Source organism: Bartonella sp. TT121SHDZB (assembly GCF_042193415.1).
Lineage (GTDB): Bacteria > Pseudomonadota > Alphaproteobacteria > Rhizobiales > Rhizobiaceae > Bartonella.
Genome location: NZ_JBHILR010000007.1, coordinates 45,746 through 103,416 on the forward strand (window position 1 = coordinate 45,746; position 57,671 = coordinate 103,416).

Here is a 57,671-nt window from a genome sequence, read left to right on the forward strand (position 1 = left end):
GCAACATTGTTTATAAGGATAATTCATTATTTTGTATGTTTAATGAGAATCCCGAATATCGTAAGATTCTCTCATTTCAAATCTTTTGATCAAAATCATTCCCTTGTACATAACAAGTGGGATGAACGTGAGGCGTGAAACTGTATAAGAAAGGACTAAAAATGTCTCTTATGAACCGTCTCTAGTTCCAAGGGCCTGCTGCACGCGCCCCCACGAGCTGGTAAAGTGTGTTATGGTGCGCTGGCTTGTGTTTTTATGGAGCGTAAAGATGGGGGACTCAATGGATTGACCATTATATCATTCATAATCCTATCATTCATAGGCGCCGTCGTGAAATAGGCTTGGGAGCATTAAGAAATGTTTCTTTAAAACAAGTCCGTGAGATTGCAACCCAATGGCGCTCTGTTTTTCGTAAAGGACGGAACCTTATTAAAGAACACGATAAACAAAAACCTGAGGTAATGCGCAGTCACTTTTCGCAAAAGCACTTATGGTGATAAGTGGGTGATCTTTAATGTTAAGGAAGAACCGTTTTTGGGGGGAGGAAAGAGCATTGGAAGCAAAATTAAAGAAAATTAAAGAGAGCGAAAAAAAATCTCTCAGAGAATGTCAAAAAGAGGTATTTTAAAAACCTTGATGCCATCCTAGGGATCTAAAAAAATCCTTTTCAAAAATATTTTGAATATTTTATTTAAAATTTTTAAAAAGCAGCGATTTGTGGTGTTGCGAGTCGGTTATGTCTATGCTAGAAACCAAGTGATTTTTGTTCTAGGTTTTAAGAAGAAGATTCTTAAAATTAGGAGTGTCTGTTTCATTTCATCTGATAACTATCAGAGAATCGCTCAAGGGAAAGAGGCGGTATTTCGTGTCGGGTTCATTTTCTCTCATACCGCTGCCGTTGGTAGATCAACGCTATGCGCAAGCGCTTTTTGATTGCGTTCAAGAAGCGGAAAACGTTGAAAAGGTTGAAAAGGCAGTGGAAAAATTTTTGCTTGTCTTGGAGCAAAATGAAGATTTAAAACGCTTTGTGCTCAGTCCATTCTTTTCAGTCAAAGAGCAAATGAAGGTGATGCAGTCTGTTTGTGAAAATATCAAATTTGCTGATAAAAACGCAGGACAGGTTATTGGTAATTTTTTACGCGTTGTCGCAGCAAACCGTAGGCTTAGTGCCGTATTTGGTATTTTACATGCTTTTCAGCGTTGTGTTGCACGCGCTCGTAGCCAAGTTACAGCACAAATTGTTTCTGCGCGCCCCTTAAGTTCTCAACAAAGACAAGAGTTGTGTGAGGCTTTGGAAGGTGTCATTGGAGGAAAAGTCTTGCTACATATCATTGTGGATCCAACAATTCTTGGTGGATTAATCATTCGTGTGGGGGCGTCTCAAATTGATACGTCTCTTCTAACAAAATTGTCTTCGCTTAAGCTTGCATTGAAAAAAGAGGTCAGCTGATGGATATTAGACCATCTGAAATTTCCAAAATTCTAAAAGAGCAAATCAAAAACTTTGACCAAAAGGCTGAGGTTTCAGAAATTGGTTGGGTTCTCTCTGTTGGGGATGGTATCGCCCGCGTTTATGGTTTGGATAATGTCCAAGCAGGGGAAATGGTTGCTTTTCCAAATGATGTGCGCGGTATGGCTCTCAATTTGGAAGTTGATAATGTTGGTGTGGTCATTTTTGGCTCAGATCGCGATATTCGTGAAGGGGATTGTGTAAAGCGATTGGGCGCTATTGTGGATGTTCCTGTGGGACCCGCTTTGCTGGGGCGCGTGGTTGATGCTTTGGGAAATCCTATCGATGGTAAGGGACCTATTAAGGCAACAGAGCGTCGTCGTGTTGATGTTAAGGCGCCTGGGATTATTCCACGTCAGTCTGTCCATGAACCAATGTCAACGGGATTAAAAGCAATTGATGCACTCATCCCCATTGGACGCGGACAGCGTGAATTGGTGATTGGTGATCGCCAGACAGGAAAAACAGCAATTTTGCTCGATACATTCTTAAACCAAAAACCTTTTCATGAAAAAGGGGCGGGACGAGAGCAAGACAAAGTTTATTGTATTTATGTGGCTATCGGTCAAAAACGTTCGACGGTGGCACAATTCGTTAAAGTTTTAGAAGAACGTGGCGCACTGGAATATTCTATTATCGTAGCGGCAACCGCTTCTGATCCAGCGCCATTGCAATTTATTGCGCCTCTTGCCGGATGTGCTATGGGTGAATATTTCCGTGATAATGGGCAACATGCTTTGATCGGTTATGATGACTTGTCAAAACAAGCGGTAGCTTATCGTCAAATGTCTCTTTTATTGCGTCGTCCGCCAGGTCGTGAGGCTTATCCGGGAGATGTTTTCTATCTTCATTCGCGTCTTTTAGAGCGGGCTGCGAAGTTGAATGCGGAAAATGGATCTGGGTCGTTGACAGCTTTGCCAGTTATTGAAACGCAAGCAAATGATGTTTCTGCCTATATTCCTACAAATGTGATTTCGATTACGGATGGGCAAATTTTTCTGGAAACTAATTTGTTTTATCAAGGAATTCGTCCTGCTGTAAATGTTGGTCTTTCTGTATCGCGTGTTGGTTCTGCTGCACAAATTAAAGCGATGAAGCAAGTTGCTGGCTCGATTAAGGGTGAATTGGCGCAATATCGTGAAATGGCAGCTTTTGCGCAGTTTGGTTCTGATTTGGATGCGTCAACCCAGCGTCTGTTGAATCGGGGTGCGCGCTTGACTGAGCTTTTAAAGCAACCGCAATTTTCTCCACTCAAAACAGAAGAACAGGTGGTGGTTATTTTCGCGGGTGTGAATGGCTATCTTGATTCTCTAGCGGTTTCTGATGTTGCGCGGTTTGAGCAGGGGCTTTTGGTGCTTTTGCGGAGTGATTATCAAGATCTCTTAAAGGCAATTGCTGAGCAAAAGCAGTTAACAGATGAGCTGAAAGATAAGTTGATGACGGTTCTTAACACTTATGCGAAAAATTTTTCATGATGAATTAATGGAATGCTTGAATGGCTTCACTAAAGGATCTTAGAGACCGTATCGCTTCGGTTAAAGCAACACAAAAGATCACCAAAGCTATGCAGATGGTTGCAGCAGCAAGGTTGCACCGTGCGCAAGAGGCGGCACAGTCTGCGCGTCCTTATGCGAATAGGATGGCTGATATTTTGACCAGTGTTGCTGCTGATGTCGATGGTGTTGATGCGCCTGCTCTTATGCGTGGTACGGGGCGAGATGATGTGCATCTCTTGGTGGTGTGTACTGCTGAGCGCGGTTTGTGTGGTGCTTTTAATGTGCAAATTGCCCGTCGCGCACGTGAACAAATTAAAGCACTATTGGCAGCCGGTAAAATAGTGAAAATTATTACCGTGGGCAAAAAAGGTGCGGATATTTTATCGCGTGATTACAAAGGTTTGATGATTGATCACATCGATTTGCATGCTGTAAAACGAATTGGTTTTGCAGAGGCAGTAATGATTAGTCAACGGGTTGTCGATTTATTCAATGAAGGCGCTTTCGATGTTTGTACGCTGTTTTATTCTGAATTTGTTTCCGTAATTAATCAGCGTCCTACAGCTTTTGGCTTGATTCCAATGATTGCTCCAAAAACAGTTGTTGAGGCAATAGATGTTGTGGAGCAAACTGATCAGAGCAAAGATTCACAATCAATTGTTTATGAGTATGAACCTGATGCTGCTTCTCTTTTAGAGGCGCTTGTGCCACGCAATCTTTCGGTGCAGATTTTTCGCGCTTTGTTGGAAAATGTTGCTGGTGAAATGGGCGCAAAGATGACAGCTATGGACAATGCATCGCGCAATGCAGGTGAAATGATTAATAAATTGACGGTGGCTTATAATCGTCAGCGTCAGGCACAGATTACGACAGAATTGATCGAAATTATTGCAGGCGCTGAAGCGCTTTAAATGGAAAAGGTAAGGATTGATGGTAAAAGCAGTAACCTCAAGCAAAGGAATAGAAAAAGGTGAAAAAAAGAAACCAGCTGCTCGTTCCAGCGTGAAAAAAGCCGCTTCGAGATCTCAAGCGGATGTAAAGAGTGCGTCTGCGCCTGCGCGTAGTGCCGCTAAAGATACACCTGTAAAAAAAGATATATCCGCAAAAAAAGAACAGCATGCAAAAGGCGCTGTTGGTGAGATCAAACAGGTTATTGGTGCTGTTGTTGATGTGCAATTTGAAGGCGCATTGCCAAATATTCTTAACGCTTTGGAAACAGAGAATTTAGGCAATCGCTTGGTTTTGGAAGTTGCGCAGCATTTGGGTGAAAATACTGTGCGTACGATTGCTATGGATACGACTGATGGTCTGATGCGGGGCCAAAAGGTTGTGGATACAGGCACACAAATTAGCGTTCCTGTAGGAGAAGCAACGTTGGGACGTATTATGAATGTGATTGGAGAGCCGGTCGATAATGTGGGACCAATCGCTTCAACCAAAACGCGTTCTATTCATCAAGAAGCGCCTGAATATGTTGAGCAATCGACTGTTTCGGAAATTCTCGTCACTGGTATTAAAGTCGTGGATTTGTTAGCTCCTTATTCTAAAGGGGGTAAAATTGGCTTGTTTGGTGGTGCTGGTGTTGGAAAAACCGTTCTCATTATGGAACTTATAAACAATATTGCAAAGGCACATGGTGGTTATTCTGTATTTGCTGGTGTGGGAGAACGTACGCGTGAAGGAAATGATCTTTATTATGAAATGATCGAAAGTCGCGTGAATGTGAATCCAAAAGAGAATAATGGTTCAACGGAAGGGTCAAAGTGTGCCCTTGTTTACGGGCAAATGAATGAACCACCAGGAGCGCGTGCGCGTGTGGCTCTTTCAGGATTGACAATTGCAGAAAGTTTCCGTGATGAAGGACAAGATGTTCTGTTCTTTGTGGATAATATTTTCCGTTTCACGCAAGCAGGAGCTGAGGTGTCTGCTCTTTTAGGGCGTATTCCTTCTGCTGTGGGCTATCAGCCAACTTTGGCAACAGATATGGGGGCTTTGCAAGAACGTATTACCAGTACAAAAACAGGCTCTATTACTTCCGTTCAGGCAATTTATGTTCCGGCAGATGATTTGACGGATCCGGCGCCGGCAACATCTTTTGCCCATTTGGATGCAACAACTGTTCTTTCGCGCTCTATTGCTGAAAAGGGAATTTATCCGGCGGTTGATCCGCTTGACTCTTTCTCACGTATGTTGGATCCATTGATTGTGGGGGAAGAGCATTATACGGTGGCTTGTCAAGTGCAAACCATTTTACAACGTTATAGAGCGCTTCAGGATATTATTGCTATTCTTGGAATGGATGAACTTTCTGAAGATGACAAATTGCTGGTGGGGCGGGCGCGTAAAATTGAACGTTTCCTTTCGCAGCCTTTCCATGTTGCGGAAGCCTTTACTGGTTCTCCTGGAAAACTCGTTCCTTTGGAAGAGACAATCAAAGGCTTTAAGGGGCTTTGTGCTGGCGATTATGATGATTTGCCAGAAGCTGCTTTTTATATGGTTGGTTCGATTGATGAAGCACTTGAAAAAGGAAAGCGTCTCATGGCAGAGGCTTCTTAGTAAGAAGCTTCTTATTCAAGAGAAAACTGTCATGGGTATTTTTCGTTAAAAAGGACGAGTCGTTGGAGAAAACGGAGAGTCCTGATATCGGGTATTGTGGAGACTTTTGTGGAAAACAATAGAGAAGAGCATTTTTTATTTGAGCTTGTATCGCCTGAAAAAATTGTGTTTTCAGAGCAGGTCGCGTCTGTTGTTCTTCCTTCAGCTTCAGGTTCTTTAACAGTTATGGCGCATCATGCGCCATTGGTGGCAAGTATTGTGTTGGGCAGTGTTCGTGTTCGCACCTCTTTGGGTGAGCAATTATTTGCTGTTTGCGGAGGTGTTGCAAATATTACCTTTTCAGGCTGCTCTTTATTGGTAGAGCACGTTGTGGCTGTAGAGCATCTTTCTTTTGATGTATTAGAACAGCAGATTTTGCAGCTTCAAGCGACGTTAGAGGGGGGAGCAAGTGATGAGGACAATCATAAAATAGAGGCTTTTTTCCAGCAGTTGTCAGCTGATGGTGCTGTGTTGATAGAGGCGTAGCAGAGTATACAGGAAAAAGTGACATGAGCCGAAAAAAGAGTGCGGTTATGTCTGCTAAAAGGGGTGGAAAACCTTTCCCTCATCCTGGTCGTGTTTTTGCTGGGCCTTTGCCAAAGTGCTTTGTTTATATTTTTGCTTCTCTTATTTTGCAATGGGCTTATGGTTTAGGGGCTAATATTGTTCAGTCTAACATTGTCCATCTTACGGGTGATTTTCATGCAACTTTGGCCGAGACAACGTGGTTGGTAGCCGCCTATATGGCACCAAATGTGAGTGTAGCGATTATGTTGATCAAAATCCGCTATCAATTTGGGTTGCGTGCTTTTGCTGAATTATCAATCCTTGGCTTCGTTTTGGTTTGCGTGTTGCAGCTCTTTGTTACGGATTTGCGTTCTGCGTTGATTATTCGCTTTTTTGCTGGGATTGCTGCCGCACCTTTGGCTTCGCTTGCGCTGCTTTATATGATGGAGGCTTTTGCTCCAGCAAAGAAGTTTACTGTTGGTCTTAGTTTGAATTATATGAATGCGGCTTTAGCGGCACCTTTATCACATTTGATTTCTCCTGATTTGCTGGAAAATGGTGGTTTTTCCAGTCTTTCCGCTTTGGAAATGGGGTTGGTTCTTATCAGCTTGGTTTGTATCTATACTTTGCCTCTAACGCCTGTTGTTCGCAGTAAGGTTATTCAAAAGTTAGATTGGATAAGCTATGGTTTGATTGCTTTTGGACTTGGATTAAATGCCGTGATTATGTCTGTTGGCATATTGTATTGGTGGTATGAAGCACCATGGATTGGTTGGGGGCTCGCACTTGCTATTTTCTCGTTGGCTATTGCTATTATTATTGAGCTTAATAGAGAAAAACCGTTGATTGATCTCCGTTGGATTTTCAGTAAAGAAATGGTCCAATCTGTTTTTATTTTATTAATTTTTCATGTTTTTTTATTGGAGAGGTCAAATTTACCCGTAGGTTTTTTTAATCTTTTTGGTTTGCTCAATCGTGAGATGGCACCCATGTATCTTGCGGTGGTATTGGGTATTCTGTTAGGGGGGGCTGTTTGTGTCTTTTTTTTAAGGGCAGGGCGTGAGGATTATTTTTATTTGTTATCTTTGGGTTGTTTAGCGTTGGGAGCTTATTTAGACAGTCATGTAAACCATTTAACGCGTCCGCAAGATATGATGTTGAGCCAAGGATTGGTGAGTTTTAGTTATGCACTTTTTTTGCCTCCTGCTCTTTTCAAAGGGTTTGTGATCGCTGGTGAGCGAGGGCCGCGTTACGTTTTAAGTTTTATTGCTGTTTTTTTGCTAACGCAGGTGACTGGGGGATTGATGGGGTCTGCTTTTTTTGGCAGCCTACAGCTTTATTTTGCCCATAAGAACTTTGAGTCCTTAACGCAAAATATTATTGTTACTGATCCGCTTATTTCTAGAGAGATGAGTACTTTATTTTCGCCTTCTTATGGTGTTTCTGTTCCCAATGGCTTGGGAAGTGAGCAGGGTGCTTCTATGTTGATAGAAAAATTTAAGTTAACAGCAAATATTTTTGCTTATGATGACGTTTTTAGGCTTTATTTTTATATTTCAATGGTTGTATTCGTTATTTTTCTTGTCGCAATGATTGTTAAATCATACTCTTTGCGTGCATCAGAAAAGTAGAGTAATGTCATAGAAAGAGGGGTGCAGAAAATGATAAAAGCATTACGGTCAAAAGCTACGATTGTTGCATTCCTATCGGGTATTACAGGTGTTTTGCTGATTTTGTGGGCTTGGAGACTTCCTCCTTTTGTGAGTAACATTCAAATAACGGATAATGCTTCTATTAAGGGCAATGTTACTCTGGTTAGTTCACAGATCTCTGGGGTGATTGCACGGATTTATGTGCAAGATTATCAACGCGTTGAAAAGGGAATGCTGCTCTTTGAGCTCGATGATTCTCTTTTTCGGCAGCAGCTTGCACGGGCACAGGCTGTTCTCGATTCAAAAAATGCAAAACTGGCAAGTATTGAATTACAAGCACAGCTTTTGCAGGGCGAAATTAATACAACAGAGGTGGAATTGGCGCGTTCACGAGCATTTTCCAATGTTGTTCCAAATAGTAAAAAGTTAGGCTTTAGTGATGCGGAAAGTTCTGTTTCTCGCCCTCTTTCACAACTCTTGACAGCTCTCGAAACAAAACGCCAATTGCAAAAACAATTAAATCTTGAACGGCAAAGTTTACAGTCAGAAATTGCGGGAGCAAAGGTGAGTGTTGAGTTGGCAAAACTTAATCTCGATCATACAAAGATTTTATCTCCTCAAACAGGTTATATTGGATTAGTTGGAGCGCGGGTAGGGCAATATGTTATGCCGGGTACACAATTGGTCTCTGTTATTTCTGATGATATTTGGATTATTGCTAATTATAAGGAAACGCAGCTTTCTCAGATGCGTGTGGGACAACCGGTTGTTTTTTCTGTTGATGCATTGAACAACAAAAAGTTAACAGGGCGTGTGGTTCGTTTTGCACCTGCTACAGGCTCAGAGTTTTCATTGTTAAAAACGGATACGGCAATTGGTAATTTTATCAAAATTGCACAACGTATTTCAGTACGGATTGCTTTAGATCCTGGGCAGGATGGGATTGAAAAACTCATTCCTGGCATGTCCGTGGTTACCTATGTAGATACTTCGCAGCGAGTCGATTCTGGAGGATGAAATTTTGGATTATTTCAGTTTAATTTTTGTGTCATTTTCTTATAGCAAGTGGGTATTCACATTGGAAGATTTCTTTTGGTTTGTTGTGATACATCTTGTAAAGTTCTTAAAATTCTTATTGTTCTATGCCATGATGTAAAATAATGTTCCTTAGAATATTAAAGCGCATGCATCTTTAATCACTTCTATTCTTTTTAAAATAACTCAGTAGTGAGGGAATGAATTTGAAAGCTTGCTTGTGGCTTTTTATAACGCTGTTATTGAGGTGTGGTGGGTGATACGAACCGCGTACGTGGACAGAGGAGGGGACTGCTTAAACAAAAAGCTCGATTATAGACTGGTGGGATGGGTAAAAACTTATCCTTTTGGGGGGGGAGGGTATAACGTTAGGAGGAAGGCGTAAAGTGCTGTGTTTTGTAAACTATAAAAAATGCCCGCTTTGAATCGGGCATTAAAAGGGGAGGTTGTTTGTTGTGTTGTTAATTTTTACGTATCAGTAAGAAACTTGCTAAAACGACTCCTGCTGCCAATGCAAGGGTTTTTTTAGGGTTTTCTTTCGCTTTTTTCTTTAATTCTGTAGCATGCTCGTTGAGATGGTAAAGTGCGTGACGGACCTTTTGTTTCCATGTGTTAAACAGTTCAGAAATGTTTTTAAAGCTATCATTTTGAGAACTCCAACGATTTACGGGGACCAGCTCTCTTTTTAAGAGTGCAATACGTTTTTTTATTTTAGCATTTTTGCTATGGGTTGAAAATAGATACATCTGTTGACTCCTTCATGTGTTATATTGTTGCATGATAGTTGGAATTGTGTTTGGGGCTTTTGCTATAACGGCTTGAAAATTGAAAGGTTGCATTAATTGTGTAGCTTGTGGGTGAGATGAAAATTAAGAGTTTGGGTTTAATGAGGGATTGCTTAATGTACTCGAGTTCATTTCATGATGGTGTTTGTTAAGGATATAAGGTGAAAAATTTTGCACAATGATGTAAGGTCCATTGAGCACTATCATCTTATGTTTTTAAAGGTGTAAGCTGGTGCTTGCATTTTTTTGCTTGTTTAAAGTGTTGGAAGAGCTTTTGGCATTTGAAACGGTTTACGGTTTATAAAGAATCTTTATTCCTTATTTATAGTTTTTATCTCAATGTTCGCTTGTGGTGTGCTGGGGAGTGGGATTATTTAAAATGAGAGAATCCTACGATATTTGCGTTTGCCATTCAAATTTTTAAAAAGATAGATTATTATAAATAAACATGTGGGCTTAATTATATAAATATCGATTTATCATGATAATTTATCGTTACTCAATTTGAATTAAACCTCCGAATATCGTAAGATTCTTTTGTTTTAAATCTGTTCCATGTTGAATCAATCAAAATCACAGGTTTGCACATCCTAAGCAGGATGAGTGTGTGGAGCGAAATTATACAAGAAAGGAGTAAAAATGCTTCTTATGAATCGTCTCAAGAGCTAAGAGCTGTCGCAACATTAGGCGGTGTCTTTCATGCAGTTTGTTTAAATTGTGCTTTGTTAGGCGTTATCTGTTGTGTTGTAAACACTGTTTTGTGGTGACGTTGATGTAAGGTATCGGCATGCAACTTAAAAATACAGTATTGTCTCTGTTTGGTTTCAGTTTCTTTTTGAATCAACCAAGTGTAGAAGTATAAACTTGAACAGAAGTAGTAGAACTTATCCGGTGCGTCTATAGAATGAATCCACTTATGAATTGTATTGCATCAGTGTTAGTAGGTAGAACCTTTTGAGAGCAATCTGTTAAGATTGGTGGGCGGTGTAATTTTCGTCCTTTGAAGCGCGGAGGAAGTCAATGTAAATAATGATTGATAGCGCAAGTTTTAAAAATTTGAGGACTTGATGAGTACAACCTATTCTTTATCTAAGCCATTGGAGCGTCGTCGGTCTGTTGGTGTTGCTGTTGGTGATGTGATCGTTGGGGGGGAGAGCCCGATTGTTGTACAGTCAATGACCAATACAGATACAGCTGATGTTGATGCAACCGTTGCGCAGATTGCTGCTCTTTGGCAAGCGGGTTCACAATTGGTTCGGATTACTGTTGATCGCGATGAAGCAGCGGCCGCTGTGCCCAAAATACGGGAGCGATTGGAGAGATTAGGATTTTTTATCCCATTGGTGGGGGATTTCCATTATATTGGTCATAAGCTTTTGTCAGAGCATTCTGCATGTGCTGAAGCGCTTGAAAAATATCGCATCAATCCTGGAAATGTTGGTTTTGGTGCAAAAAAAGATCGCCAATTTGCAGAAATTATAGAGATTGCTTGTCGGTATCATAAACCTATTCGCATTGGTGTGAATTGGGGTTCTCTTGATAATGCGTTGTTAACACGGCTTATGGATGAAAATGCACAGCAAGAAAAACCCTTATCTGTGGCTGAAGTGATGCGGGAAACTGTTGTGCAGTCGGCTTTGCTTTCGGCTACTTTAGCAGAAGAGTTAGGGTTGGGGCGTGATAAAATTATTCTTTCTGCTAAAGTGAGTGATGTCCAAGATCTTATTGCTGTCTATACCACCTTGGCAGAGCGTTGTGATTATGCACTCCATTTGGGTTTGACAGAAGCAGGTATGGGAACAAAAGGGGTTGTGGCTTCTTCGGTGGCTTTGGGCATTTTATTACAGCAAGGGATTGGTGATACGATACGAATTTCATTAACCCCTGAACCTGGTGGTGATCGAACACGAGAAGTCAAAGTTGCACAAGAACTTTTGCAAGTAATGGGGTTTCGACAATTTTTGCCTGTTGTTGCTGCTTGTCCTGGATGTGGTCGCACGACCTCGACAGTATTTCAGCAATTGGCGCAAAAAATTGAAGCGGATTTACACAAAAATATGCTCGTTTGGCGTGAAAAATATCCTGGGGTTGAAAGTTTGAAGGTTGCTGTTATGGGATGTATCGTCAATGGACCGGGAGAATCAAAACATGCGGATATTGGAATTTCATTGCCTGGCGTGGGGGAAAGTCCTGCAGCACCTGTTTTTATTGAGGGACAAAAGGTAAAAATTTTGCGGGGTGATCACATTGCTGAAGAATTTGAAGCGCTTTTGAGTGATTATATTCATACTCGCTTTGGGCAAGGTTGAGGTAAAAGTCGCATAAGGTTGAAGTAAAAATGGTGTGTCGTTTTTTAAAAACAAGCTGTCTTCAATGTGAAGAGGGTGCTGTTGTATGCTGCTTTAGCTATGGTCAATACTGTTGTTGGTTGCTTATTATTTTAGGTAAAACCAGATGATATACCTGTTTTAGAATCAGAAGCTTATGAAGGATATTAATGAGTTTGAGTGTGTTAAGACTATTAAGCAAAACGATATGAATACTTTGATAGATCCGTAAATGTTGTTGCTGGTTTTTTGGCTGCTCTTGAGACAGTGAAATATTTAGCGGATTTTGACAAATGTCAAATTATAGAAAGAACATTGTTTATTGATTTTTCAGGCATTTTCCCAGCATTTTTTGGGGTATCAAATTGATAGGATTGGAAATCCTTATAGCGGTTATAGCCCTATTTGTCGTAAAATGTAAGCTTTTATATTGATATAAAATGATGTATACGGGGGCCTTTTTGGGCGTTATTGGGGAAATGCATGACAAGTATATTAGCGTTTGGCTTTTTATTTAATGGTATAAGGATTTTAACTGGCGCCTTTATTGTCTTTTATATGCTTGAAAAAGGCTTAACGCTTATTGATATAGGTGTCATTAAGTCGTTTCAGGCTTTTATTATGATGGTTACCGATATTCCTCTGGGATATTTTGCTGATCGAAAAAGTTATAAAATATCGATCGTTTTGGCAGCTGCTTTTGCTGCTACATGGCTCTTTCTCATGGGATTTTCTACAAGCTTTTATGGTTTTCTTTTGGCAGAAACTTTTAATGCCTTATCGCTAACATTAATTGCTGGGGCTTATAATGCTTTACTTGTTCAATATGCAAAAGAAAAAGTGACATCCACTAAAAAAGTGCTTGGTTCCAGCTCTCAATATAATTACATCGGCATGTTTATATTCAGTTTAATCGGGGCATATTTTGCTGATTATTCTAGCCAATATATATGGTATATCACGGCGTTTTTAATGTTGATGACAACACTATTTGGTTTGTTTTTTCTTGATGATTTGAAGGGGGAGAATAAATCAAATAAAGCGAATTCTCTCATTTGTGAAGCTAAGGAGATGTTATCTATTTTTATTAAAGTTCCTTATATCTCTTTATGCTTTTATTTTTCATTGATTTTTTTCAATATATTCTCGCAGTATTGGCAGTGGATATTTAAAGATTATGATATTAATGTCACTTATTTTGATCTTGGTGTGACATTTTCATTGATATTGCTCTCTCAGCTATTGGCTAGTTTTCTCTTTACAAAACTAAGTGAAAGAGTGAATTTTATTTTATTGTTGTTTCTTTCGGCTTTACTGATTTTTACCATTGCTTTCTTTGAACCAAGAAAAGAAATTGCTGTCATTTTAGTCTGTATGATTTTTTATCTCATTAAGTATACATATCTTCGTGTAGAAGTTGTTTTGCATGATAGTATTAGTGATCATTTCAGGGCTACATATGAATCTTTCTTGTCAACTGTTGGGAGATTTAGCTTATTGGTATTTTTTTACATGAGTGCGTATATGGTCAATATATTTGGCTTTTTCTCACTCGTTTATATTTTTGCTGTTTATTTATTGATTTACTTGTTGGCGGTATTTTTTTTAGAAGGAACTCTCAAAAAAATTCAGTGAAAATATTAACTTATTACGATACGTGTTTTATAGGGTTTCATAGTGGGGCAAGGCTTTTATTTATTAAAGCACATCGTTGTTTTTGCATGTTGAATGAGAAAGCTGAATAGTGTCAGTTACTCTTATTTAAAATCTATGTCTGTTCAATCAATCAAAATTATGTTTTTTGTACATTATAAGTGGGCGTGGTGTAAAAATCATTAAAAAAGAAGTAAAAAGGTTTCTCATGAATATTCTTGAACGCTAAGAGTTGTTGGAAAGATGAGAAACTAATAAAGAAAAAGATTGTGCCGGATTATATGCTTATTAAGGAATGGTTATGGAGCAGTTTTCCCATTTTCATTGGTTCCTTTCTGGTAACACTTTATTTCATTAGAGCTAATTTAAACAGTTGGACAATTTATAGCCTGTTCAAAAGAGCTTTTCTCATGACTGATTTTGATATTTTGATGATCGATTTTATTGTTGGTATATTTAGCGGATTTCACCATTACCTTCTTTAAAATACGCGTCATCTTGTTGAGATATTTTCTTACATCTTTCATTTTGGGTATTTTCTCTTTGGTTGTGGCGTTAGCTCTGTATTTTCTGATGTTAGAAAATACTCTTAATCCAGATAGTAAAGAAAACCTATTTGTACGGATTTTGAATGATCCCTTCTTCTTTGAGAGATCATAAAACCAAGTACAGCAATACTATTGAGTACAATTTGATACAAACAAACCAAAAGAAATAAATACATATTGATATACTTAATAGGAATATGTTAGATTCTTCAAATTGTGGCCATTAAAAGGTAAAGCGATGAAATCGTTATTTATAACCCCTATTATAACATTTATAACTCTTTTTTCTGTATTTGTATTGTTGGGATGTACGCGTGTAGATAGTTTAGAGCAGTATAATAAACTTTACGAAGAATATATAAGTGAAAAATACGAGGCTTTTGAACATTTTCAAAAGCAGGAACAAGCAAGAAATTTCGTCTATAGCCGTGGTTATCAGAATATAGCGTCCAAATTTGATATTATATGGCATCGACACATACTTATTGTTTTATGTGGACGCTTTGTTAATTTATTACGTGGTGATTATAATGAGGAGATGTCATGGGCAATGCTACCCAATGTCATAAGCAGTTTGCGTTATGACTATAATTGGAGAGAAAGCGATTTTATCTGGGCCTATAATATGTCTATGAATTCTACCGACCCCATGATTGATTACGCGAAAAAATTTCTTAATTCTTCAAGCGGAAATGGCATCAGCCCAACAACACAAATTATTGACCTTGTGTCTAGTATGAGCGCTGGTCATAGTGAAAATACTAAACAAATAGCACGTTTTTGCATAGAGCTAAGAACGATATATGACATGATGCAACCAAGAGAAATTTATAAATGATATTGAATGGGCAAAACTTTCTCGAAGGATATTAAATGGCTATAATAGTCTTAATAATCGCGGCATTTTCTTATCCATGTTGCATGTTTGTTCATTATGGCTTCAAAAGGTGAACATATTTTCCAGCTTTGGCAACAGGCATAGGTTCATTTACAATGATGCTTTTCATCTTAATAAGAAAATTGCACTTGGATTGAAAAAACCACTTATCATAAATTAAATTGCGCTATTATATATAATAATAAGGACTTTTTTATCTTTCTGTTGCAATGGTCATTCTCTGTTTAATCTTATCAATTCTCTTTTTATGTGATGAATTGAATAAAGGAGATAAAGAGCGTGATGAATTAAAGTTGTACAGTGATCATGATTATTATTAAATTGAAGTTATTATACACTTGTGTAAATAAAAATGTTTCTGCTTTTTGAAGGAGTTCGCCGACACTATCATTCACTTTTCTAGCCCCTGATGTTGCGACAAGCTTTTGGCTCTTGAGACGATTCAGAAGAGGTATTTTTTAGCTCTTTTTTTGGTGTTTTTTTATCCACACTCCAAGTCCAGCTTGTGATGTGCAAGCCAATGGTTTTGATTGATTCAACATATACAGATTTGAAATGAAAAAAATCTTGCAGTGTTCAGGGTTCTTATTCAAGTTGAATGACCCTAGATTATTATTTTTTGTGGTTTCCTTGCGAAGAAAAGAGATGTCGGTAATAATACTGCTTTAGTTTTTCGTTTTATTGAAGTTGATGACTTTATTTACCCTATTATACTGTAAAAACACTGTTATTTGAAGTGTGCTGAAGGTAGCCTGCTTGATACATTAAGTATTTTTTTAAAGTGCGTAGTGAATATATCGAGTCTTTAGTTTAAGTGAATCACATGCGTGGAAAGTTAGGTGGGATCTACTCGACAAGAATCCAGACTGTTTACAGGGCAAATTGGGGTAAGAAACTTTGTTCTTTGGGCGATATGAAAGCCGAGATAGCGATTATATTCATTTTTTCTGATATTTTAAATACGGACTTCAAAAAAATGATACTTGAACCTAAACAACGAGCATTTTTGTAAAAGTGTTTTTAAAGAGCAAGCAATACACGAGTGAATTTACAGAATGTAACCATATTTGATCTTTTACAACAAGATAGCGTGGAAAGGCGTAAAAATTATGATTCCCTACTGAGGGCAGTGTACTCCTAGGGTTGGCAATAAACAACAGATGACTTTGATAAGGCTACAAAGCCAATCGGCATTTTTATTGTTTTTTGCGGGTTTATGAAATGCCCTGTTTTATACTTATCCTGTTTATTTTTTGCCTTATCGTTAGAAGATTAAAGACATAAAGGAGAAAATGAGTTTTCCTCTTTTCGGTTGTTTTTTATTCGGCTTTAAAGCATCCACTGTAATATCTTTTAAAACATGGTGATTATGCATTTTCACATTTTGTTTCTTTCAGTCTTTAATGGAAGGCATTTTTTATGCAAAATAGGATACCCAGAATGCATTTGTGTTATAAATTCACGCGGCTTGTTTTAATGAAATTCTTCTTAAGATTTGTCGCACCCATTTCATGATAAGGACTATAATGGAGATTAATGGTAACGTTTCTTTGAAAAGTCTATTATGCATTCAATAAATATGATGGTGTACTAAATAATAGGGCGGATGAAGTTTAATTTTGGCGTATTGCACTAAAGTGTGCTGCTTGTTGGAGGGGGAGTGCTTTAGCGCCAAAAGGATGTAAGAATGCTTCTGCTTTACTGATGAGTGTATCTCGCTTTTTTTGGGTTTCTTTAATGCCGTAAAGATGAACAAAAGTGGCTTTTTGTGCCGTTTCATCTTTCCCAGCCGTTTTTCCTAGGGTTTGCGTGTTGGCAGTGACATCAAGAAGGTCATCGGTTAATTGAAAGGCTAAACCAAGATAGGTCCCAAAATCAGTAAGTTTTTCAGTTAATTCTTTAGATGCATTGCCAATGATGGCACCTGCTTGGCAAGCAAAGCTTATCAGGGCTGCTGTTTTCATGTGTTGTAGAGTGATGATGTCAGTACTTTCTTGCGGTCTTTTTTCAGCTTCAAGGTCCAGCATTTGTCCACCTAACATACCGCCAAGTCCTGCCGATTGTGCAAGAGACGTGATCAGCTTGATTCTAATATCTGTAGATAGATTACTAGCTTTATGGGCAATGATTTCAAAGGCAAATGTTAAGAGGGCATTGCCTGCTAGAATTGCTGTTGCTTCATCAAATGCTACATGGACAGTGGGTTTTCCACGCCGGAGTATATCGTTATCCATAGCGGGAAGATCATCATGAATGAGCGAATAACAATGGATACATTCTAAGGCACACGCAACATCAAGAGAATGTTCTACAGGGACATCAAAAAGTGCAGCACTTTGAATTACAAGAAAAGGACGCAAGCGTTTTCCACCGTTCAGCACACCATAGCGCATGGCTTTGATTAAGTTTTTAGGGCGTGAAATTTCACCATTTTGGATTTGATCACTTAACAGGGTATCAAGCCGCTTTTCAACGGTATGTCCATGTTTTGCAAGAAGGGTGGTAAATTCGTGCATTCTTGCTTCCTTTGTTTTTACAAAAATGAAATTATGAAGTTTAAAGAGAAAGGTTGTCGCTTTTTCTTGTTTTCATAAAGTGGCGTCGTTTTTTATTAAAAATCAACTTCTCTTTTTATCTGTATCTCTACTGTATGCGCAAATCCCTTTTTAAACCAAATAAAAATTGAATGAAGGGCTTATAAAAAAGCTTTCATTGGTGTATAAATTTCTTAAATTTTGCAGTGTTTTTGATATTCATTTGATTATTGTGACACCATTTTTGATAACAGGAAGGTCATTTTTGGTAAGAGGAGGATCATTTTGACATTGCCTCTTCTTTTTTATCAGTGTATAATATCTTCAAATTTTATGATGTTTTTAACTGAAGCATTGTCATTTTCGACATTGCTTTTTCTGTTTTAATGGATTTGGAGTGTCTTTTTATGGCTGTACCTAAACGAAAAACCTCTCCAGCGAAGAGGGGCATGCGCCGTTCGGCTGATGCTCTGAAGGCGCCGACTTATATCGAAGATAAAAATTCTGGTGAATTGCGTCGTCCTCATCACATTAATTTGAAAACGGGAATGTATCGCGGGCGTTCCGTTTTAGTGGTTAAAGACTGAGCGTTTTATCTCTTTTCCAGAAATAGGCTTCCTTTGATATAACGGTGAATGCACGGGCAGGGTGCGTTTTTACTTTTTGCTTTAAGGTGGGTGTTGAGGCGTCCTTGCGTCGTCCTCATCACATTAATTTGAAAACGGGAATGTATCGCGGGCGTTCCGTTTTAGTGGTTAAAGACTGAGCGTTTTATCTCTTTTCCAGAAATAGGCTTCCTTTGATATAACGGTGAATGCACGAGCAGGGTGCGTTTTTACTTTTTGCTTTAAAGTGGGTGTGTGAGGGAGATTTTTCCGTAGAAAATGATACTATTGTGGGAGAGATTTTCTTGTTTTCTTGAGAAGCTAGACAAGGATTGTTTGTGTACAGTTCTTTTATGATGACTGAGTTAAGAGCTTTTTATTGGTGTCGGTATAAGTTAGCTTAGTAATGGAGCCATTTTTCTTAAAAAGATTTTTAAAGAGTTTTCTTCTAGAGAAGATAAAAGGCAAGAATAAAAATAATCAATGTTGTCATAATTGCAAAATTGTATATTCCATTTGTATCGTTCTAAAGTTTATTCATATATTTACTTTAGGGGGACGTATATTTCTAATCCTATTAGACCGAAAAATATCGTTGTTTAGGGTGGTTATATAAAACCATGTAAGATTTGATGCATGAAGTGTGTTTTATGAGAATATGGGATGAATATTAAGGCAATGGTTTATCCATAGAATTTATGTTGTGGCATGCGCTTTTCAGTAAAAGAATAGTGTCCTATGTCAATATAACATTGATGTATAGATAATTCATTGTTTTGCGCCTTGAATGAAAGGCTTATCGTGGGATTATTTCATTTCAAATCTATTTCATGCTGAATCAATGACAATCATTTGCTTATACGTTATAAAGGGGCTGGTATGGAGGCAAAAACTGTATAAGAAAGGAAAAAATATCTGTAATGAAGGCTCTCAAATGTAAAGCTGAGTTGCGAGATTGGGGGCTAACTGTATGATAGTGCTAACGTGTTCTCTTATAAGCAGAAAAAAGAAAATCGTTGCAAAACAGAGGGTGTGCTTATTCAATAAGCTTTAATTTTTCTGATGATAAAGGCATATAAGAATTTTTTATGAGCATCACGCTTTCTGTTCATATATTTTTCTTATCTTGATGAATATAAGGGATTTATTACGAACAGCTTATAAAGTAAGTAAACGTAAAATCAGATTTATCATGTATGGGATTTTGCAAAGTGTTTTATAAAGCCGGTATGGCTCTCTAATCCATAGCCGGTTTATTAATGGTTTTATGGTATTGTTTACCTTATACAGTTTGTGTTTTTTGTTGTCTGTTGATCAATATCCAATTCTCAGCAGTATTTTTGAAATAGAGATTGAGCCTCTTAAAGGCTTTATGATTTCGTTCTAGATTTTGTGTGTTCGATTGACATAAGAATACTGCATGTATTTTTTTGCATAATCTTTGAAATGGAAATATAACCTCATTTTGGAAAAATATAAAGTTGCAAGGGTAAATGCCAACATTCATTCTTATTGTCATTTTTTAATTTAGCTTTACAGCTTTCAAAAGTATCTAAAGGAATCTCTTTTAAAGAATGGAGATTACAGTTTATTTTATGCTTTTGTTTATCGCGTTTTGGTGGGTATGCTTTTCATGTAAAATAGAACGTTCAAGACAAAATATGCTTGTGTTGTACATTCAAGCACTTTTTTTAATGTTTCTCAATGTTTGTGGTATCCATTTTATAACGGCGCTTATGAGGGTATAATGGTAAAGTCTTGGTGAAGTGTATAAACTTCATAGAGTATTATCATCGTTATGCTTCATAAAAGAGCAAGCCAACTCCTGTATATACTTTGCTAGCCTTCAATGTTAACTTGCAGCTCTTGGCATTTGACAGGGGTTATTATAGGCGTTTTAGTCCTTTCTTGTACAGTTTTTATCCATATGTCTGCCTCGCTTGTTATGTGCAAGCAAGTAATTTTGATTGATTTAGCATAGAAAGATTGCGAATGAGATAATCTTACGATATTTAGGCGATATTTAGGGTTCTAATTTAATATGAATAATGCTATATTATTATAAATCAATGTGTTATATATAGTGATAAGCAAATGAGGAGTCAGCCTAAGGTGGACCTTAGTGACCAATTAAACTTTTTACAGATTGGTGGCTGATTGAAAAACTTTGTCCTTGAGAGCACAAAGAGTGTAAAAAATAAGACCAGCAAAAAGCTGGTCTTATCAAAATATTCCGTTACGATGAAAGAGTGTATTATGCAGCGTAGACAGCTTTGCTGTCTTCATCTGTTTCTTCTCTCTCAGTTTTAAATTCACGTTTTGGCTTGTTGGAAAGATGCATCTCTATGAGATTGATCGCTTCTGTTTCAGAAAGATTATTAATAACCGCAATTTCACGGGCCATTCTTTCAAGAGCAGCAGTGTAGAGTTGACGCTCAGAGTAGGATTGTTCAGGTTGTAGAGTAGAGCGGAAAAGATCACGGACGACTTCGGCGATACAAATAAGATCTCCTGAGTTGATTTTAGCGTCATATTCTTGCGCACGACGTGACCACATGGTTCGTTTAACACGTGCTTTCCCGTGTAAGATTTTTAAGGCACGTTCAACGGAATCACCAGCAGATAATTTACGCATTCCAACGGAAAGGGCTTTTGCAATGGGGACTTTGACATCCATTTTATCTTTCGCAAAATGAATGACAAAAAGTTTTAATTTGTGTCCTGCAACTTCTTGATCTTCAATGGCTGTAATTTGTCCAACTCCATGAGTAGGGTAGACAATATATTCAAAGGTTGCAAATTCTTTAGTCTTGGAGGGTGTTCCATGTTGGGATGCCATAGTGTAGTTTACTCCCTTATGATCAACAAATGTATCGGAAAACAGGTTATAAACCTGAGGGTTGAGTTTTCTTTAACCAAGTATATCGTATCAATTAAGTGAGCATAAAAGCCGCGTACTTTTAAATCCAACAAAAATGTCTTTACTACAAAAAGCAAAGAAAAATACTTAGAAAGATGATCATGTTAAAATAACACTAACATCAAACATCAAAAGAATCAATCATTTCGCTTAAGGATTTTTTTTATTTTTACAAGAAAAGGCTTCAAATTGTTGAAAGAGAAGGCTGTACACTGTACCATTACTATTCTTCATCTCCTGGATTTTCTGAAAAATACTTTTCTAGTTTATTTGAAACGCCATCCATTTCTTTTGCTTGAGGAAGAGGAGCTTTTCTGGTGGTCAGATTAGGCCATTTGTTTGCATAATGAAGATTAAGTTCTAACCATTTTTCAAGCCCAGGCTCTGTATCAGGCTTAATCGCTTCTGCTGGGCATTCTGGTTCACAAACACCACAATCGATACATTCATCGGGGTGAATGACCAACATATTCTCACCTTCATAAAAACAATCAACAGGGCACACTTCAACACAATCAGTATATTTGCAAAGAATGCAGTTGTCAGTTACTACATAAGCCAAAATCAAACTCCATTTGTTACTTTAATGCTCTTTAGAGGAAAGCGTGTGCGTGTTTTTGGTGAGTTGATCGCGTAGCACTGCTAATTTCGCAAAAGGTGAATCAGGATTAAGGCGCTTTTCTTTTTGAAAGGGCTTATGATTTGCACGTTTGCCTGGGGATTTTTGGAATTTATGAGAATGTTTTGTTTGTGATAGTGCTTCGTGAGGAGAATTTTCATTTCTGTTTTTTTCTAGAGCACTCTTTGGTTTATTTTGCCACTTATTTCCAGATTTATCACGTTTTTTTTGTGTGCGGTGGTGAAGTTGATGCCTATAATGCCATAATAAAATAACTTTATCTTCTGCTGCAGGGAGGGGGGGCTTGGCAAAATTCCCAACAGGTTCAGCTGCTGGTAAACGATTGATGTTATTGGGGCGTTTTTCAACACAAGAGGATGAGGTGTTTTTTTCTTCTTGTGTTGTTTCTAAAGCATTTATTGTTTGCCATTGATGGCCAACGCATTCTGCTGCAGGAACATCTTGTGTTGTCCCATTGACAGGCGAAGAGGTTTTGTGTGCAAGGAGATTTTGTTCAAAAACAGCATTGCTTATGCTGTACGATTGATAGCCAAGCCCTTTGAGGATTTCTTCCATATCGTTTGTATTGGCTCCAAGAATAGACATCATGGCTGGTGTAATAAAAAAACTTTTGCCATCATAGGCGCCATCGGGTTTGGGATCACTTCCTTGTTTCCAATGAAGTGCGGGGCGAATGAGATTGGCAAGACGTTCTAAAATATCAATCCGTACAGCACGTCGTCCTAAGATTCGGTAGCCAGCTAATTGATAAAATTGGCGGTTATAGGTAGGGTCAACAATCAAAGAGGTTCGACCAGCAGATAATGCTGCGAAAACTTCACCCAAACCAGTTTGGTTTTGTTCTGCATTTTGAAGGTTCCATAGGAGGGTTATGGCTTGAACCGGAGCGGGTTTAAGCATTCCTGCAACATAAATATGAAAAGCGCCAAAACGCACGCCTAGACGCCGAAGCACGGCACGTGATTCTTGCGCAAGACCTTTGACAAGGTTTAAAACTTCGCGGCGGGGTAAAATCCCTAAAGAGTTAACAAGTTGTAAGGCAAGACTGTTTGTTGAATCCGCTAAGTTATCAGCATTGCGCAAATCAAATAAGGGTTTTAAAGTCGTTTCAAAATGAAAGGTTACAAAGCGCTCTAATCGTTTTACAACGTTATTGCGCGATTCTCCTGTGAGTTGTTCATCTGCTAAAACAATCAGTTTTGGTTTGAAAAAATCTTCTGTTGCCACAAGTTTTCCCACAGGTTGACCAATCCAGCGTACAATTCCATCAGAACTGAGAGTAAAATTTCCATTTGCACAGGCACAAAAACGTACTGCGCGTTTGGAAAAAGCAAGAATCAAATTTTCATTTTCACTCTCTGTTGAAATTTGATTCTCAGCTGTTTGATCAATGCTGTTTTGGTTAGCATAAAAACGAAAACCTTCAAATTTACCCTTTCCGTGTTTTTCAATGAGAATATCATCCTGAAGAATCTCATTCTGTTGAACAATCTTGCTATCCATGATCATTTTCTTTCTCAATGCGACACTGGTAAAAAGCCTTGTGCGACAATTTCATAATGATGCTCTTTCTTTAACACGTTTGTTGTGTTTTCTTCAATCACTCTTGTCGTTTTTTGATGCTTCTTTTTGCGCCTTTAAAATTTAGATGCTTCTTTTTTATTCAGTTTTCATTCAGTTGGGATGTTTTATATTTGTAAATTACACTTATTGGTTGTGTTGTAAAGCTGAAAGCTGAAAAAATCTTCAATTTAAAAGGAAAAGGAATCGGTCATTAAAAAATAGCATTTGTTTTGCCTGATCATTTTATTTTTTTGCTATTTTGTTATGAAAAGTGAAGAAAAAGTTTTTTCAAACGTTTCATAGGCTAAAAGGCATAATGCAGGGGCATTTTGTAGGTGAAATTATGTCTTATGACAAGAAGTTTTACCATGACAATGAAAAAAACAATTGCGATTATAAAATTACACGCTAAAGTAGCACGTACAGAAGTTAACAACTTTTGAGTTCTTTTTTTAAGAACTAAAAGAACAATGATGTCGTTGCCAAATCAATTTTGATAATTTTAATCGCAAGGGGTTATTATGGGTAATCTTTCAAATGCTGTTTATAAAAGCAGCAAAAATTATAGCGATGCAGACAAAAGCTTAGGACGTAATATGATGCGTTCTGCTATGCAAGCACCTTATCTTGAACGGCAAAAAGAGCATGATTTGGCTCTGCGGTGGAAAGACAAACGTGATGATGATGCCATGCATCAAATTGCAGCGGCTCATATGCGTTTAGTGATTGCTATTGCTAATCGCTTTAAACGTTTCAAAATGCCATTGGGGGATTTGGTACAAGAAGGGTATGTCGGACTATTGGAAGCTGCTGCACGTTTTGAACCTGATCGGGAAGTGCGTTTCTCAACGTATGCGACATGGTGGATACGCGCTTCTATTCAAGATTATATTTTGCGAAATTGGTCAATCGTTCGAGGGGGAACCAGTTCTTCGCAAAAAGCACTTTTCTTTAATCTTCGGCGTTTGCGTGCAAAACTGATACAAGATGATAGTGCTTTGTCAAAACAGGATATTTTTCGCACAATCGCTGAAAAACTCGGTGTTTCCGTGCGCGATGTTGAAACAATGGATTTTCGTTTTTCCAGTTCTGATAATTCCTTGAGTGTTTCTGTTTCTGAGAACAGTGATAATCCCATTGCTAAGATGGATGTTTTGGTGGATGATAGTCCTCTTCCTGATGCTTTAATTGAGCAAGTCATTGATGGTCAACGGCGTACACAATGGCTTTACGATGCGTTGCAAATTCTCAACGAACGGGAGTTGGAAATTATTCGCTTTCGTCGCTTAAATGAAGAGGGTGCGACTCTCGAAGTTTTGGGTGAAAAGTTAGGAATCTCGAAAGAGCGCGTGCGTCAAATTGAAGCTAGGGCTTTGCAAAAATTGCGTTCTGCTCTCCTTACGATTCATTCAGAAGATGCTTACGATATATAAGTAGTGAAGGGCTTTTGGGGGGAGGAAAGAGAATATATTAAGTGGGGGCATATGAGAATATGATAAAGTCAGTTTTAGGGGATGGCCGAATTTGTTTAGGAATATGCCTTCTTGGGAGCGCTACTGATAAACAGAGGAAGATAGGGGCTGTTAGTTAGAGGAAATATATATATCAAACGGAGGCCTATAAAGGCATGATGAAGTTGGATTTTAAAGTGTTCCTCTTTATTTTCGAATATGCTTTAAGGGGGAGGGCGTGATACAGACAGAAAAGAATCAAAACTGTAACAGATGAGAAGAAAGGCTTATTCTGTAATAATTTTCACTTTTGCACCTGCGGGTAAAGTTTGCGTTGGTGAGAGGGCGTTGAGAATGCGAAAGAGTTTTTCTTTATATGGTGTGTATTGCATTTTATCTGCAAGATTTGCAACGGTTTCTCCTTGTTTAACACGGACAACACGGATTTTTAAGGGCTGCAATTTTTTTAACTGTGAAGATGAAAGAGAATGAAAGCTTTGTAGCGTTTTTTGGGCAACCTCTGCAAAATTTCGAGAATTATGTGGGGCGGCCGTCAAAAAACGAAAGATGTGGTTGTTGAATGGAATGACAACTACATCAAATTGCCATTGCTCATTGGTAGCATGGGCCCGTGCTCCAAGTAAACTTTGGCTTTGGAATCCTTGACGCGTAAATTCTTGATTGGGGAGCCCTTGAATTGTGATGGGGCGGATAGATGATTGGTCTAGACCGATAATCCAGCCGCTTTTCAAATAATCACTCGCAGATATTTCAGCAGGATGTGGAATAGCGTCAAAACGAATCGCAATTTTATCTGGTCCACTGGCCCAAACAGTGTGTGCTGAATGTTCTATTGTAAAATTGTTTGGAACAGAAAAAGCTATGCGCAATTGTGGGTGAATAAATTGGTTGCCTCGTACAAAACCTGTATAAAAGCCTCCTCCAAAAATTATGCCATCAATGCTTTTGAGAAAAGAATCATGATCGGATATTTTACTATTCCCTTTACTGATTTTACGCGCTTTTTCTATCGCAAGCCGAATGCGTTGAGGGGTGGTTGGGTGGGAGGCTAAAAAATCTAGAGAGGCATTTTGGGTGCCAGAGATATTACGAAAAGCACTATAGGCTTCCATTGTTTGAAGAAAGCGCGGTGAAGCAAAAGGATCATATCCTGATTGTTGGAGCATTTCGAGCGCAATGGAATCAGCTTCCAGCTCTTGATTGCGGGAAAATTGCGCGAGTTGTTGCTTGTTTTGCATAGGGTTATGAAGTTTTTTGCCAATAGAAGAAAGAAGATGTGAAGACATGTGATTGGTCATCTTTAATTGAGCTTCTTTTTGTAGGCGTAAAATGCCATGATTGGCTCTGATATGCGCTATCTCATGGGCTAAAATGGCTGCAACTTCTGAAGAATCATTGGCTAATGCCAGCATACCACGAGTGATGTAGATCGAGCCGTTGGGGAGTGCAAATGCGTTAACAGTTTCTGAGTTTAAAATTGTGACAGAATAGCTTTGATGAGAACTATGTGATGCAACTGCCAGTTTACGGACAATTTTTGCTAAAAGGTGTTCAAGTTTTGCATCATGATAAGCGCCACCATACATTTGCAAAATACGTGGGTGTTGCAGAGCGCTTAATGTGACATAGATATTGTGGTTGTTGGTACGTTTGATCGTTTTAGAAGAAGTGGAAGAAAGCCTTTCATTTTGAGAAAAGGGTGTATGACAAGCGGAAAGGAGAAACGTTAAACTTATGAAAGTTGCTTTATACAAGCACGAGCGAAAAAGAAAATTTTCTTGAAAAATAGGGTGTATTGGATCACGATGCACGTTGTTTCTGCAGTGTAATTTGGCAAATTTCATTTGTATCTTTGTATCGTGTGTTTGTTGTAAGATAAGCTTTAGGGATAAAGATATATCACGGTTATTGTTTATAAAAAAAGGCTCTTATTTATAAAAAGGGTGCTCTAGAGAGGAAATTTTGTGAAAGGCAAAGTATGGCATGACAACATTTACGATATTGTTAAATGGCGATGTTTATATCACTGATCGTTTGCTTAATCAAATTCAAAACAGTCGGGTGATTGCTGCGGATGGTGGTATGCGTCATGCGGCAACGCTTAATGTAACGCCTGAGTTGTGGTTAGGAGATTTTGATTCATCAGATGAGAATTTAATCCGCCAATATAGTCATGTTCCGCGTGAAGTTTTTCCCTCTGATAAAGATATGACAGATAGTGCTCTGGCATGTGAAAGAGCGCTGCAAAAGGGTGCTAAAAAGCTTATTTTATGCGGTGCTTTGGGAGGGGAACGAAGTGATCATAGCCTTTCTCATATGACGCAAGCGTTGATGATGGCTGAAAGGGGTATTTCAGTGTTGTTGACAAGCGGTTTGGAAGAAGGTTGGCCGGTTTTGCCAAAGCCTTGTTCGTATGATTTGCCTAAGGGATGTTTGTTTAGTCTTATCGGTTTTTCTGATTTAAAAGGTTTAACTCTTAAAGGGGTAAAATGGCCAGTTTGTGATAAAAATGTGTTATTTGGCTCTTCTTTAACACTTTCTAACCGTATTTGTGGAACCTTTTCTTGCCATTTAGGTTCTGGAAAAGCTATATTGTTAGCGTCTGTGCCTATTCCATAAAGCTCTTCCAATATATTTTGAATAAGGCAGGGGGGGGGCCTAGTGATGAAGTGCCGACATAAACGATATATGTATTGATCTTGAGAAGGAAAGGTTTTGATATGTTAAAATCAATTTTTAAAGTGGCCGTTGTTTCAGCCATTGGTTTCAGTTCAGTCGCTTGTACTACAAACGATGAACGCGTTGCACGTTACGGCGTAGGAGGAGCAGCAATCGGTGCTTTGGCTGGAACTGCTATTGCTGGAAGTACGCCTGGAGCAGCACTGACCGGTGCAGCATTTGGTGCTTTGGCTGGAACAGTAACAGGTGCAGCTGCAAATCAAAGAAAACAACAAAGACAGGCATCACAATTGTGCACGTATCGTGGTCGTAGAGGGCATGTTTACCAAGCACCTTGTGGACAGAGAGTTCCTGTACGGCAATTGTGTGCTTACCGTGATGCAAGAGGGGGAATGTATAAAGCACCTTGTCCGCGCCGCGTTCGTTAATGGCGGTGCCGCTTCTGCGGCTTGACCGCATTTTCTTAAATTTTGGAAAAACGCCTTTGCTCAATCAAGCTTCTTTATCGGTTGAGCAGGGGGCACGTATTGCGTTGGTTGGCCGTAATGGTTGTGGAAAATCAACCTTATTAAAAATTGCCGCAGGAATATTAGAGCCTCATGGTGGCGAAATTTTTCGCCACCCGCGAGTAACAATCCGTTATGTCTCACAAAATCCCGATTGTTCAGGATTTGAAGATATTAATGCTTATATGGAAGCAGGGCTGGACGATACATCTGATGTCCAGTGGATCAATACGCTTCGCACAAATTTAGGTTTTTCTGGGACGGAAAAATTGGAAACGCTTTCGGGAGGTGAAAAGCGGCGTGTTTCATTGTTACGGGCCATTGCTGCAAAACCCGATATTTTGTTCTTAGATGAACCAACCAATCATCTTGATTTACCAACTATTGAATGGCTGGAAGCTGTTTTGGCTTCTTTGCGTTCAGCGATTGTGGTGATTTCCCATGATCGGCGATTTTTAGAAAATGTTACGCAGTCAACGGTATGGCTTGATCGTGGCACAACCAAAAGACTGGAAAAGCGTTTTTCTGAGTTTGAAAATTGGCGTGATAAAGCACTGGAAGAAGAAGCCATCGAACAGCATAAATTGGGGCGCCAAATTGCTCGTGAAGAGCAATGGTTGCGTTATGGCGTGAGCGCACGGCGTAAGCGTAATGTACGGCGCTTAGGCGAATTAAAAGACTTAAGACAGCGTCATCAAACCTATAAAGGGCAGCCGGGAAATGCACTTTTGACAGCAGCGAAAAGTCATGATTCTGGGCAATTGGTGCTTGAAGCAAAGAAAATTTCAAAATCCTATGGTGATCGCATTATCGTGAAAGATTTCTCTTTGCGTATTCAGCGGGGTGATCGAATCGGGTTGGTGGGACCCAATGGTATCGGAAAGACAACGCTCCTTTCTGCATTAATTGGGCAAGAAGCCGTGGATAATGGAACGGTGAGGCATGGCTATAACCTCTCCATGGCATTGCTTGATCAGCAACGTATTTTAAATGAAGAAGAAACTTTAGCGCATTATTTAACGGGAGGAAGAGGTGATACTCTTGTGATCAATGGGCTGGAGCGGCATGTGGTTTCTTATATGAAAGACTTTTTATTTTCACCGGAACAAGCACGCACTCCCCTTAAAGAATTTTCCGGGGGAGAAAGAGCACGCCTCATGCTTGCACGACTTCTTTCTCGTCCTGCAAACTTTTTGATTCTTGATGAACCGACCAATGATTTGGATATGGAAACTTTGGATTTGTTGCAAGAATTTATTGCTGATTTTGCGGGGACAGTATTGTTGGTCAGCCATGACAGAGACTTTTTAGATCGTACTGTAACGCATATGTTGGCACCTCAAGGTGATGGTCATTGGGTTTTGTATGCGGGCGGCTATAGTGATATGATGGCGCAAAACCAGCATGCTCTTCGCTTACAACGCAAAAGAACAGAATTATCGCAACGTAAAGCACCTTCAAAATCTCATACGGGAGAGCTTTCAAAGCAGGACACATCAACAGATGATCGCTTGATAGGGCGGGAGAAAAAAACACGAGGTAAATTGTCTTATAAGCAGGTTTATGCATTAGAAAAATTGCCTGAAGAAATTGCTGTTTTGCAGGACGAAATCAAAAAAATTGAGCAAGAACTCTCTGATCCAGCCCTTTATCGCAGTGATAAAGAGCGTTTTGAGCGTTTATCAACAGCGTTGGAAAAAAAGAAAAATACTTGCACACAAAAAGAAGAAGAATGGTTAGAGCTTGAAATTTTACGCGAAGAAATGGAAGCGCGTTCACGGTAATGTTTCAGATATTAAGATCTAAGCATTTTAATTCGTATTGCATCATCGCTTTTCTTTGATTTGTTACAAGAGTTTGTGGCTGATTTAGCGCGAACAGTGTTGTTGACGGGTTATGGCAGAGACTTTTTAGATCGCACTGTAACATATAGCACCTTAAGGCGATGGTCAGTGGGATTTGTATGTGGGGGTAGTGATATGGTAGCGCAAAACAAGCATGCTCTGAGCTTACAAGACAAAGAAACAAAACTATCTTTGCCGTGAGTTTTTTCAAAATTTCGTATATGGAAGTACGCCAATTCCCTTGCATATTTTGCTCGCTCTTAGTGTTGCTATAGCGCCCCTTGGAATTTGAGAGCATTCATAAGAAACATGCCCTTGTCTTTACCTTATGCTTTAAACATACCACCCCCGCTTATGATGGAAAAGCAAATGATCCTCATTGATTCTAACGTAAGAAGTGTTGTGATGAGGAAAGCTTACTGTATTTGATGTTATAATTTAAGTTTAAAAATGATGATTTTCTAGGATAAATCAACGTGTTATTGTAACATTTCTAGGAGGAGGAAATGATGGCAATTAAAACAAAGCGAACAATTTCCACATTGATCGGTTTAGAAGATGCAGCTGAGCTGTCTTCTTATTACCTCCGTAATGCAAATCATCTGCGTCCTTTTGAACCTGTTAGATCTGATGGTTATCACAGCCTAACAGCTTGGGAAATACGAGCCAATGCATTTGCTTGTGAAAGCGTACAAGGACAAGCATACCGATATGCTGTACGATTAAAAAATGAAAATACAATTATCGGTGTTGTTAACTTTACAAATGTGGTTCGGGGTGTTTTTCAAGCCTGTCATCTTGGTTTTTCTCTTGATGAAAAACAACAAGGAAAAGGTCTTATGTTTGAGAGTTTATCGGCTCTAATACGCCATATCTTTCATGTTTATCATCTACATAGAGTGATGGCAAATTATAGACCTGAGAACATAAAAAGCGAACGTTTATTAAAACGCCTTCATTTTGAAAAAGAAGGCTATGCCAAAGACTATTTGATGATTTCTGGAAAATGGAAAGATCACATTCTAACCTCTCGAATCAATGATCTTTATGAGTCCGTTAATAGATTCGAATAAAGTTTTGTTAAGGGTCTTTTTATCAAATGTGTAAATATGCTGAATTTTTCCCTATCCTAAAAGACTAAGATCTTTAACCACCTCTTCTTTTGTAAACAGTTCAGATTCTCGTTTAGCGGATTTCAACTGCTGACTATTTTCATATGTTTCTTTTCGTAGATAAGAAATTGATTTATCATCATAACTCATTTTTTTAATTTGAAGAGAGTCCTCAATATCGGAAGACTTTCTCACTTCAAATTTATTGATGTTTAATCATAAAAACACCTCTCTTGCACATCACAAACTGAGTTGGCATAGATTGGCATACAAGTGAGGGTTTATGTGGATAAACAATGATTGAAGAATAAGAATAAAAATTCTCTGTATAAATCCTTTTAAATGTGAGGGCTGTTGCAATATTGTGTATTCTGTGACCGATAGTCTCGTTACAAGTTACACAAACTGCTTATTATTGGGTAAAATTTTATACATTCATTTGTTTTTTGCCATTTGTTTTTTGCATTTTCTTTTCTTAAAAAAATTTCCAACGTTATCAATGGTTTTAATTCATACCAAGCGCATTTTTATAAAGCTCAATGATTGCTTCTTCTTCCATTCGTTCATGTTCTTCTTTTTTACGCAGCCGTATAATGCTTCGAACAGCTTTACTATCGAAACCAGAGCCTTTAAGTTCAGTGTAAACGTCTTTAATATCATCAGAAATGGTTTTTTTCTCTTCTTCTAGCCGTTCAATACGTTCGATAAAAGAGCGTAATTGGTTTACGGATATAGCGTGTGTTTGATCGGTTACTGTATCGTTCATTGTATTTTTCTCCAGGTTATATATTTTAAGTTGTTTTTCGACGACGAATTTGTGTTAAAAAAGCTTGAAAATAAAAAGTAAATCAAGCTACACAGCTTTTTTACAAATTGACTTTAAATATTTTGTAAAATTTTTAAGATATATGCATTGATAAAAGGGCTATAAAAAGAAAAATATAAAAATATACGTTTTAGATTTGAAAAGCTTTAAAAAAAAGAAATGTGTAATTTGTTTTGAGAATTTGGCATTATAGAGGAAGTTTTGTGATTTTAAAAAAGCGATATTGGGTGTTTCAGAAAGGATTAAAAGTTTTTCTCTTGAGCATTTTGCTCTTGTTTCCCCTTGTTGTTTTTGCAAAAGCTGACTTTAGAGTTTGTAATACAACCCAGCAGTCTGTAGGGGTTGCTCTTGGATATCGTACATTTTCAGGATGGGTGAGCGAAGGCTGGTGGACGGTACCAGTGACGGAATGTAAAACTTTAATTGAGGGGCCTCTTGCTTCACGGTTTTATTATTTTTATGCGGAAGGGGCACAAAAAAAAGGGAACTGGGCAGGCTCTGTGACCATGTGTGTGCAAGATAGCCAATTTACTATTCAAGGGGTTCATGATTGTTTCCCTCGAGGATATCAAAAGGCTGAATTTAAAGAGATCGATACCGGAAATCAAACCAGTTGGATGGTACAGTTGACGGATGAGTCTTTGTTAAACAATTCAGTTATACCTTCTCTTTCAGGAAATTCTCCACCGTGAAACGTGCACGTAAAGTAAAAATTATTGCGACTCTTGGTCCTTCTTCTTTTTCTCGTTTGATGATTGAGAAGCTTTTTAGGGCAGGAGCAGACGTTTTTCGTCTTAATATGAGCCATACTGATCGTGATATGCTGGGTGATTTGGTCGAGTCTATACGAGAAGTTGAAAAAACAGTTCGACGCCCCATTGGTATTTTGGTGGATCTTCAGGGGCCAAAACTGCGTGTGGGGCGTTTTGCTAAGGGGCAAGAAGATTTGCGTGTTGGGCAAAGCTTTACATTAGATAATCGCGATGTTCTTGGCGATGCGCAGCGTGTTTTTTTCCCTCATGAGGATGTATTTGCGGCTGTTAAACCAGGGGACCGGTTGTTGATTGATGATGGAAGAGTGGAACTGCGCGCGCAAGTATGTGATGATCACTTTGTTCAGTGCCGCGTGGTTTCTGGTACCCGTATTTCTGATCGAAAAGGTGTGAGTTTTCCCGATACAATTTTGCCTTTTGATTCGATGACCTTAAAAGATAAGGAGGATCTTCAGGCTCTTTTACAGCACCCTGTTGATTGGGTTGCGCTTTCTTTTATTCAACGTCCAGAAGATATTATAGCGGTGCGTCAGTTGACGAAAAACAAGGTGTCTTTGATGGCTAAAATCGAAAAGCCTCAAGCCTTGGAGCATATAGAGAAGATTATTGAAATTTCCGATGGGATTATGATTGCACGGGGTGATCTCGGTGTGGAAATGCCTCTGGAAAGGATTCCTGCACTTCAGATGGAGTTGATAAAAGCTTGTCGTTTAGCTGGAAAACCGGTTGTGGTGGCAACACAAATGCTCGAATCAATGATCACATCTCCTGTTCCCACACGCGCAGAAGTCTCAGATGTTGCTACAGCCGTTTATGCAGGAGCGGATTCGGTGATGTTGTCTGCTGAATCTGCTTCTGGTCGTTATCCTGAAGAAGCTGTGCTTATGATGGACCGAATCGCGCGGCAAATTGAGCAAGATCACACTTATGCCGCTCAGGTTGGGGCACAACATCCTGCACCAGAATCAACAGGAACGGATGCGATTTCTCTTGCTGCGCGTCAGATTGCTGAAACACTTGCGCTATCCGCTATCGTTGCTTATACGGTTTCAGGAACAACGGGGGTGCGCGCCTCTCGTGAACGCCCTAATAGACCGATTATTGCTTTATCGCCCATTGTGGAAACAGCACGGCGTTTGGCTTTAGTTTGGGGGCTTCATTGTGTGGTCACGCAAGATGCACGGAGTTTAGAGGATATGGTTGATCGAGCAGCAGCTATTGCATTTCAGGAAGGCTTTTGCAAAGGGGGAGATCGCTTCCTTGTGACAGCTGGTGTTCCCCTTGGAACGCCTGGTGCGACAAATCTCTTGCGTATTGCTTCTGTCTCCCAAGATGGAACGAAGGGGATTTGAGCCGTTTACGCATGGTGTTTTTTCATGCGCCTTTGAACAGGCTTTAAAAACAACGGGTGTGCGCCTCTTGTGAATGCCTCCATAGACCCATTATTCTTTTATCTCCTATCCTAAGATAGAAAGGTATTGCGTTAGGTCGTCCAGTTTGGGGATGGAAGCAGATGCGGTGATGTTGTCTGTTGATTTTGTTTTAGTTCTGAGGAAGCTTACGGTAGGGCATTTAATGGGAGCCCCCCTTTTATTTCATTGAGACAGATTGGGGATGCTTTATTGATGTTTATACGAGCGAGATGTTTATTGATAATGAGAGTTCATTCTTTCGCTTTTTGGATAAGAGCCTTGAAATTTTTCCCATTTTAAACTTTTGCAAACAGAATTGAATAAAGTTAAAATTATGTGCCTAAAAAATCGTACTGGTATGTTATGAGAAAAAGTGATGGGTGAATGTGTTTTTAAAATATGCTTTGTCGAAGCATTTGCAACATATTGATTTATAATGATAATATAGCATTGTTCAATTTGAATTAGAACCCCAATATCGTAAGATTCTCTCATTTGAAACTTGTTCATGTTGAGTCAATGATAACTCTTCACTTGCACGTCATAAATGGGTGGGCAATAGCGGGTGTGCCTTGCGGGTAAAACTGTACCAATTATGAATCGTTTTTAGTGCCAAGGACTGTCGCAACAATGAGGGCTGGTAAAGTGTATGATGGTGCTGGTTTCCACTTTCACAGGTGTGGAGGTTTTTAGGGTGGAGGAGAGGGATAGAGTATAGAGTGTTGTGTTATCAGGATAAAGATGGCGGTCGAGAATGTTTGCAAAAACTATTACTGTTGTTTGTGATGTTTGAAGTTGTATGAGATTAACATAATCTTTTAGTTTGGCTTTTTTCCTGCTCTCAAGGATGAAAATTCTAAAACCCACGCTGATTTGTACACAATATGGCCCTTCTTGGTGCGGTTCTCGTCTGCTGGATATTTCAGGGCAGAGACTGCATGGTGCTTATATCATCTATCATCAAATGACAGTGTTTTATGATAATAGGATCAAGTTATTTTTAATATATAAATCTGCTTGATGCTATTCTAGGGAAAAAGAACTTTTGATAGGATTACAGCTTATGGGGAATATGGGTAAATATGCATAGAGTTGTTTGTTTTTGGAGGATGCTTTATTTGTTTGTTGCTGTTGTAATTTATATGACTCATTTACAATGATGTTGCTCTTGTTAGTCCGTTACGCTGAAAGACACTTCATTTGAAGCATGGTAATATAAGGCAAGCCTCCTTGATACTATGAAGTATTTGTGTGTAGGTGAAATATTCAAGGGAGAGCCTTTTTATCAAGCTTTAAGTGTAAATGAACTTTATAAATGATGAGTCACTGGAATCTTTTCGATAAAGAAACCAGACTGTTTTAGAACTGGTAGAGGGTTTAGAATTTTTATTCTGTCAGGTGTGGAAGGGCAAGTCAAATCGCTGGTTTGTTACGCGCTGATGTGCGTTTAGAAGTCTTTCTGGTCTTGTTCTTGAATGTTTGTGCTGTTTGGATCATCTTTAAGCAATTGGTTGGTGAGATTTTCAATGCGTTGTGTGGTGTCACGCATAATTTTCCCCATGGTGCGGTCTCTTTCATTGTGGAGTCGTAAAAGAGCATTGTAGTCTTCTTGTAATTTTTTATTTTCTCGTTTTATCTCTTCCATTTCATCGATAATCATTATGCCGGCCATAACTGATAAACGATGGTCGCCGATTTCACCAAAATTTTTCTTTAAATGTGTAATATATTGATCTAATTGAGCCGCAAGCGCAATAAGATGACGTTCTTGTCCTTTATTACAAGCCATGCGATAATTTTTACCATCAATGGTAACGGAAACAGTTTCCATACATTCAAACCTTTATCTATCAATGACAACACGAATTGTTTCCATTGCTTTAATAAGACGTTTGGAAACTTCTTTGTTTACGGACTCTAAGCGTTCAATTTGGGCTTCAGCTTTGTCAAGCGCTTGGGCAAGATGGCTGCGGTCAGCATTCATTCGTTGGATTTCTTCTTCCCATTCGTTATTTTTATCAATAACGGCATTGCGGTTTATTATGGTGATCTCTAAAGTTCTAAGTGCCTTTTCTAGGTGCTCTAAAGCATCTTGTAGAACTGTAGTCTCTTGGTTCATTGCTTTTATCCTTTGGGTAATTGTATCCTTTATCAATGTGTTATGCAAAAACGAATCACTTTCACTCTTGTATTGTGTGCATTTTATTTTTAAGTATGTAGGATATTTTAGCAAGCAAAGCAGGGGATAGATATAAATTAAAAGCTGGATTTTTGGCGCGTATTGGCATAAATGACATGGATATACAGAACGCGTGAGGGGAATGTTATTAATATTATTGAAGTGGTGGCAAAAAGTCTCACGCTAATGGTTAGAAAATAGTATTTCTTGAGAATTTTAAGAGAATACGGAAAAAGCAACAGAATAACGTATTTAACGAAATGGTCGATTATTCATGACAAACACCCACCAACAGAATCAGATGGCCAATGCTATCCGTTTTCTTGCTATTGATGCGATTGAAAAAGCAAATTCTGGTCATCCCGGCTTGCCAATGGGAGCAGCCGATATTGCTACGGTTCTTTATACAAAATTCCTTGCTCATGACCCCACGAAACCTCGTTGGCCTAACCGTGATCGTTTTGTGTTATCAGCAGGACATGGCTCTATGTTGCTTTATGCTCTACTGTATCTTTCTGGTTATGAAGATATTGGCATTGAAGATCTCAAAAATTTTCGCCAATTAGGAGCAAAGCTTGCTGGGCATCCAGAATATGGGCATGTGGCGGGAATCGAAACAACGACTGGTCCTCTCGGACAAGGGTTGGCGAATGCTGTGGGGATGGCGCTTGGGGAACGTTTGCAAAATGCCCGTTTTGGTGATCTTATCAACCATTACACTTATGCGTTGGTGGGCGATGGATGCCTTATGGAAGGGATATCTCAAGAAGCAATTTCCTTGGCAGGGCATTTGAAACTCAATAAGCTTATTGTATTGTGGGACGATAATAATATTTCTATCGATGGAGAGATTTCCCTTGCTGACAGTACAGATCAGATTGCGCGTTTTAAGGCATCTGGGTGGGAGACACATAAAGTCAATGGGCATGATCAAGCAGCTATTGCAGGTGCCATTGAAGCAGCACGCCATAGTGATAAACCAACTTTGATCGCTTGTAAAACAACCATTGGTTTTGGAGCTCCGAATAAGGCTGGAACCAATAAAGTTCATGGAGCCCCTTTAGGAGCACGGGAAATTGCTGAAACCCGTATTGCTTTAGGGTGGGATGCTGAGCCTTTCGTTATTCCAGCCGATATTCTCGATAATTGGCGCTTGGCTAGTCTCAATGCTGCTAAAAAACGCCAAAAGTGGGAAGCAAAATTTGCTGATCTTCCTATCTCAGAGCGTGTGGAGTTTGAAAGATTGATGCGGGGCGATCTCGTGGGCGGATTTGATGGCGCTATTGATACTTATAAACAGAAATTGGTTGAAGAGCGCCCCGTTGTTGCTACGCGTAAAGCTTCAGAAATGGCTCTTGAAGTCATCAATGATGTCGTTCGTGAAACCATTGGTGGTTCGGCTGATCTAACCGGATCGAATAATACAAAAAGCAGCCAGATGAAAAGTATCTCTGCGGATGATTTTTCAGGGCGCTATCTGCATTATGGAATTCGCGAACATGCAATGGGAGCTGTGATGAATGGTCTTGCCCTTTATGGTGGCTTTATTCCTTATGGAGGAACATTCTTATGCTTTTCTGACTATATGCGCCCCGCTATGCGTTTGTCTTCTCTCATGGGGTTGCGGGTGATTTATGTCATGACTCATGATTCTATTGGTCTTGGTGAGGATGGTCCGACCCATCAACCCGTGGAGCATTTGGCTTGCCTGCGTGCAATGCCTAATCATCTTGTGTTTCGCCCTGCTGATGCTATGGAAACAGTTGAATGTTGGCAATTGGCTTTGAAAGCACGCGGGACGCCTTCTACCTTGGCTTTGAGCCGACAAAATCTACCGCTTTTGCGTCAAGAATATGAAGAAGAAAATCTCTGTATGCTTGGTGCTTATGAATTCCTAACAGCTAGCGATGATGCACAAGTGACGCTGTTTGCTTCTGGTTCAGAATTGCAAATTGCAGTGGAGGCACATGCGGTGTTAGAAGAAAAAGGCATCCCAACGCGTGTTGTGTCAGTGCCTTGTTTTGAACTTTTTTCTCAACAATCTCTCTCTTATCAGCGTGCTCTTATTGGAGAGGCGCCGATTAAAGTTGCCATTGAGGCTGCTGTTCGGCAAGGATGGGACCGTTTTATTGGCTGTGATGGTATCTTTATTGGCATGGATGGCTTTGGAGCAAGTGGAACGATTGATGCCCTTTATGCGCATTTTAATATTACTTGGGAAAATGTCGTTGCCACCGTTGAAAAAGAGCTGGAAAAGATCAAAGAGCAAAGTACAAAATGACAGCTTTGTGTTGTCATGAGTGGGGTTGGTCGTAGGCGTCTATACTGTACAGTGTTGTGGATGATCTTGTGCATTACTGTGGATAAGTAAGTGATTAATCAAGATATTGACGTTATAGGAATTAATGATTTTGGATTGGTGAAATACCCATTTATTGTGTTTTAAATGTTGTGCTTAAAAAATTGATGAGGAAACATGTGAAATGACAGTTCGTGTTGCAATTAATGGGTTTGGTCGTATTGGTCGCAATATTTTACGTGCACTTGTGGAAAGTGGACGGCAAGATATTGAAGTGGTTGCAATTAATGATTTGGGATCGGTGGAAACAAATGCCCATTTATTACGCTATGATTCAGTTCATGGGCGTTTCCCTGGGATCGTTAAGGTGGTAGGGGATGCTATTGATGTAGGGGGTGGTTTAATAAAGGTATGCGCAGAGCGTGATCCTGCTCAATTGCCTTGGAAAGATTTGGATATCGATATTGCTTTGGAATGTACGGGTATTTTTACGGCACGTGATAAAGCAAGTGCTCATTTAGATGCGGGGGCAAAGCGTGTTCTTGTTTCTGCGCCTTCTGAAGGAGCAGATCTTACGGTTGTATACGGGGTTAATCATCAATCTTTAAGCAAAGAGCATCGCGTTGTTTCAAATGCTTCTTGTACCACCAATTGTTTGGCGCCTGTTGCACTAGTTTTGCATAACACAGTGGGTATTGAAAAAGGCTTTATGACAACAATCCATTCTTATACGGGGGATCAACCTGTGTTGGATACAATGCATCGGGATCTTTATCGTGCACGTGCGGCAGCTCTTTCTATGATTCCTACATCAACAGGAGCAGCAAAAGCTGTGGGACTGGTCTTGCCAGAATTAAAGGGGCTGCTTGACGGTGTGTCGATTCGTGTTCCAACCCCTAATGTTTCTGTGGTTGATTTAACATTTACCGCTAAGCGTTCCACAACAATTGAAGAAATTAATACAGCTATTGCTGCTGCTGCACAAGGGCATCTGAAGGGCGTGTTGGACACGACAGAAGAAAAGCTTGTGAGTTGTGATTTTAATCATAATCCTCATTCAGCTATTTTCCACAATGACCAAACCAAAGTAATTGGTGGTCAGCTTTGTCGTGTTCTGGTTTGGTATGATAATGAATGGGGCTTTTCTAATCGTATGAGTGATACCGCTGTAGCTTTTGCTCAGACAATTTAAGAGGACCTCAGGGTCCTCTTTTTATAGGGAAAAGTCTCATTTTTGTGCAATTTTGAGAAAAACAGATAAAGGCTGTTGTTCTCATGCGCTAGAAAGAAGAGGCTATTGAAACATTGATGATGTGTTTTGTTTTAATACTGAGTCAATACGTGTTTTTAAAAGCTGTATGAAAGAGTGAACTTTGAAAAAGTAAGATCTGAACGAAATACCCTTTGAGAAAACGTCAGAAAACAGGAGATGTAAACTCTTTTGCCTAGAAGTAAAAGGAAGCTTTAATAGAGATCAAGTTGAGCCAATGCATTTGTTTGCCACAATGGAATATGAAGATTAAGAGCGATGGTGGGCTTTTGTACATTTGACGATAAAAGCTTTGGGTTTTTATTAAGCAAAGGGAGAGATAGGCTGTTGTGGATCTCTTGTAAAAGCAAAGAGGGGATAAGTGGAAAGAAAAGTGGGCAGAGTTGTTGGAGGCGTTTTTATTTGAAACAATGGAAAGTGAAGAGGAAGCAGTGATGGGGTTTCGTACACTTGATGATGTGAATGTTTTGGGCAAACGTGTTCTGGTGCGCGTAGATTTTAATGTTCCTATGGCGCAAGGTAAGGTATGCGATGAGACACGTCTTGTACGACATAAAGAGACACTCGTTGAGCTACAAAAGCGTGGTGCTAAACTTATTCTGCTTTCTCATTGTGGTCGCCCCAAAGGAAAGGTAGAGCAAGAGTTTTCACTCCGTCCTGTTGTGCAAGTGCTGGAAAAGATCATTAATCAGCCGGTTGCTTTTGCTCCGGACTGTACCGGTTCGGCGGTGCAGGTTGCAGTTGAGTCATTACAAAATGGTGGTGTTTTACTGCTTGAAAATGTTCGTTTTCATTCAGGTGAAGAAAAGAATGACTGTTCTTTTGCTGAGGCTTTAGCCCATCATGGCGATCTTTATGTTAATGATGCTTTTTCAGTTTCTCATCGTGCCCATGCTTCGGTAGAGGGAATAACGCATTTGTTGCCTTCTTATGCAGGACGCTCTTTGCAATATGAGTTGCAGGCATTAGAAAAAGGACTTGGCAATCCAGCACGTCCTGTGGTTGCCCTTGTGGGAGGAGCAAAGGTTTCTAGTAAGCTTTTTGTGCTCAATCATTTGGTGGAAAAAGTTGACTCCTTAATTATTGGAGGGGGGATGGCTAACAGTTTTTTAGCTGCGCAAGGTATCCATGTAGGAAAGTCTCTGTGTGAACATGCATTGATGGAAACAATAAAAAAAATTATTAAAAAAGCGCAAGAGTGTCAATGTACGCTTCTGCTCCCTCAGGATGCTGTCGTGGGATTTCGTTTTGAAAAAGATGCACCGCATCGTCTTTATGACATTGAAGATATTCCACAAGATGGCATGATATTGGATATTGGGACGCGCTCTATTGCGCATATCAATGCTGCGATAGAGGAAGCTGCTACTCTTGTGTGGAATGGACCCCTTGGTGTTTTTGAGATGCCTCCTTTTGATAAGGGAACAATTGCCGTTGCACGCCATGCAGCAGAACGTAGTTTGACGGGAAAGTTGGTTTCAATTGCGGGTGGAGGCGATACGGTTTTTGCTCTTAATCATGCCGGTGTTGCCAATGATTTTACTTATCTCTCAACTGCTGGAGGAGCTTTTTTGGAATGGATGGAAGGAAAGACCCTTCCTGGTATTCTTGCCCTCATGCAGGCTTAAAGGGCTTCTTTGAAGGGGAAGGTTAAAGAAAAATTATACGGTCGTGTAGAGTGTTTTGATAGTGTTGCGCATTTTTAGAAATTAAGACAAAGTAAAGAGGAATTTTTTATGAATGAACGGCTTGAAGATATTGCACTTGCTTTGGTGCATGCGGGTAAAGGTATTTTGGCGGCAGATGAAAGTACGGCGACCATTGGAAAGCGTTTTGAAAGCATTGGTGTTGAATCCAATGAAGATAAGCGCCGTGCTTATCGTGAAATGCTTTTTAGTACAAAAGAAGCGATGGAAACCGCCATCTCGGGGGTTATTTTATTTGATGAAACCATTCGGCAAAAAGCATCAACTGGGAAAATGTTGACGGATCTTATTCGGGATTCAGGCGCTTTGCCAGGGATTAAAGTTGATACCGGTGCAAAACCCTTGGCTGCTTTTCCCCAAGAAACAATTACCGAAGGGTTGGATGGTCTTCGTGAGCGGCTAAAAGACTATTATGCTTTGGGAGCACGTTTTGCTAAATGGCGTGCGGTAATTGCTATTGATGAACACACTTTGCCAACAAGAGGCGCCATAAGACAAAATGCACAAGCTCTTGCACGCTATGCTGCCTTATGTCAGGAGTTCGATATTGTGCCCATTGTTGAACCGGAAGTGTTGATGGATGGACCATCGTGTGGGCATTCAATTACACGCTGCTTTGAGGTGACACGCACTGTTTTGCAGGCTGTCTTTAAAGAATTGTTTGAAGCTCGTGTTCTTTTGGAGGGGATGATTTTAAAGCCCAATATGGTGATTGATGGAAAGGATGCACGCAAGGCTTCTGTTGAAGAAGTTGCTGAAAAGACCGTCCAAGTGCTTAAACAAACGGTTCCTGCTGCTGTTCCAGGAATTGCTTTTCTTTCTGGAGGGCAGTCTGATCAGGAAGCAACGGCGCATTTATCTGCTATGAATTCTTTGGGCGTATTGCCTTGGAAATTGACCTTTTCCTATGGACGAGCACTGCAAGCAGCTGCCTTAAAAGCATGGGCGGGAAAAGATGAAAATATTGCTGTTGCACAGAAGGCATTTCGTCATCGGGCTCGGATGAACCATCTTGCGGCTTTGGGACAATGGACAAAAGAACAAGAAAAAGCGTGCGATTGAAGCACAAGCCCTGTTTTTAAATGCGGAGAGATTTTTCATATTTCTGCGTGATTTTTTATGCCCTCATCATGATAAAAATGGCGGGGGCATTTTAGGCTTGAAAGCTTTCTCAGAGAGTTTTTTCCTTGGACCTTTTAAAAGTCTTTAATGGGTGCTATCGAGAGATAAAATTGCGGGAGAGGTGCAATTTCGAGAAGGGGAGACAATGCTAGGAAATTTGTGAGTGCACAGCACTTTAGTATGGTGTCGTTCATGGGTGGGCACTTGCTTTTTGAGTGAAAATCATAAAGCTCATACTGTATTGAAGAGTTTGATATTATGATATTTTTTCTTTTTCATGTTGTCATTACTTGTCATCGGCAGAATTCGTTTGATTGCAGTTTTAAAGGTGGATTAAGCGGGTAGATTAGAGAGTTGCGATTTCTGAGCGGATTGGAATACAGCTTATGAAGCTTTTCTGCGTCAGGATAGCTTCCTCTTCAATGGGGTAGTTTTTCTATTGGCGAACGAATTGAATAGCTCTTGCGAAAGAAAATAGATTTGCACCTCGATAAACCACCTATTTTTTGATGATATAATTAAAGATAACTAACTTCATAGCATCTTGGCTTAAAACGGGGGGAGTTGTGGACGCTATATCTTCTAAGAATACAAGCATCAAAAGAAAAAATCGATACGCAGAATAGAGCTTTTCTGCAATTATGATGCGAAAATTGTGCAATATGGTGCGTGGGGTATTCTCTGTAATATTTAGAGTGTTTACTTTCACAATTTTTATTATCTTGCTCAACATACGTGGGCCGGTTCATACCGCATTAAAAGTCTTTGGGTTGGTGAGTGGAATAGGGTGCTTTTTATTTTTTTTCGGATATCTTATAGAACGCCGCGAAGCAACAGCAGGATGAAGCCGGTATATCGCTCACATTACTCTTAACAATTCTTGAAGGCATTTTTTCTATTTGCTCCCTGTATGCTGTGTGGGGTTACGACGCTCTCTTATTCCGTTTAGCACCTCCTGGGTATGTTCTTATTCTCCCTGAATAAATAGGGTGCAATTCGTTTGCATACAAATCAAAATGAGAGGCTGTCTGCCTCTCAAATTCTTAATAATCGCTCTCCAAAATCATAACATCAAACTCGCGTTTAATAAATGGGCTAACAAGCCTTGGTCTTTAAGCTCAAGGCAACCCTTTACAAGTTGCGCCTAACGGCATCCTTGACCTTAAGACACCAAAACGGCTTATGAACAAACTCTCTTATTAAGCCACATCATCTTTTATTCTTCTCATGTGGTTCTGAAATCATGATATAAGGGGAAAGCTTCTCATCGTACCTAAATTGTACTTTATCGTGTGTTAAATGGAAAAATGAGAAAAAGCATCTTTATGCAATATAATCCAATTATAATTTTTTGATTTAAGCATAAAAGACTTAAAGTCTTCTACAAGACTGATACGATGAAAAGGGGAAAATCGCCTATATTGAGCAACTAAGGCGTATTTTAGGTGCTCTTGATATAGTTACCAAATGGTTTTGAAGACTTATCCTTTTCGCTCTATTTATTAAAAGGTTATTTTGAGGGGGCTTGGCTAATGAATGTAAAGGAAAATTAGCACGTAATATTTCGCTTTGCTGGTATAGATGCTGAATGAGTTAATTATCGAGAGGATCACTGCAGAGGGAGCGCTAAAAAATGGTGAAAATCCTCCGTACTTCGGTGAATTCGTGGTTGAAGATATAATCGTAAAACTTGGCTTATCTGTTCCTGAAACAGCTGAATGGTTTGAAATGGTTAGGGTGTCAGTTCTGCATATGCTTGGCTCGCTATACAAAAAAAATTATGATTTCGTGCAAGCTTTTAAACATAAATACCCTAAAGATATATCCTCTTTGTACATGTTCTTATCATTGTTAAAATGCCTTCTTAAAGCACGACAGGGGGTGCTATAAAATTGAGAGCTGTAAAATATATGGGGCTTGGAGGGGGTGAGAAGATGGTGTTCAATCGAAGTACTCTATCCTTATTTTTATGGTCTATGCCTGAAAGAGAGAGCTGGAGAGACAATTTATGAGCAAAGAGAACGGTGTTTTGAGGTTGCGGTGTCTGCAAGAGCAGAACAGTGGTCGTGGTGATATTTAAAAACAATAAATTTGATAAAATTTTACAATTTTGCCAAAAGCCGGTTTATTATAAAAGCTGTTGCTCATGTGCTCTCACAAAGTTATAAGAAGTCCAAAAGTGCTAAAAAAGTCTTTGCTCTTTTTCAATAATATGAATCTGCAAACAATATTCAAAAAGTGTTCGTGTTTTTGAAAGAGAATAAAAGGATATTCTTGCAATAGAGAAGCGTATTTGTGAATTACAATTTGTCATGATTTTCAGTAAATACTATTGTTTAGAGCGGTGAGAGAGGGCATGAAAAAATTTTCATATTCAGTTTTTTAAAGAGTGTGGTCAGTCTTTAGGATAGAGCTTGTGTCCCTAGAGCCTATCAAGTGAGCCCGCATAAGGGTTTCGCAAGCGAGCACCATTATACTCTTTGCCAGCGTATACTCTTTTGTCAGCGCCCCAATGTTTTGACAGCCCTTAGAACGTAAAGGGGCAAGGGAGGTATTTCATTCCTTTTTTGTACCGTTTTACTCCACACGCCAACTCTGCTTGTGATGTGCAAGCCAAGAGATTTTGTTTGACTCACTATGAGGGGGGTGACATGAGAAAATCCTATGGTATTCATGATCTTTCATGAAAAACAATGAATTATCCTTATAAATCAACGTGACAGTGCTGTTATGACTTGCACATCTTAATAGCCCATAGCGATTTAACTGGGTATTATTTTACATTCTGTACACAGAAGTGTCTTTATAAAATGCTCCATCTTGCGCAGAAAAAAGAACAGCCCGTTAAAAAAGAAAAACATCTCAATGTTTGCTTTTCTTTTTTCCATGAGAGATTTAAATTGATAAGCCTGTCTGAAAAGAGTGCTGTTTATGCCCTTAAAGATATTGCTCTTGTATCAAGATCACTTACCCAGGTGAAAATTGGAGTTTTGCGAGGTAAGCATAAACGCCATTTTTTGCCACAAGTTCGGCATGGATTCCTTCTTCCACAAGGGCGCCTTTATCCATCACGAGAATGCGATCAGCTTTTAAAATTGTTGCCAAACGATGTGCAATGACCAGGATTTAGAATTTTGTATCAATCCTTCTAAGGTATCTTGCACCAACTTTTCACTGTTTGCATCTAAAGAAAATGTTGCTTAATCAAATAGTAATAATTTGATTTATAATAATAATTCATTGTTTTATATGTTGAATGAGAATCCCGAATACCGTAGGATTCTCTCATTTCAAACCATGTTCCATGGTGAACCAATCAAAACCATGCCTTTTGCACTTTACAAGCGGGGAGAGCTCGCGTGAATAAAAAACTATTAAGAAAGGACTTAAAATGCCTATAATAAATTATCTCAAGTGCCAAGGGCTGTAGCAACATCCACGAGTTGGCAAATATAATGACGGTGCCTGCTTGCAACAAGAGGGCTGCATTTCTTAAAATTGCCCGTGCAATACCAATGCGTTGTTTTTGCCCCCCAGAAAGCATGGTACCACGTTCTTCTACTTGCGTATCCAAGCCATCTGGTAAAGCTTGAATAAATTCAAATGCATTGGCAGCTTTAGAGGTGGCCAAAATTTCCTCTCCATGGGTATGTTCAGTTCCAAAAAAGAAGAAAAGTTTACAATTATTTTATTTCAAGTCTTTATGCTCTAGGGAAGAAAGGATTTATGCATATATTCAAAATGATTTTTGAATTTAAAAACGCAACCACAATGATTTATAAATATTTAAGACCCATCTGTTTATGTCGGATGCGTTTTTGAATTAATATTTAAAGTGCACTCTTTGATAGGATCAAAAACTCATCGTTTGCAATCGTTTTGTTTAAAACCCTTGTACCCCATAAAAAGGAGGCTTTTACATGCCAATATTACCAAAACGATTTTTGAACTTAGAAAGACGACCGCCACGGTCTACAAGTGTTTGGGACCCACCTGTCCATGCTGGATGCGTTCTTGGGTCAATATCTAGATTAAGGGTATCACCTTCTTTTCCCCAAGTGGAACGCGTCGTATACTGGGTTCCATCCGTCATTACAACGGTAATTTTGTGATAGTTGGGATGAATATTCGCTTTCATGCGTCAAACCTTTTGCGTTTATAGAATGAAAGAACACTTACTCGTTTTTTTAAGTGCGCTTCCTTTGTCTTTTTGATACACTGATTTAAAGTATTTATTCCTATAGCCGAGCACGCATCAAAAAACAAGTGTTCAAGATACATCATTGTATCAAGTGTTATAAATCATTTAATAGAGTGAGCGAAATTTTATAATGTTACATTATCATTCAGAAAAATCTACGAAATCTTCCCATAAAAAATCTTCATTCTCTTCGCTTGCAATTTTTGTTCCTTATCTTCTGCGCTATCGTTGGTTGTTTATCTTTGCTTTTCTAGCGTTATCTGTTGCTGCTCTTGTCACATTAGCTTTGCCTGTGGCTATCCGCCAAATGTTCGATCATGGGTTTTCTACTTCAAGCCATGGACATATCAATTTTTACTTTGGGATTTTGTTTATCTTAGCCTTGTTTCTCGCATTTGCTTCAGCAGCCCGTTATTATTGTGTTATCACCTTAGGAGAACGGATTGTTGCCGATTTACGGCGTGATGTGTTTGTCCATATTATGAAACTTTCTCCTGCTTTTTTTGATCGATCACATTCAGGAGAGATTGTTTCAAGGCTTCTAACAGATACCACACAAATAAAATTAGCTGTGGGCTCTACCGCCTCTACCGCTTTGCGTCAGCTGATTATCGTGATCGGAGCCGTCGTGATGATGGTGATCACCAATGCTAAATTATCTTTGCTGGTTCTGGCTGCTATTCCTATTGTGGCCATTCCCTTGGTGGTCTTTGGACGTAAAGTTCGCTCTCGTACCCGCGCGGCGCAAGATCGTCTCGCAGATGCCAATGCTGTTGCTACAGAGCAGGTAAGTGCTATTCGCACTGTGCAAGCTTTTACCGCTGAAAAACTCGTTACAATACGTTTTTCACAATTGATAGAACGTGCTTTTCAAACAGCACGTGCTTCTGTAATCTTGCGCTCCTTTTTTACGGGGTTTGCAATTTTTTTGGTTTTTAGCAGTGTGGTTGCTGTTTTATGGATTGGATCGCGTGATGTTTTGAATGGAACGATGACAGGAGGGACATTAGGGCAATTTGTCCTTTATGCGGTTTTTGGAGCTTCTACTTTTGCGCAATTATCGGAATTGGGAGCAGAATTAATCCAAGCAGCAGGCGCTGCTGAACGACTTGCCGAATTGTTACAAGAACAACCTACTATTGTAGCTCCTAAAAATCCTTTATCATTGGCGCAACCTGTTCGAGGTGAACTTGTTTTTGATCAAGTTGATTTTACCTATCCTTCTAGACCACAAGAGAAGGTTTTACGCTCACTTTCCTTTTCTGTAAAAGCAGGCGAAACGGTTGCTTTTGTTGGAGCTTCTGGAGCAGGAAAAAGCAGCATTTTTTCTTTGATCCTTCGTTTTTATGATCCAATAAGTGGAACAATTCGGTTGGATGGCATGGAAATTAATCGCCTTTCTTTACAAGATTTACGCAGTGCAATTTCCTATGTTCCACAAGATGTCGCCATTTTTGATGGAACATTGCGTGATAATATTATTTTTGGAACTGAAAATACCCATGAAGAGGAAATCCTTGCTGCCGCTAAAGCGGCTAATGCACTTGAATTTATTCAAGCTTTACCAGATGGCTTGGATACGCAAGTAGGAGAACGTGGTACCATGCTTTCTGGGGGTCAAAAACAACGCATTGGTATTGCACGGGCAATTTTAAGAAATGCACCCCTGTTGCTGCTTGATGAAGCAACATCGGCTTTAGATGCAAACAGTGAAAAGTTGGTGCAAGACGCCTTAGAAGGATTGATGCAAAACCGCACAACCTTGGTCATTGCACATCGTTTGGCAACAATTTTAAAAGCAGATCGTATTCTTGTGATGGATAAAGGGAATCTTGTTGAAGAAGGAACGCATGCCGAGCTTGTGGAAAAAAATGGCGTTTATGCCTACCTCGCAAAATTGCAATTTTCACCTGAGTGAGTGATCTTGATACAAGAGCCGTATCTTTAAGGGCATAAACAGCACTTTTTTCAGACAGGCTTATCAATTTAAATCTCTCATGGAAAAAAGAAAAGCAAGCATTGAGGTGTTTTTCTTTTTTAACGGGCTGTTCTTTTTTTGCCTGACATTTTTATAAAGACACTTCTGTGTATAGAATGTAAAACGATGCCACGTTAATCTCTATGAATAATTAAGGGGAGAGTTCTCTTCATAACAGCACTGTCACGTTGATTTATAAGGATAACTCATTGTTTTTCATGAAAGATCTTACATGGAATTTCTCGTTTCAAATTTGATTATGTTGCATTAGTCAAAACCATGTCTCTTGCATGCTGCAAGCAGAGAGAGCTCGCATGAAGTAAAAATACTTAAAGAAAGAATAAGTCCTCTTCATGAAGCGTCCCAAGTTTTAGGGGCTGTAGTAATATTGAGGGGATTAGGAAAGTGTATGATGATGTCGCTTTACTAAAAAAGAGCCGATAAATGAGCAGAGAGACGCTTTTTATCAATTTTATAAAACAAGGTGAGTACGCAGCCATGTTTTGCTGTGTTAGGCTTTTGAGTACTTTGAACCAATATTGTGGGAGTGCATTTTAAGAATTATAAAGCTCTTCTTAAAAGTGCATAAATCATTAGAGCAGTACAATTAAATACAAATTGTTTTATTTTACCAATAAAAATATCTATATTTTGTGTGTTGTTTTTATTAAAATATAATATGTAGTGATTTTTAAATCATATGTACACATAATGATACAATATCGAGAAATCGATAAAAGAGCTGCGTTAAATATTGGTGAAAATAAAAGAAAGCAAGAATGAGTGATCACGATACTTTCATAGTTATAGTAGGAATAGTTATAATAGGGAGCATAATCTATAGTCTTTGGTTAGCAAATTATCAGAAAAAGCAATTAAATGAACAACTTGAACAGTTTGAAAAATTACTGCAGCTAAAAGATCGAGAGTGCGCGATATACCAAGATATTATTGCACAATGGGAACAAAGGCTTGTTAAAAAAACTCAAAAAATATCGCCAAAATGGATTAAACAATGGGATGAAGAAGTAAAGGAATGGGAAAGGAGTATATTAGAGATAAAAAAAATTGGATATATTTCTGAATCTTATGAATCTAAAAAACAGCAGCATCCAATGGTACAAGATATTTGTGCTCAAGGATATGTAGATATATTTTTTCTCTATGAAAAGGCGCTGGAAGTAGAATTTACTGATAAACATATCAAAAAAATAAATGAATTAATGATGCGTCCAATTTTTAAAGAAACTTATCCTAAAGTTGTGCGATTCATGAGACAGAATGGTGTCACATTACGAAAGTTTGTGGACCCTTTGACGAAAAAAAGCGCTATAAGCCTACAATGCTGTTGTTTCATTGGTGGTTATATATGATTGATGATATGATTACAGCTGAATACGAACAGCAACAAAAAGATAAAGCTTCAGGGCTCTATCGTGACTTAGCATCTCTGGAAATTTACTTTGAAGACATACCTAAATATACAGAATATGAAACGCTAGAAGAGATACTGTCTTGTTGGTATCTTAGTCTGCCTAGAGATGCTGAATTACTATGCATTTGTAAAAGAGAGCTTCTAGCATTATTGTATGATATTTCTAGTGCTTATAAAGCGGCAAGAAAAACTTTTATTTACTATAAGCAGCTTATTGATACGGTAAAAGAAGGATATATGGCCTTTGATAAGGATTGTCGTTACTCCACGGTTAGAAATGACATTGATGTTTGTAGAGAGAAAGATAAAGAAAAGAAAAAGGGGTTGCGTATTGCTAAAGAGACTCCAACATATGAAAAAGCCTATAAATTAGGAGTCATAGAATGGATGAAGTGGTCAAGTAAGAAATGTGATAATCAATGGATCTTTTGGAAAATGCTTGTCAAAATAGGAAATTCAAAAGAAAAATTAAAAATCATTTTTGGTGATGAAAAGGTAAATGCACTGGAAGAGGCTATCAAAAAAGATCAAGAACAGTTCGTGAGCGAATTTCAAGAAGCAATTCTCGAGAACAAAAATGTGCGTTTTTATAAATCCCATGCCTATTTGATACATACTTTAGAATAATGCTGAAAAGAAGGAGAAGCTGATAACAATTGTATGAATCGGTGAATTTACTGAAACCTCTGTTATCACACGCGGTGGTGAAACATATTGATAAGCAGTGAGAGTAATGTACAGCAGCTCTTACCAAAAAGGAGAGAGTGGGCTCTTCTAGAGTCAATATTTTTGCGCGCAGTGTAAGAGTGATCTCTCAAGAGAAGTAGGAGAGATTTTTGCCTCAGGTGCGATAATTGCTTTTTGGGGCGTTTTGTTATGATGGGATTTGTGTTTATTGCCTTTTGCAGCTTGTTTGCAGGGGAATTTGAATAACAGAAACGTCAATAAGGTAAGCTATTGTGGATTGCTTTTGTGGGGGGTATAGCGGGTATATTTTTTGTTCGTGGTGATGTTTTTTGTCACTATCTAATCAGTTATTTCCTATCGTTTTCTGTAAAGAAAATTAAAAACTCTTTCTTCATGTGTTTGTTTAAGGTTCTAAGGGTTTTGTAAAAAAACTGTAAGAGTTAAATGCCTTTTTTGAGGTTTTTTTCTAATTTTAGGCGAATGTGTTTATTGCAAGCAATGATATTTTTTTTGCGAAATATATCGCTGCTGCCTTCTTTATCAGTGACAAAAACACCGGCTTCGCGAAGCATCAGTATGCTGGTAGTTTTATCAAAAATGTGCAGGTTATCTTCCCAAAAACCATCGGTTTTTTCTGCGGCGACATAAGCTAAATTCGAGAGCAGCAGCACCAAAACGGCGCAGTCCAGCAACTTCCATCATCACATTACGCAATTCAATAAGATAAGTTCCATGACCTGGGCGACCAAAATGAGGCATGCCTGTGGCAATGACACAATCCTCTAGTCTGCGCCGTGCAGAAACGCGACAGCGGCGGTCATTGAAAAAAGCACCACACCCGCGTTGTGCGGTGAAGAGTTCATCACTCACGGGATTGTAAATGACACCAGCAACGACTTTCCCTTGGCTTTCTAAAGCAATGGAAACAGCAAAAAAGGAATGCCATGGAGAAAATTTGTGGTGCCATCTCAAAGGGTCAACAATAAAACGGTGTTGTGAATCTTCTCCAATGATTTCTTCAGATTCTTCCATCAGAAAACCAAATTTGGGGCGCGCTTTGCTTAATTCATTGAAAATAATTTTTTCCGCTTTGCGATCTGCTTGGCTGAGGTCATCTGCTGGATTTTTTTAGGCTTAAATGCCTTTTTTGAGAACTCTTTCTAATTTTAGGCGAATGTGTTCGTTGCCGGCAATGATATTTTTTTTGCGGAATATATCGCTACCGCCTGCTTTATCGGTGACAAAACCTCCGGCTTCACGAACCATCAGTATTCCAGCAGCCATATCCCAAATTTGTAGATTGTCTTCCCAAAAGCCATCGGTTCGGCCAGAAGCAACATAAGCTAAATCAAGAGAAGCAGCACCAAAACGGCGCAGTCCAGCAACTTCCATCATCACATTACGTAATTCAATAAGATAAGTTCCATGATTTGGGCGACCAAAATGAGGCATGCCTGTGGCAATGACACAATCTTCTAGTCTGCGCCGTGCAGAAACGCGACAGCGGCGGTCATTGAAAAAAGCACCACACCCACGTTCTGCGGTGAAGAGTTCATCACTCACGGGATTGTAAATGACACCAGCAACGATTGTCCCTTGGCTTTCTAAGGCAATGGAAACAGCAAAAAAAGGAATGCCATGGAGAAAATTTGTGGTGCCATCTAAAGGGTCAACAATAAAACGGTGTTGTGAATCTTCTCCAATGATTTCTTCAGATTCTTCCATCAGAAAACCAAATTTGGGGCGCGCTTTGCTTAATTCATTGAAAATAATTTTTTCCGCTTTGCGATCTGCTTGGCTGACATAATCTGCTGGTCCTTTCAAAGACACTTGCAAATTTTGCACTTCACCGTAATCACGTACCAACGAGCGTCCTGCTTTCATTGCAGCTTGCACCATGACATTCATGACTGCAGAATGGGCCATTTTTTATTCCTTTATTTATCTTTTTCATTTGCACGACGCAAATAAATCAACTCATTGGTGTCTACAATGATACGTTCACCAGCATTCATAAAGGGGGGAACAAGAATACGAATCCCGTTTTCAAGAATGGCGGGTTTATAAGAGGAGGTAACCGTTTGTCCTTTGATGGCAGGATCGGCTTCCGCAATCGTGACAGCAACTTGATCAGGAAGCGAGATGCCAATAGGCTTTTCTTGATAAAGTTCAACTGTGACTGTCATCCCATCTTGGAGAAACGCAGCACGTTCACCAACAAAATCCTTTTGAAGTTCAAGTTGTTCATAAGATTCTGAATCCATAAAGACCAAAGCATCCCCTTGTTGATAAAGAAATGTGAAATCCTTTTGTTCAAGGCGCACGCGTTCAACTGTCTCAGCAGCGCGAAATCGCTCATTAAGTTTTGTACCATCAATCAAATTTTTCATTTCAACTTGGTTAAATGCACCACCTTTTCCTGGTTTTACAGCGTTGCATTTAACAGCAACCCATAAACTTCCTTGATGTTCGATCACATTACCAGGGCGAATTTCATTGCCATTAATTTTCATCGTTTCTATCCAATTCTATTCTTGCAAAAAGAACTCTCTTGTTGTCTTTATGGCGCTTTTCTTTGCTGCCTTTAACGGTCAAGCTCTTTTGTTATTTTCGGGCTAAAATCCCTTTGATTAACCTTGCGGCTCTCTCATAGTCCTGTGTGCTCTTTATGGGCTTTCTCCTGCTTTTTGCAAAGAGAAAAGCTTAAGTAAAAAAGGACCTTTATGTATTTTTGCTTTTCAGTTCTTTGCAAGACCATAAAAAGCGCTCAGACGCAAGCTTTTTAAAAATTTGCACAAAAATTTTTTAGAATTTTTGGGGAAATTTATCCCGTTGTGTCGTAAAATATCATCATTGATGGCAATGATATAATTGATGGTAATGATATAAGTTCCATAAAACCATGAGGTGTTTTTAATTAAGAATATGTGAATACGGAGTTTATTATGAGTGTCTCATGTGATAGAGCGTGGTGTGTTGTCACAGGGTGTTCGTTTGTATTCTTATCAGAGATGAGCTGTAAAATGGCTCTTTGTTTTATCGAGGTTAGAACTCTAAATCTTTTGAGCAGCAGGTATTCTTCTGTACTTGATGCGATTTCATCATGAGGGTATGGGGGCTGTTGTTTTGCTGAGGTGTCCGCATAGAAAAAGACAAGTGGAACATTTAAGATATCGGCAATTTCTTTTAAACGCCCTGCGCTAACACGATTTAAGCCGTTTTCATATTTCTGGATTTGTTGGAAAGTAACACCTAAATGTTGACCTAATGTTTTTTGAGAAATTTTTAGCATTTTTCGTCTCAAACGAATTTCTTTACCAATGAAAATGTCGTTATCAAGATTTTTGGCTCGCATTTTAAAGCCCCCTCCGAGTGCGAGCGCTCTCGCGTTGGTATTCCGGGAGCTTGAAAATACTGAATCCGAATCAGCCTTTTTGCTTTTAGTGCTTAAAGCACCTGGACATAGCAAAAACTCCCGGAATCCCGGGATACCCAAAAAGCGGGTTTATTTTCGCGTTCGGATTATAGGGTTTTCAAGGCCCTATTGGTCGTTGCGTATGCGACCAAAACACTTTTCAAGTCATAAAGTAATTTCAGTAAATTTACAATAAAAAATAGTTTTTTACTGAGAGGCGGCGTATTTTTCATCCAAGCAAAAAGAATAAAAAAATAGAGCTTGCGGAATTTTCGGGATAGCCTAGCTCTTTTGCTTATTGGATATTGTTTGCTTAAGCAAATGATACCAGTGCGTTTTCTTTACCAATGAAAATGTCGTTATCAAGATTTTTGGCTCGCATTTTAAAGCCCCCTCCGAGTGCGAGCGTCCTCGTTATTAGTATTCCGAGAGCTTGAAAATACTGAACTCAAATCAGCATTTTGCTTTTAGTGCTGAGAGCACCTAGACAGTGCAAAATCTCCCAGAATTTCTATAAATTTTATCTTTTTGATGCAGAGAGGAGTATTTTAAAAAACAGGAAGGAGCTTTATTGCTTCTTTGTGCGCTTTTTCTAGTTGTGCCTTATCCATGCCTTGGAGCATTATTTCAAGATCAGGGGCTTGCATTTTTGCTTCCTTTGCGAGCATATACCATGCTGCTGCCATTATTATATCGCCTTTTGTTCCTGTGCCATCTCGATAAAGCCTTGCAAGGGAAATTTGTGCCGGCGCAATCATGTTGACGGCATTTCTTTGAAGTAAATGAAAAGCACGCTGAAAATCTGTTTCTCCTCCACGCCCCTGTACAAGCCATTGCGCTAAAAGAAGTTGAGCTTTTAAGTGGTTGTTTTGAGCCGCTACCTCCATGAGCTTGCGGGCATTGCGATCATCTTTTGGTCGCTTTAACGTGCCTAAGGAAAGAATTTTTGCAGCAGAAAAAGCAGCTTCAGCATCGCCAAGAGCAGCACCTTTTAAGTACCATTTTAAAGCTTGCTCGATTGCTTCATTTTCACGACTTTGGGAAGAAACACCTGGGAGAGCTTGTTTTTCCTGTGAGGCTTTATAAAGAAGCAGTTGTCCATAATAAAAATAGGCTTCCTTGACGCCTGCTTTGACAGCTTTTTGAATGAATTGCTCACCAAGCCCTTGATTTTGTTTTATAAAGTTACCATCAAACAACATAAGTCCATAGCGTAGTTGTGCTTGGGGTTCCCCCTGTTTTGCAGCGCGTTTAAACCATAAAGCCGCACGCGCACCGTCAAGAGGAACAGCACATCCTTCCATATAAATTCGGGCAAGAAGAGTTTGTGCAAAAGGATCATTTTTTTCAGCACGTCGGAGTGCTTCACGAAAAGCTTTTAAATAATAACCTTGGATGTAATAGTCATAGGCTTGGTCATAGTCTCCAGCTTTTAAGGGCTGAAAGGGTTCTTGAGTGTTTGAAGCTTCTTGAATCGTATTGAAAGAGCTTTCAGAATTTGAGATTTCTTCAGTGTTTCCCGCTGAACTTACAGCAGAACTTGCAAGCCCAATCACGCCTAAGATAAGCAGCTTCACGCTTCTCTTGATCATGGTGTTTTCTCCTCATTACCGATCAGAATTTTCACATTTTTTTTTCATCATTACAAGCCGTATAAGAATTTCATTTCTATATTACTTTTTATCTCTCAGTTTTTCGTCTTGGTTCAAGGTAGGTTTGGGTAAATTAAAAAAAGTAGCATAAATGTCGACGAGAGACAGACTATTTAAAACAGTCCTGTTAAAAATAATAATGATAAAGGGGTATCGTGTGTAAAGATGCTTATCTTCTATTATATCAAGGGTTTCTCCCCCCCTAAAATGAAAACATGCTTACAATGGAGGTTGTTTTTAAAAATACGTATGAATGCTTATGAATAGCGTGCGCTATCGCGTTATGTTAGCTTGCATTCTCATCAGAGATCAGCTGTAAAAAGGCTTTCTTTTTTACCGTTGTTAGAACTCTAAATCTTTTGAGCAGCAGGTATTCCTCTGTGCTTGATGCGATTTCATCATGGTGGTATGGGGACTGCTGTTTTGTAATGATATCCGCGTAAAAAAAGGAAAGTGGAACATTCAAGATATCGGAAATTTTCTTTAATCGCCCTGCGCTGACACGATTTAAGCCGTTTTCATATTTCTGGATTTGTTGGAAACTTACGCCTAAAGCGTGCCCTAAAGTTGTTTGAGACATTTTTAGCATTTTTCGTCTCAAACGAATTTTTTTGCCAATAAAAAGATCAATATTAAGATTTTGAGATTGCATTTTTCCCCGCCGGTTGCGAGCGCCCTCGCATGAGTATTCCGGGAGCTTGAAAGTACTGAAATCTAATCAGCTTTTTTTGCTTTTAGTGCTTAAAGCACCTGGACATAGCAAAAACTCCCGGAATTCCGGGATACCCACAAAGTGGGGTAAATTCATGTTTAGATTTTCGGGCTTTCAAGACCCTCTTGGTCGTTGCGTATGCGACCAAAACATCTTTTAATTCATAAAGTAATTTCAGGAAATTTACAATAAAAATAGTTTTTTACTTACAAAATTTGTTTTTTACTGAGAGGCTATCTGCCTCTTAAACCTTTCTGGAATGATTGTCAAAATCATGACAACAGCCCCCGTGTTTTTTGAGAGGGTTAAAAAGCCTTAAGTTTTAAGATCAAAAGAACTTTGGACGCTTAAAAGTTAAACATTTTCAATTCGCTAATATTGACAACATAGACAAGAGTAATTATCTCCAATATTCAGGAATAGAAAGGACATATATTATGAAGACCACCCTTTCTCCGCTAATTTCAGAGTTCGAAACCGTTGAACAGGAAAGCAGCTACACTGCATGGCTGCGCGATAAGGTAGCGAGCAGTCTTGCAAATCCATATCCTCCTATTCCGCATGATGAGGTTATGGCTGAAATGGAAGTTATAATCAGTCAGCTTGAAGCTGAACAGGACAAGTGATGCTTCCGGTTTTGGTTGTCTTCGGCGCGCGACGATTTGCGTCAGATTTTAACTTATATTGCTCGCGAAAATCCATCTGCTGCGCGCCGAATGAAAAGGTTTTTGGAAGCATCCGTACTGCCATTGGCAGAACATCCATATTTATACAGACAGAGTGAGAAGGTATTAGGATTACGAGAAATTGTAGCGCATCCAAATTACCTTATATTGTATCGAGTAGCTGCACATCAAATCGAAATTGTAGCTGTAGTACATGCCCGACGTGAATTTCCTATTTTTCTTTAATCTAATGAGAGGCTATCTGCTTCTTAAATCTCTCTGGAACAATTACCAAAATCATGACAACAGCCTCCGTGTTTATCAAAGGGATTAAAATGATTTCTTCTATGGTAATGAATTTACACGCGGTCTCTTCATTAAAATTTGCACAATCGCTTGCTGTTTGAAGAAGGGGGGGGTGATCGTTTCTCTGTGCTATAGGATGTGTGTCTGTGGAA

Annotated in this window: 45 protein-coding genes and 4 pseudogenes; 30 read left to right on the top strand and 19 right to left on the bottom strand. The window is 39.1% G+C overall.

The window, feature by feature from the left end:
• The first annotated feature begins 865 nt into the window (after positions 1-865).
• From atpH to ACFIKI_RS05625, 7 genes are all read left to right on the top strand, one after another.
• Entirely contained in the window at positions 866-1,450 is a 585-nt protein-coding gene (gene atpH, locus ACFIKI_RS05595; RefSeq protein ID WP_375666214.1) for an ATP synthase F1 subunit delta, read from the top strand.
• Positions 1,450-2,985, top strand: coding sequence for a F0F1 ATP synthase subunit alpha (atpA, locus tag ACFIKI_RS05600; RefSeq protein ID WP_375622533.1), 1,536 nt, complete (start codon positions 1,450-1,452; stop codon positions 2,983-2,985). The genes atpH and atpA overlap by 1 nt, the downstream gene beginning before the upstream one ends.
• A 20-nt stretch (positions 2,986-3,005) precedes the next feature.
• A complete protein-coding gene (locus tag ACFIKI_RS05605) occupies positions 3,006-3,917 on the top strand; it encodes a F0F1 ATP synthase subunit gamma (protein WP_375666215.1) in 912 nt (303 codons plus the stop codon).
• 19 nt (positions 3,918-3,936) lie between these two features.
• On the top strand, positions 3,937-5,562 hold the full coding sequence (gene atpD, locus ACFIKI_RS05610) for a F0F1 ATP synthase subunit beta (protein WP_375666217.1): 1,626 nt from the start codon (positions 3,937-3,939) through the stop codon (positions 5,560-5,562).
• Between the two features lie 108 nt (positions 5,563-5,670).
• Positions 5,671-6,087 carry an ATP synthase F1 subunit epsilon gene (gene atpC, locus ACFIKI_RS05615; protein ID WP_375666219.1) on the top strand — a complete coding sequence of 139 codons (417 nt, stop codon included), beginning with the start codon at positions 5,671-5,673 and terminating at the stop codon, positions 6,085-6,087.
• Between the two features lie 23 nt (positions 6,088-6,110).
• Positions 6,111-7,739, top strand: a complete 1,629-nt coding sequence (locus tag ACFIKI_RS05620) for an MFS transporter (RefSeq protein ID WP_375666220.1) — start codon at positions 6,111-6,113, stop codon at positions 7,737-7,739.
• 30 nt (positions 7,740-7,769) lie between these two features.
• Entirely contained in the window at positions 7,770-8,777 is a 1,008-nt protein-coding gene (locus ACFIKI_RS05625) for an HlyD family secretion protein (protein ID WP_375666221.1), read from the top strand.
• A gap of 479 nt (positions 8,778-9,256) precedes the next feature.
• Here the strand turns inward: ACFIKI_RS05625 and ACFIKI_RS05630 are convergent, their stop codons facing one another.
• The gene (locus ACFIKI_RS05630; RefSeq protein WP_375666222.1) at positions 9,257-9,541 is read right to left on the bottom strand and encodes a hypothetical protein; all 285 of its coding nucleotides are present in this window, start codon (positions 9,539-9,541) and stop codon (positions 9,257-9,259) included.
• Between the two features lie 644 nt (positions 9,542-10,185).
• Between ACFIKI_RS05630 and ACFIKI_RS05635 the strand changes: the two genes are divergently transcribed.
• From ACFIKI_RS05635 to ACFIKI_RS05650, 4 genes are all read left to right on the top strand, one after another.
• The gene (locus tag ACFIKI_RS05635) at positions 10,186-10,347 is read left to right on the top strand and encodes a hypothetical protein (protein ID WP_375666224.1); all 162 of its coding nucleotides are present in this window, start codon (positions 10,186-10,188) and stop codon (positions 10,345-10,347) included.
• A gap of 300 nt (positions 10,348-10,647) precedes the next feature.
• Positions 10,648-11,889, top strand: coding sequence for a flavodoxin-dependent (E)-4-hydroxy-3-methylbut-2-enyl-diphosphate synthase (gene ispG / locus ACFIKI_RS05640; RefSeq protein ID WP_375666226.1), 1,242 nt, complete (start codon positions 10,648-10,650; stop codon positions 11,887-11,889).
• 501 nt (positions 11,890-12,390) lie between these two features.
• A complete protein-coding gene (locus ACFIKI_RS05645; RefSeq protein ID WP_375666227.1) occupies positions 12,391-13,542 on the top strand; it encodes an MFS transporter in 1,152 nt (383 codons plus the stop codon).
• An 804-nt stretch (positions 13,543-14,346) separates the two neighbouring features.
• A complete protein-coding gene (locus ACFIKI_RS05650) occupies positions 14,347-14,946 on the top strand; it encodes a hypothetical protein (RefSeq protein WP_375666229.1) in 600 nt (199 codons plus the stop codon).
• Between the two features lie 1,673 nt (positions 14,947-16,619).
• Here ACFIKI_RS05650 and ACFIKI_RS05655 read toward each other — a convergent pair.
• A complete protein-coding gene (locus ACFIKI_RS05655) occupies positions 16,620-17,522 on the bottom strand; it encodes a polyprenyl synthetase family protein (protein ID WP_375666230.1) in 903 nt (300 codons plus the stop codon).
• A gap of 425 nt (positions 17,523-17,947) precedes the next feature.
• Between ACFIKI_RS05655 and rpmF the strand changes: the two genes are divergently transcribed.
• Both rpmF and ACFIKI_RS05665 read left to right on the top strand, forming a co-directional pair.
• Positions 17,948-18,127 carry a 50S ribosomal protein L32 gene (gene rpmF, locus ACFIKI_RS05660; protein WP_375666231.1) on the top strand — a complete coding sequence of 60 codons (180 nt, stop codon included), beginning with the start codon at positions 17,948-17,950 and terminating at the stop codon, positions 18,125-18,127.
• A 104-nt stretch (positions 18,128-18,231) separates the two neighbouring features.
• Positions 18,232-18,306, top strand: a pseudogene (locus ACFIKI_RS05665) (50S ribosomal protein L32); the annotation flags it as partial.
• 2,093 nt (positions 18,307-20,399) lie between these two features.
• Here ACFIKI_RS05665 and ACFIKI_RS05670 read toward each other — a convergent pair.
• The 3 genes from ACFIKI_RS05670 to ACFIKI_RS05680 all read right to left on the bottom strand — a co-directional run bounded on the left by ACFIKI_RS05670 (position 20,400) and on the right by ACFIKI_RS05680 (position 23,208).
• Complete coding sequence (locus tag ACFIKI_RS05670) at positions 20,400-20,984, bottom strand: CarD family transcriptional regulator (RefSeq protein ID WP_375666233.1); 585 nt, start codon at positions 20,982-20,984, stop codon at positions 20,400-20,402.
• 304 nt (positions 20,985-21,288) lie between these two features.
• On the bottom strand, positions 21,289-21,627 hold the full coding sequence (gene fdxA, locus ACFIKI_RS05675) for a ferredoxin FdxA (RefSeq protein ID WP_375666235.1): 339 nt from the start codon (positions 21,625-21,627) through the stop codon (positions 21,289-21,291).
• Between the two features lie 21 nt (positions 21,628-21,648).
• Entirely contained in the window at positions 21,649-23,208 is a 1,560-nt protein-coding gene (locus ACFIKI_RS05680) for a hypothetical protein (RefSeq protein ID WP_375666237.1), read from the bottom strand.
• 581 nt (positions 23,209-23,789) lie between these two features.
• Here ACFIKI_RS05680 and ACFIKI_RS05685 point away from each other — a divergent pair.
• Positions 23,790-24,701, top strand: coding sequence for an RNA polymerase factor sigma-32 (locus tag ACFIKI_RS05685; protein WP_375613183.1), 912 nt, complete (start codon positions 23,790-23,792; stop codon positions 24,699-24,701).
• A 305-nt stretch (positions 24,702-25,006) separates the two neighbouring features.
• On the opposite strand, the gene ACFIKI_RS05690 is transcribed toward ACFIKI_RS05685, so the two are convergent.
• On the bottom strand, positions 25,007-26,584 hold the full coding sequence (locus ACFIKI_RS05690) for a M48 family metalloprotease (RefSeq protein WP_375666239.1): 1,578 nt from the start codon (positions 26,582-26,584) through the stop codon (positions 25,007-25,009).
• 139 nt (positions 26,585-26,723) lie between these two features.
• On the opposite strand from ACFIKI_RS05690, the gene ACFIKI_RS05695 reads away from it, so the two are divergent.
• From ACFIKI_RS05695 to rimJ, 4 genes are all read left to right on the top strand, one after another.
• A complete protein-coding gene (locus ACFIKI_RS05695) occupies positions 26,724-27,359 on the top strand; it encodes a thiamine diphosphokinase (protein WP_375666241.1) in 636 nt (211 codons plus the stop codon).
• A gap of 101 nt (positions 27,360-27,460) precedes the next feature.
• Entirely contained in the window at positions 27,461-27,847 is a 387-nt protein-coding gene (locus ACFIKI_RS05700) for a hypothetical protein (RefSeq protein ID WP_375666243.1), read from the top strand.
• Positions 27,847-29,709 (top strand): ABC-F family ATP-binding cassette domain-containing protein, encoded by a 1,863-nt coding sequence (locus tag ACFIKI_RS05705; RefSeq protein ID WP_375666302.1) that lies wholly within the window; start codon positions 27,847-27,849, stop codon positions 29,707-29,709. Before ACFIKI_RS05700 ends, ACFIKI_RS05705 begins: the two co-directional genes overlap by 1 nt.
• Before the next feature lie 569 nt (positions 29,710-30,278).
• Entirely contained in the window at positions 30,279-30,842 is a 564-nt protein-coding gene (rimJ, locus tag ACFIKI_RS05710; protein WP_375666303.1) for a ribosomal protein S5-alanine N-acetyltransferase, read from the top strand.
• A 544-nt stretch (positions 30,843-31,386) separates the two neighbouring features.
• Here rimJ and ACFIKI_RS05715 read toward each other — a convergent pair.
• Positions 31,387-31,647 carry a DUF2312 domain-containing protein gene (locus ACFIKI_RS05715; protein ID WP_005774567.1) on the bottom strand — a complete coding sequence of 87 codons (261 nt, stop codon included), beginning with the start codon at positions 31,645-31,647 and terminating at the stop codon, positions 31,387-31,389.
• 263 nt (positions 31,648-31,910) lie between these two features.
• Here ACFIKI_RS05715 and ACFIKI_RS05720 point away from each other — a divergent pair, with 263 nt between their 5' ends.
• Both ACFIKI_RS05720 and pyk read left to right on the top strand, forming a co-directional pair.
• Positions 31,911-32,399, top strand: coding sequence for a DUF1036 domain-containing protein (locus tag ACFIKI_RS05720; protein ID WP_273790491.1), 489 nt, complete (start codon positions 31,911-31,913; stop codon positions 32,397-32,399).
• Positions 32,396-33,832, top strand: a complete 1,437-nt coding sequence (gene pyk / locus ACFIKI_RS05725) for a pyruvate kinase (RefSeq protein ID WP_375666245.1) — start codon at positions 32,396-32,398, stop codon at positions 33,830-33,832. Before ACFIKI_RS05720 ends, pyk begins: the two co-directional genes overlap by 4 nt.
• Positions 33,833-35,339: 1,507 nt before the next feature.
• On the opposite strand, the gene ACFIKI_RS05730 is transcribed toward pyk, so the two are convergent.
• Both ACFIKI_RS05730 and ACFIKI_RS05735 read right to left on the bottom strand, forming a co-directional pair.
• Positions 35,340-35,723, bottom strand: coding sequence for a cell division protein ZapA (locus tag ACFIKI_RS05730; protein ID WP_375666246.1), 384 nt, complete (start codon positions 35,721-35,723; stop codon positions 35,340-35,342).
• A gap of 12 nt (positions 35,724-35,735) precedes the next feature.
• The gene (locus ACFIKI_RS05735; RefSeq protein WP_005774573.1) at positions 35,736-36,011 is read right to left on the bottom strand and encodes a DUF4164 domain-containing protein; all 276 of its coding nucleotides are present in this window, start codon (positions 36,009-36,011) and stop codon (positions 35,736-35,738) included.
• A gap of 334 nt (positions 36,012-36,345) precedes the next feature.
• Here ACFIKI_RS05735 and tkt point away from each other — a divergent pair, with 334 nt between their 5' ends.
• From tkt to ACFIKI_RS05760, 5 genes are all read left to right on the top strand, one after another.
• Positions 36,346-38,352, top strand: a complete 2,007-nt coding sequence (tkt, locus tag ACFIKI_RS05740; protein ID WP_375666247.1) for a transketolase — start codon at positions 36,346-36,348, stop codon at positions 38,350-38,352.
• A gap of 202 nt (positions 38,353-38,554) precedes the next feature.
• Positions 38,555-39,562 (top strand): type I glyceraldehyde-3-phosphate dehydrogenase, encoded by a 1,008-nt coding sequence (gene gap, locus ACFIKI_RS05745; RefSeq protein ID WP_375666248.1) that lies wholly within the window; start codon positions 38,555-38,557, stop codon positions 39,560-39,562.
• 512 nt (positions 39,563-40,074) lie between these two features.
• Positions 40,075-41,268, top strand: a complete 1,194-nt coding sequence (locus ACFIKI_RS05750; protein ID WP_375666304.1) for a phosphoglycerate kinase — start codon at positions 40,075-40,077, stop codon at positions 41,266-41,268.
• Positions 41,269-41,376: 108 nt separating this feature from the next.
• The gene (locus ACFIKI_RS05755) at positions 41,377-42,408 is read left to right on the top strand and encodes a class I fructose-bisphosphate aldolase (protein WP_375666250.1); all 1,032 of its coding nucleotides are present in this window, start codon (positions 41,377-41,379) and stop codon (positions 42,406-42,408) included.
• Between the two features lie 1,641 nt (positions 42,409-44,049).
• Complete coding sequence (locus tag ACFIKI_RS05760; protein WP_375666251.1) at positions 44,050-44,358, top strand: hypothetical protein; 309 nt, start codon at positions 44,050-44,052, stop codon at positions 44,356-44,358.
• Between the two features lie 1,077 nt (positions 44,359-45,435).
• Here ACFIKI_RS05760 and ACFIKI_RS05765 read toward each other — a convergent pair.
• From ACFIKI_RS05765 to rpmE, 3 genes and pseudogenes are all read right to left on the bottom strand, one after another.
• Positions 45,436-45,668: pseudogene (locus tag ACFIKI_RS05765) on the bottom strand (ABC transporter); the annotation flags it as partial.
• A 224-nt stretch (positions 45,669-45,892) separates the two neighbouring features.
• A pseudogene (locus ACFIKI_RS05770) lies at positions 45,893-46,132 on the bottom strand (ATP-binding cassette domain-containing protein); the annotation flags it as partial.
• A gap of 252 nt (positions 46,133-46,384) precedes the next feature.
• The gene (gene rpmE / locus ACFIKI_RS05775; protein WP_005774581.1) at positions 46,385-46,606 is read right to left on the bottom strand and encodes a 50S ribosomal protein L31; all 222 of its coding nucleotides are present in this window, start codon (positions 46,604-46,606) and stop codon (positions 46,385-46,387) included.
• Positions 46,607-46,796: 190 nt separating this feature from the next.
• Between rpmE and ACFIKI_RS05780 the strand changes: the two genes are divergently transcribed.
• The 3 genes from ACFIKI_RS05780 to ACFIKI_RS05790 all read left to right on the top strand — a co-directional run bounded on the left by ACFIKI_RS05780 (position 46,797) and on the right by ACFIKI_RS05790 (position 50,709).
• Entirely contained in the window at positions 46,797-48,587 is a 1,791-nt protein-coding gene (locus ACFIKI_RS05780; protein WP_375666305.1) for an ABC transporter transmembrane domain-containing protein, read from the top strand.
• Positions 48,588-49,426: 839 nt separating this feature from the next.
• Positions 49,427-50,020 carry a hypothetical protein gene (locus tag ACFIKI_RS05785; RefSeq protein WP_375666253.1) on the top strand — a complete coding sequence of 198 codons (594 nt, stop codon included), beginning with the start codon at positions 49,427-49,429 and terminating at the stop codon, positions 50,018-50,020.
• On the top strand, positions 50,017-50,709 hold the full coding sequence (locus ACFIKI_RS05790; protein WP_375666254.1) for a hypothetical protein: 693 nt from the start codon (positions 50,017-50,019) through the stop codon (positions 50,707-50,709). The genes ACFIKI_RS05785 and ACFIKI_RS05790 overlap by 4 nt, the downstream gene beginning before the upstream one ends.
• Positions 50,710-51,209: 500 nt before the next feature.
• Here the strand turns inward: ACFIKI_RS05790 and ACFIKI_RS05795 are convergent, their stop codons facing one another.
• The 7 genes and pseudogenes from ACFIKI_RS05795 to ACFIKI_RS05825 all read right to left on the bottom strand — a co-directional run bounded on the left by ACFIKI_RS05795 (position 51,210) and on the right by ACFIKI_RS05825 (position 56,488).
• Entirely contained in the window at positions 51,210-51,440 is a 231-nt protein-coding gene (locus tag ACFIKI_RS05795; RefSeq protein WP_375666256.1) for an inositol monophosphatase family protein, read from the bottom strand.
• The gene (locus tag ACFIKI_RS05800) at positions 51,376-51,849 is read right to left on the bottom strand and encodes an inositol monophosphatase family protein (RefSeq protein ID WP_375666307.1); all 474 of its coding nucleotides are present in this window, start codon (positions 51,847-51,849) and stop codon (positions 51,376-51,378) included. The genes ACFIKI_RS05795 and ACFIKI_RS05800 overlap by 65 nt, the downstream gene beginning before the upstream one ends.
• A 54-nt stretch (positions 51,850-51,903) precedes the next feature.
• Complete coding sequence (locus ACFIKI_RS05805) at positions 51,904-52,695, bottom strand: inositol monophosphatase family protein (RefSeq protein ID WP_375666258.1); 792 nt, start codon at positions 52,693-52,695, stop codon at positions 51,904-51,906.
• 11 nt (positions 52,696-52,706) lie between these two features.
• Positions 52,707-53,282 (bottom strand): elongation factor P, encoded by a 576-nt coding sequence (gene efp / locus ACFIKI_RS05810; protein ID WP_015856958.1) that lies wholly within the window; start codon positions 53,280-53,282, stop codon positions 52,707-52,709.
• A 479-nt stretch (positions 53,283-53,761) separates the two neighbouring features.
• Positions 53,762-54,233, bottom strand: a pseudogene (locus ACFIKI_RS05815) (helix-turn-helix domain-containing protein); the annotation flags it as partial.
• 499 nt (positions 54,234-54,732) lie between these two features.
• Positions 54,733-55,776, bottom strand: a complete 1,044-nt coding sequence (locus ACFIKI_RS05820) for a tetratricopeptide repeat protein (RefSeq protein ID WP_375666259.1) — start codon at positions 55,774-55,776, stop codon at positions 54,733-54,735.
• Positions 55,777-56,122: 346 nt separating this feature from the next.
• Positions 56,123-56,488 (bottom strand): helix-turn-helix domain-containing protein, encoded by a 366-nt coding sequence (locus ACFIKI_RS05825; protein ID WP_375666261.1) that lies wholly within the window; start codon positions 56,486-56,488, stop codon positions 56,123-56,125.
• Positions 56,489-56,985: 497 nt separating this feature from the next.
• On the opposite strand from ACFIKI_RS05825, the gene ACFIKI_RS05830 reads away from it, so the two are divergent.
• A complete protein-coding gene (locus ACFIKI_RS05830) occupies positions 56,986-57,174 on the top strand; it encodes an antitoxin (RefSeq protein ID WP_375611750.1) in 189 nt (62 codons plus the stop codon).
• Positions 57,175-57,189: 15 nt separating this feature from the next.
• Positions 57,190-57,459: a type II toxin-antitoxin system RelE/ParE family toxin gene (locus ACFIKI_RS05835; protein WP_375666263.1), complete on the top strand. Its 270-nt coding sequence runs from the start codon at positions 57,190-57,192 to the stop codon at positions 57,457-57,459.
• Positions 57,460-57,671: the final 212 nt, after the last annotated feature.

Bases quoted from the DNA above. Each gene is read 5' to 3' on its own strand.
- rpmE (WP_005774581.1), bottom strand. From the start codon at position 46,606: ATGAAAGCGAATATTCATCCCAACTATCACAAAATTACCGTTGTAATG.
- efp (WP_015856958.1), bottom strand. From the start codon at position 53,282: ATGAAAATTAATGGCAATGAAATTCGCCCTGGTAATGTGATCGAACAT.
- ACFIKI_RS05820 (WP_375666259.1), bottom strand. From the start codon at position 55,776: ATGATCAAGAGAAGCGTGAAGCTGCTTATCTTAGGCGTGATTGGGCTT.
- ACFIKI_RS05645 (WP_375666227.1), top strand. From the start codon at position 12,391: ATGACAAGTATATTAGCGTTTGGCTTTTTATTTAATGGTATAAGGATT.
- ACFIKI_RS05760 (WP_375666251.1), top strand. From the start codon at position 44,050: ATGCTGAATGAGTTAATTATCGAGAGGATCACTGCAGAGGGAGCGCTA.
- ACFIKI_RS05705 (WP_375666302.1), top strand. From the start codon at position 27,847: ATGGCGGTGCCGCTTCTGCGGCTTGACCGCATTTTCTTAAATTTTGGA.
- ACFIKI_RS05695 (WP_375666241.1), top strand. From the start codon at position 26,724: ATGACAACATTTACGATATTGTTAAATGGCGATGTTTATATCACTGAT.
- ACFIKI_RS05670 (WP_375666233.1), bottom strand. From the start codon at position 20,984: ATGGCATCCCAACATGGAACACCCTCCAAGACTAAAGAATTTGCAACC.
- atpD (WP_375666217.1), top strand. From the start codon at position 3,937: ATGGTAAAAGCAGTAACCTCAAGCAAAGGAATAGAAAAAGGTGAAAAA.
- ACFIKI_RS05605 (WP_375666215.1), top strand. From the start codon at position 3,006: ATGGCTTCACTAAAGGATCTTAGAGACCGTATCGCTTCGGTTAAAGCA.
- atpA (WP_375622533.1), top strand. From the start codon at position 1,450: ATGGATATTAGACCATCTGAAATTTCCAAAATTCTAAAAGAGCAAATC.
- ACFIKI_RS05655 (WP_375666230.1), bottom strand. From the start codon at position 17,522: ATGCACGAATTTACCACCCTTCTTGCAAAACATGGACATACCGTTGAA.
- ACFIKI_RS05785 (WP_375666253.1), top strand. From the start codon at position 49,427: ATGAGTGATCACGATACTTTCATAGTTATAGTAGGAATAGTTATAATA.
- ACFIKI_RS05825 (WP_375666261.1), bottom strand. From the start codon at position 56,488: ATGCAATCTCAAAATCTTAATATTGATCTTTTTATTGGCAAAAAAATT.
- ACFIKI_RS05830 (WP_375611750.1), top strand. From the start codon at position 56,986: ATGAAGACCACCCTTTCTCCGCTAATTTCAGAGTTCGAAACCGTTGAA.
- ACFIKI_RS05755 (WP_375666250.1), top strand. From the start codon at position 41,377: ATGAATGAACGGCTTGAAGATATTGCACTTGCTTTGGTGCATGCGGGT.
- ACFIKI_RS05620 (WP_375666220.1), top strand. From the start codon at position 6,111: ATGAGCCGAAAAAAGAGTGCGGTTATGTCTGCTAAAAGGGGTGGAAAA.
- ACFIKI_RS05690 (WP_375666239.1), bottom strand. From the start codon at position 26,584: ATGAAATTTGCCAAATTACACTGCAGAAACAACGTGCATCGTGATCCA.
- ACFIKI_RS05650 (WP_375666229.1), top strand. From the start codon at position 14,347: ATGAAATCGTTATTTATAACCCCTATTATAACATTTATAACTCTTTTT.
- gap (WP_375666248.1), top strand. From the start codon at position 38,555: ATGACAGTTCGTGTTGCAATTAATGGGTTTGGTCGTATTGGTCGCAAT.
- ACFIKI_RS05790 (WP_375666254.1), top strand. From the start codon at position 50,017: ATGATTGATGATATGATTACAGCTGAATACGAACAGCAACAAAAAGAT.
- ACFIKI_RS05715 (WP_005774567.1), bottom strand. From the start codon at position 31,647: ATGAACGATACAGTAACCGATCAAACACACGCTATATCCGTAAACCAA.
- ispG (WP_375666226.1), top strand. From the start codon at position 10,648: ATGAGTACAACCTATTCTTTATCTAAGCCATTGGAGCGTCGTCGGTCT.
- rimJ (WP_375666303.1), top strand. From the start codon at position 30,279: ATGGCAATTAAAACAAAGCGAACAATTTCCACATTGATCGGTTTAGAA.
- ACFIKI_RS05805 (WP_375666258.1), bottom strand. From the start codon at position 52,695: ATGGCCCATTCTGCAGTCATGAATGTCATGGTGCAAGCTGCAATGAAA.
- ACFIKI_RS05750 (WP_375666304.1), top strand. From the start codon at position 40,075: ATGGGGTTTCGTACACTTGATGATGTGAATGTTTTGGGCAAACGTGTT.
- ACFIKI_RS05630 (WP_375666222.1), bottom strand. From the start codon at position 9,541: ATGTATCTATTTTCAACCCATAGCAAAAATGCTAAAATAAAAAAACGT.
- ACFIKI_RS05730 (WP_375666246.1), bottom strand. From the start codon at position 35,723: ATGGAAACTGTTTCCGTTACCATTGATGGTAAAAATTATCGCATGGCT.
- ACFIKI_RS05685 (WP_375613183.1), top strand. From the start codon at position 23,790: ATGGGTAATCTTTCAAATGCTGTTTATAAAAGCAGCAAAAATTATAGC.
- ACFIKI_RS05735 (WP_005774573.1), bottom strand. From the start codon at position 36,011: ATGAACCAAGAGACTACAGTTCTACAAGATGCTTTAGAGCACCTAGAA.
- ACFIKI_RS05625 (WP_375666221.1), top strand. From the start codon at position 7,770: ATGATAAAAGCATTACGGTCAAAAGCTACGATTGTTGCATTCCTATCG.
- ACFIKI_RS05680 (WP_375666237.1), bottom strand. From the start codon at position 23,208: ATGGATAGCAAGATTGTTCAACAGAATGAGATTCTTCAGGATGATATT.
- rpmF (WP_375666231.1), top strand. From the start codon at position 17,948: ATGGCTGTACCTAAACGAAAAACCTCTCCAGCGAAGAGGGGCATGCGC.
- tkt (WP_375666247.1), top strand. From the start codon at position 36,346: ATGACAAACACCCACCAACAGAATCAGATGGCCAATGCTATCCGTTTT.
- ACFIKI_RS05700 (WP_375666243.1), top strand. From the start codon at position 27,461: ATGTTAAAATCAATTTTTAAAGTGGCCGTTGTTTCAGCCATTGGTTTC.